Origin of the sequence: Pseudomonas sp. GD04058 (assembly GCF_029836855.1) — a bacterium.
In the GTDB taxonomy this organism is placed as follows: Bacteria; Pseudomonadota; Gammaproteobacteria; order Pseudomonadales; family Pseudomonadaceae; genus Aquipseudomonas; species Aquipseudomonas bharatica.
The window spans coordinates 57434-115104 of record NZ_JAOECN010000010.1 but is presented as its reverse complement, the minus strand read 5'-3'; the positions used below and the strand labels follow the sequence as shown (position 1 = coordinate 115104).

At 65.1% G+C, this 57671-nt stretch carries 45 protein-coding genes (2 of these 45 running past the window's edge); 30 read left to right on the top strand and 15 right to left on the bottom strand.

Going from position 1 to position 57671, the window contains the following annotated elements:
• Window positions 1-1450: the 3' portion of an APC family permease gene (locus N7650_RS11565; RefSeq protein WP_279898276.1), read on the top strand. The gene continues 35 nt to the left of window position 1, outside the view; only the last 1450 of its 1485 coding nucleotides appear in the window; the start codon falls outside the window, past its left edge; it ends in the stop codon at window positions 1448-1450.
• Between the two features lie 74 nt (window positions 1451-1524).
• The gene (locus N7650_RS11560) at window positions 1525-2700 is read left to right on the top strand and encodes an iron-containing alcohol dehydrogenase (RefSeq protein ID WP_279898274.1); all 1176 of its coding nucleotides are present in this window, start codon (window positions 1525-1527) and stop codon (window positions 2698-2700) included.
• Between the two features lie 156 nt (window positions 2701-2856).
• On the opposite strand, the gene N7650_RS11555 is transcribed toward N7650_RS11560, so the two are convergent.
• The gene (locus tag N7650_RS11555) at window positions 2857-3783 is read right to left on the bottom strand and encodes a LysR family transcriptional regulator (protein ID WP_279898272.1); all 927 of its coding nucleotides are present in this window, start codon (window positions 3781-3783) and stop codon (window positions 2857-2859) included.
• A gap of 193 nt (window positions 3784-3976) precedes the next feature.
• Here N7650_RS11555 and N7650_RS11550 point away from each other — a divergent pair, with 193 nt between their 5' ends.
• From N7650_RS11550 to N7650_RS11535, 4 genes are all read left to right on the top strand, one after another.
• Window positions 3977-5575: a histidine kinase famiy protein gene (locus N7650_RS11550; protein ID WP_009395400.1), complete on the top strand. Its 1599-nt coding sequence runs from the start codon at window positions 3977-3979 to the stop codon at window positions 5573-5575.
• Between the two features lie 129 nt (window positions 5576-5704).
• Window positions 5705-6214 carry a sigma-70 family RNA polymerase sigma factor gene (locus N7650_RS11545; RefSeq protein ID WP_064304279.1) on the top strand — a complete coding sequence of 170 codons (510 nt, stop codon included), beginning with the start codon at window positions 5705-5707 and terminating at the stop codon, window positions 6212-6214.
• On the top strand, window positions 6211-7179 hold the full coding sequence (locus N7650_RS11540; RefSeq protein ID WP_279898271.1) for a DUF4880 domain-containing protein: 969 nt from the start codon (window positions 6211-6213) through the stop codon (window positions 7177-7179). The genes N7650_RS11545 and N7650_RS11540 overlap by 4 nt, the downstream gene beginning before the upstream one ends.
• A gap of 115 nt (window positions 7180-7294) precedes the next feature.
• Window positions 7295-9814: a TonB-dependent siderophore receptor gene (locus N7650_RS11535; protein WP_279898270.1), complete on the top strand. Its 2520-nt coding sequence runs from the start codon at window positions 7295-7297 to the stop codon at window positions 9812-9814.
• Between the two features lie 9 nt (window positions 9815-9823).
• Here N7650_RS11535 and N7650_RS11530 read toward each other — a convergent pair whose 3' ends face one another.
• Window positions 9824-10363 (bottom strand): histidine phosphatase family protein, encoded by a 540-nt coding sequence (locus N7650_RS11530; protein WP_009395396.1) that lies wholly within the window; start codon window positions 10361-10363, stop codon window positions 9824-9826.
• Window positions 10364-10488: 125 nt separating this feature from the next.
• Between N7650_RS11530 and N7650_RS11525 the strand changes: the two genes are divergently transcribed.
• The 6 genes from N7650_RS11525 (at window position 10489) to N7650_RS11500 (ending at window position 18829) form a co-directional block, all read left to right on the top strand.
• The gene (locus N7650_RS11525) at window positions 10489-12060 is read left to right on the top strand and encodes a hypothetical protein (protein ID WP_279898268.1); all 1572 of its coding nucleotides are present in this window, start codon (window positions 10489-10491) and stop codon (window positions 12058-12060) included.
• Complete coding sequence (locus tag N7650_RS11520) at window positions 12061-13203, top strand: hypothetical protein (protein WP_279898267.1); 1143 nt, start codon at window positions 12061-12063, stop codon at window positions 13201-13203.
• A 24-nt stretch (window positions 13204-13227) separates the two neighbouring features.
• Window positions 13228-13926: a phytanoyl-CoA dioxygenase family protein gene (locus N7650_RS11515; protein WP_279898266.1), complete on the top strand. Its 699-nt coding sequence runs from the start codon at window positions 13228-13230 to the stop codon at window positions 13924-13926.
• A 528-nt stretch (window positions 13927-14454) separates the two neighbouring features.
• Complete coding sequence (locus N7650_RS11510) at window positions 14455-15159, top strand: MgtC/SapB family protein (protein WP_279898265.1); 705 nt, start codon at window positions 14455-14457, stop codon at window positions 15157-15159.
• 205 nt (window positions 15160-15364) lie between these two features.
• A complete protein-coding gene (mgtA, locus tag N7650_RS11505) occupies window positions 15365-18082 on the top strand; it encodes a magnesium-translocating P-type ATPase (RefSeq protein ID WP_279898263.1) in 2718 nt (905 codons plus the stop codon).
• A 117-nt stretch (window positions 18083-18199) separates the two neighbouring features.
• On the top strand, window positions 18200-18829 hold the full coding sequence (locus N7650_RS11500) for a LysE family transporter (protein ID WP_279898262.1): 630 nt from the start codon (window positions 18200-18202) through the stop codon (window positions 18827-18829).
• On the opposite strand, the gene N7650_RS11495 is transcribed toward N7650_RS11500, so the two are convergent.
• From N7650_RS11495 to N7650_RS11470, 6 genes are all read right to left on the bottom strand, one after another.
• Complete coding sequence (locus tag N7650_RS11495; protein WP_009395389.1) at window positions 18819-19022, bottom strand: DUF1737 domain-containing protein; 204 nt, start codon at window positions 19020-19022, stop codon at window positions 18819-18821. The two genes, N7650_RS11500 and N7650_RS11495, sit on opposite strands and share 11 nt — an antisense overlap.
• A 177-nt stretch (window positions 19023-19199) precedes the next feature.
• Complete coding sequence (tssA, locus tag N7650_RS11490) at window positions 19200-20291, bottom strand: type VI secretion system protein TssA (RefSeq protein WP_064304267.1); 1092 nt, start codon at window positions 20289-20291, stop codon at window positions 19200-19202.
• Complete coding sequence (locus tag N7650_RS11485; RefSeq protein WP_279898261.1) at window positions 20288-24097, bottom strand: type VI secretion protein IcmF/TssM N-terminal domain-containing protein; 3810 nt, start codon at window positions 24095-24097, stop codon at window positions 20288-20290. Before N7650_RS11485 ends, tssA begins: the two co-directional genes overlap by 4 nt.
• Window positions 24094-24864 (bottom strand): DotU/TssL family secretion system protein, encoded by a 771-nt coding sequence (locus tag N7650_RS11480; protein ID WP_279898260.1) that lies wholly within the window; start codon window positions 24862-24864, stop codon window positions 24094-24096. Before N7650_RS11480 ends, N7650_RS11485 begins: the two co-directional genes overlap by 4 nt.
• Window positions 24865-24880: 16 nt before the next feature.
• Complete coding sequence (gene tssK, locus N7650_RS11475) at window positions 24881-26215, bottom strand: type VI secretion system baseplate subunit TssK (RefSeq protein WP_009395385.1); 1335 nt, start codon at window positions 26213-26215, stop codon at window positions 24881-24883.
• Between the two features lie 49 nt (window positions 26216-26264).
• The gene (locus tag N7650_RS11470; RefSeq protein ID WP_037058835.1) at window positions 26265-26735 is read right to left on the bottom strand and encodes a hypothetical protein; all 471 of its coding nucleotides are present in this window, start codon (window positions 26733-26735) and stop codon (window positions 26265-26267) included.
• Window positions 26736-26936: 201 nt separating this feature from the next.
• Between N7650_RS11470 and tssB the strand changes: the two genes are divergently transcribed.
• The 9 genes from tssB to N7650_RS11425 all read left to right on the top strand — a co-directional run bounded on the left by tssB (window position 26937) and on the right by N7650_RS11425 (window position 38025).
• Window positions 26937-27506, top strand: a complete 570-nt coding sequence (gene tssB / locus N7650_RS11465; protein WP_279898258.1) for a type VI secretion system contractile sheath small subunit — start codon at window positions 26937-26939, stop codon at window positions 27504-27506.
• A gap of 58 nt (window positions 27507-27564) precedes the next feature.
• Window positions 27565-29058: a type VI secretion system contractile sheath large subunit gene (tssC, locus tag N7650_RS11460; RefSeq protein WP_064304262.1), complete on the top strand. Its 1494-nt coding sequence runs from the start codon at window positions 27565-27567 to the stop codon at window positions 29056-29058.
• A 78-nt stretch (window positions 29059-29136) separates the two neighbouring features.
• Complete coding sequence (locus tag N7650_RS11455; protein WP_009395379.1) at window positions 29137-29634, top strand: Hcp family type VI secretion system effector; 498 nt, start codon at window positions 29137-29139, stop codon at window positions 29632-29634.
• A 4-nt stretch (window positions 29635-29638) separates the two neighbouring features.
• Window positions 29639-30076: a type VI secretion system baseplate subunit TssE gene (gene tssE / locus N7650_RS11450; protein ID WP_279898257.1), complete on the top strand. Its 438-nt coding sequence runs from the start codon at window positions 29639-29641 to the stop codon at window positions 30074-30076.
• Window positions 30060-31862, top strand: coding sequence for a type VI secretion system baseplate subunit TssF (gene tssF, locus N7650_RS11445; RefSeq protein WP_279898255.1), 1803 nt, complete (start codon window positions 30060-30062; stop codon window positions 31860-31862). Before tssE ends, tssF begins: the two co-directional genes overlap by 17 nt.
• On the top strand, window positions 31826-32851 hold the full coding sequence (gene tssG, locus N7650_RS11440; protein WP_279898253.1) for a type VI secretion system baseplate subunit TssG: 1026 nt from the start codon (window positions 31826-31828) through the stop codon (window positions 32849-32851). The genes tssF and tssG overlap by 37 nt, the downstream gene beginning before the upstream one ends.
• A gap of 2 nt (window positions 32852-32853) precedes the next feature.
• The gene (gene tssH, locus N7650_RS11435) at window positions 32854-35412 is read left to right on the top strand and encodes a type VI secretion system ATPase TssH (protein WP_279898252.1); all 2559 of its coding nucleotides are present in this window, start codon (window positions 32854-32856) and stop codon (window positions 35410-35412) included.
• 67 nt (window positions 35413-35479) lie between these two features.
• Window positions 35480-37486 carry a type VI secretion system tip protein TssI/VgrG gene (tssI, locus tag N7650_RS11430; protein ID WP_279898251.1) on the top strand — a complete coding sequence of 669 codons (2007 nt, stop codon included), beginning with the start codon at window positions 35480-35482 and terminating at the stop codon, window positions 37484-37486.
• The gene (locus N7650_RS11425; protein WP_279898249.1) at window positions 37483-38025 is read left to right on the top strand and encodes a toxin-antitoxin system YwqK family antitoxin; all 543 of its coding nucleotides are present in this window, start codon (window positions 37483-37485) and stop codon (window positions 38023-38025) included. Before tssI ends, N7650_RS11425 begins: the two co-directional genes overlap by 4 nt.
• 109 nt (window positions 38026-38134) lie before the next feature.
• Here the strand turns inward: N7650_RS11425 and N7650_RS11420 are convergent, their stop codons facing one another.
• Window positions 38135-38527 carry a DUF4280 domain-containing protein gene (locus tag N7650_RS11420; protein ID WP_009395363.1) on the bottom strand — a complete coding sequence of 131 codons (393 nt, stop codon included), beginning with the start codon at window positions 38525-38527 and terminating at the stop codon, window positions 38135-38137.
• Window positions 38528-38869: 342 nt separating this feature from the next.
• On the opposite strand from N7650_RS11420, the gene msuE reads away from it, so the two are divergent.
• The 5 genes from msuE (at window position 38870) to N7650_RS11395 (ending at window position 43784) form a co-directional block, all read left to right on the top strand.
• The gene (gene msuE, locus N7650_RS11415; RefSeq protein WP_279898247.1) at window positions 38870-39436 is read left to right on the top strand and encodes an FMN reductase; all 567 of its coding nucleotides are present in this window, start codon (window positions 38870-38872) and stop codon (window positions 39434-39436) included.
• A 9-nt stretch (window positions 39437-39445) separates the two neighbouring features.
• Window positions 39446-40630, top strand: a complete 1185-nt coding sequence (locus N7650_RS11410) for an acyl-CoA dehydrogenase family protein (RefSeq protein ID WP_064304255.1) — start codon at window positions 39446-39448, stop codon at window positions 40628-40630.
• Window positions 40631-40639: 9 nt separating this feature from the next.
• Window positions 40640-41740 carry a sigma-54 dependent transcriptional regulator gene (locus tag N7650_RS11405; protein WP_009395359.1) on the top strand — a complete coding sequence of 367 codons (1101 nt, stop codon included), beginning with the start codon at window positions 40640-40642 and terminating at the stop codon, window positions 41738-41740.
• 62 nt (window positions 41741-41802) lie between these two features.
• Entirely contained in the window at window positions 41803-42939 is a 1137-nt protein-coding gene (gene ssuD, locus N7650_RS11400; protein WP_009395357.1) for an FMNH2-dependent alkanesulfonate monooxygenase, read from the top strand.
• Window positions 42936-43784, top strand: a complete 849-nt coding sequence (locus N7650_RS11395) for an amidohydrolase family protein (RefSeq protein WP_009395356.1) — start codon at window positions 42936-42938, stop codon at window positions 43782-43784. Before ssuD ends, N7650_RS11395 begins: the two co-directional genes overlap by 4 nt.
• Window positions 43785-43845: 61 nt before the next feature.
• Here the strand turns inward: N7650_RS11395 and N7650_RS11390 are convergent, their stop codons facing one another.
• From N7650_RS11390 to N7650_RS11365, 6 genes are all read right to left on the bottom strand, one after another.
• Window positions 43846-45105, bottom strand: coding sequence for a DUF2235 domain-containing protein (locus N7650_RS11390; RefSeq protein WP_279898245.1), 1260 nt, complete (start codon window positions 45103-45105; stop codon window positions 43846-43848).
• Window positions 45106-45205: 100 nt separating this feature from the next.
• A complete protein-coding gene (locus N7650_RS11385) occupies window positions 45206-45583 on the bottom strand; it encodes a response regulator (protein WP_009395352.1) in 378 nt (125 codons plus the stop codon).
• Window positions 45584-45636: 53 nt separating this feature from the next.
• Window positions 45637-46875 carry a hybrid sensor histidine kinase/response regulator gene (locus N7650_RS11380; RefSeq protein ID WP_009395350.1) on the bottom strand — a complete coding sequence of 413 codons (1239 nt, stop codon included), beginning with the start codon at window positions 46873-46875 and terminating at the stop codon, window positions 45637-45639.
• The gene (locus N7650_RS11375; RefSeq protein ID WP_279898244.1) at window positions 46869-47444 is read right to left on the bottom strand and encodes a chemotaxis protein CheB; all 576 of its coding nucleotides are present in this window, start codon (window positions 47442-47444) and stop codon (window positions 46869-46871) included. The genes N7650_RS11380 and N7650_RS11375 overlap by 7 nt, the downstream gene beginning before the upstream one ends.
• Window positions 47441-48262: a protein-glutamate O-methyltransferase CheR gene (locus N7650_RS11370; protein ID WP_009395346.1), complete on the bottom strand. Its 822-nt coding sequence runs from the start codon at window positions 48260-48262 to the stop codon at window positions 47441-47443. The genes N7650_RS11375 and N7650_RS11370 overlap by 4 nt, the downstream gene beginning before the upstream one ends.
• Window positions 48259-51774: a response regulator gene (locus N7650_RS11365; RefSeq protein ID WP_009395344.1), complete on the bottom strand. Its 3516-nt coding sequence runs from the start codon at window positions 51772-51774 to the stop codon at window positions 48259-48261. The genes N7650_RS11370 and N7650_RS11365 overlap by 4 nt, the downstream gene beginning before the upstream one ends.
• Before the next feature lie 261 nt (window positions 51775-52035).
• Between N7650_RS11365 and N7650_RS11360 the strand changes: the two genes are divergently transcribed.
• The 4 genes from N7650_RS11360 to malQ all read left to right on the top strand — a co-directional run.
• Window positions 52036-52389 (top strand): response regulator, encoded by a 354-nt coding sequence (locus tag N7650_RS11360; protein WP_279898241.1) that lies wholly within the window; start codon window positions 52036-52038, stop codon window positions 52387-52389.
• A 627-nt stretch (window positions 52390-53016) separates the two neighbouring features.
• Window positions 53017-54567, top strand: coding sequence for a glycogen synthase GlgA (gene glgA, locus N7650_RS11355; protein ID WP_009406540.1), 1551 nt, complete (start codon window positions 53017-53019; stop codon window positions 54565-54567).
• A 3-nt stretch (window positions 54568-54570) separates the two neighbouring features.
• Window positions 54571-56334, top strand: coding sequence for a malto-oligosyltrehalose trehalohydrolase (gene treZ / locus N7650_RS11350; RefSeq protein ID WP_279898240.1), 1764 nt, complete (start codon window positions 54571-54573; stop codon window positions 56332-56334).
• Window positions 56331-57671: the 5' portion of a 4-alpha-glucanotransferase gene (malQ, locus tag N7650_RS11345; protein ID WP_279898238.1), read on the top strand. Its footprint extends 726 nt past the window's final position; 1341 of the gene's 2067 nt are visible here — the first part of the coding sequence; the start codon lies at window positions 56331-56333; its stop codon lies beyond the right edge, outside the window. Before treZ ends, malQ begins: the two co-directional genes overlap by 4 nt.

Sequence of the window (57671 nt, the reverse complement as noted above, 5' to 3'; positions counted from 1 at the left end):
CGCCAGCCACGGCTACCGCCAGGAGCTGGATCGCGGCCTGAGCCTGTGGTCGTCGTTCTCCGTGGGCTTCGCCACCATCTCGCCGGTTGTCGGCATCTATTCGGTGATGTCGCTCGGCGCCATCAGCGTCGGGCCCTCCTGGGTGTGGATCGTGCCGTTGTGCCTGTTGCTGCAGCTAAGCGTGGCACTGGTGTATGCCGAGTTGTCCTCGCAGTTTCCCCTGGCCGGCGGCTGCTACCAGTGGGTGCGGCACCTGGTCGGTGACCGCCTTGCCTGGTTCACCGGTTTCCTGTACCTGGCGGCGGCGCTGGCCTCGCTGACCACCGTGGCCTATCTCGGCGGTTTCTGGCTGGGTTTGCTGCTGTTCGATGAACCGCCCTCGGCCAATGCCCAGGTGGCCTGCGCAGCCGCGCTGCTGGCGCTGGGGCTCGGGGTGAATCTGCTGGGAATCAATCCACTCAAGTACTTCGTCAACACCGGCATCCTTGCCGAAGCCATCGCTTCCATCGGCATCGGCGTGCTGTTGCTGCTGTTCTTCCGCAATCATTCATTCGAGCTGCTATTGAGCAGCATGGGCGCGGAAAACGCGTCCGGCGGGTCCTACTTGAGCGGATTGCTGACTGCCATGGCCGTGTGCGGCTGGGCCTTTCTCGGTTTCGACGCCTGCTCGCAGCTGTCCGAGGAAACGACCGATGCGCGCGTTTCCACACCGCGGGCAATCCTGCGCTCGATGCTGGTGGTAGGCCTGACGGTGATGCTCACCGCCTTCGCCGTGACCCTGTCGTTCAAGGACCCCGCCGCGCTGGTCAGCGGGCAGGTCATCGATCCGGTCACTCCGGCGGTGTCCGATGCGTTCGGCCGCTGGGCCGAACGCCCCTTCGTCGCTATCGTCCTGGTCGCGTTCGTCGCCTGCGTGGTCTCGGTGCAGACCTACATCGGCCGGGCCATCTTCGGCATGGCCAGGGACGGTATCCTGCCTGCGTCCGGGCTGCTGCGCCGGGTGGACAAGCGCAAGGTGCCGATGGCGGCGATGCTCTGCAGTACGCTGCTGGCCAGTCTTGGCCTGATCCTGGGCCTCAACGCAACCGCCGTGGGCACGCTTATCGCCTTCGGTAGCGGCGGCTTCTTCTTCGTTTTCCTGATCGTCACCGCCAGCGCCTTGTACGCGCGCCTCAGCGGGCGCTGGGACCCGGCCAAAGGCGCCTTGCAATTGGGTCGCAAGGGGCTGGCGGTCAACTGGCTGGCCGTGTTCTGGCTGCTCTTCGAGGCAGTCAACGTGGCCTGGCCGCGTGAACTGCTGGCGCCGCCTGGCGCCCCCTGGTTCCAGGTCTGGGCGGTGGTGCTGGTGTTCTCCGCGCTGGCGCTGTTCGGTCTCACCTACCTGGCGCTGGCCAAACCCCATCGGCGTATCGCCAGAAGCCTGAGCTTCGCCGGTCGCGCCGTCGAGTAATCCTCCCCCGTCCTTGTCCCGTCACCGGCGTCCTGCCCGGCGGGACAAGGCATGCCTGAACACAGGAACCGACCATGATTCACTACTGGAACTACCCCACCGAAATCTTCTGCGGCGTCGATGCCCTCACGGTGCTCGGCGAACGGTGTGCCCTGGCTGGCATGCATCGCCCGTTGCTGGTCACCGATCCTGGCTTGCTGGAGTTGCCGCCATTGCGTGCCGTGCGTGAGCATCTAAAAGCGGCAGGCATCGATCACGGGCTGTTCCATGGCCTGTCGGGTAACCCGAGCCTGGAGCACGCTCGTGCCGGGGCAGCCGCGTTCGCCGAGGGCGGTCATGACTCGCTGATCGCCCTCGGCGGCGGCAGCGCCATCGACGCCGCCAAGGGCATCGCCCTGCTCAGTCGCGATCCGCAGGGCGCGGCACGGTTCGAATGGACGCAGATGCTTGAGCATTACCCGACCCTGGCTGATTACCCGCCCCTTAACCTGCCGCCACTGATCGTCATTCCTACCACCGCCGGTACCGGCTCGGAACTGGGACGCGAAGCGGTACTGACCGATACCGCCCAAGGCGTGAAGAAAGTCATTGGTCATCGCGAGATGCTGGCGCGCGGCGTGATTCTCGACCCTCGCCTGACCCTGGGCCTGCCGCCCGGCCTCACCGCAGCCACCGGCATGGACGCCCTGACCCACCATCTCGAAGCGCTGTTTTCGCCACTATGCCATCCGATGTCGGCGGGGATCGCGGTGGAAGGTGTACGTCTGGTCCGGCTGCATCTGGAAAACGCCGTGCGCGACGGCAACGACCTGCTGGCCCGGGAAGGCATGCTGATCGCCTCGGCCAGCGCCGCCGTGGCCTTCCAGAAGGGCCTGGGCGGCGTGCATGCCCTCGCCCACCCGCTAGGCGCGCGCTATCACCTGCATCATGGCCTGCTCAATGCGGTACTGCTGCCGTACGTGCTGGTGGCCAATCGCAGCGCGATAGAGGGCGATGCTGCACGGCTGGCACGCTATCTCGAGCTGGAAGATGGCAGCTTCGACGGCTTGTTGGCATGGGTACTGGAATTGCGGGCACGGGTGGGGATTCCGGCAACGTTGGCCGAGCTTGGGTTGAATGGCGACGATGCGGCTCTGGTGGGAGAACTGGCGCTGGCGGATATCTCGTCATCGCAGACCAATGCGCTGCCGCTGGGGGCCGGCGATTATGCGCGGATCTATCGGAATGCGGTGGGTGGCGTACTGGAATAGATGCGCGGTGCCGCTACTGGCCCCATCGTCGGCAACGCCGGCTCCCACAAGATTCCTGGTAGACCACGAAATCCAGGCCAGACGCTAAGCCTGTGGGAGCTGGCGTTGCCAGCGAGAGGCCCGTGAGACCCGCATCTCACCTTGGCATTGATGCCATCAGGAACACCTTGAGCCGGCGCCGGGTGCCACTAGTCCGTGCACCGCCAGCAGATCCTCGACAAATGCCAGCGCCGCCTCGCTCCTGGGCCGGCCGCTGTAGGTGATCATGCTGTGCACCACCTCGTACTTCAGGCGCTGCGGCTGCAACGCACGCATGCGCCCGCGCTCGATCCAGATCTGCGCATAGTGGGTCGGCAGATACCCAAGGTGCGTTCCCGCCAGCACCGCATGGGCCACGGCCTCCATATGGTAGGCGGTGGCCCGACTGCACAAGGGACGCAGCGGCAGGTCCTGGTTTTCCGGAAGGAAACCGTGACTGATCCAGTTGCATCCGGCAATCCGCTGCAAATCCGGGTCAGCCTCTTTGAACAGCGGATGCCGATCACCGCAAAACACGCCAATCTCCTCGTTATACAACGGCAGGTACTCCAGGCTCGGCCGCGAACGGCTGAAATAGGACACTGCCAAGTCGAGTTGCCCATCGATCACCGCCAGCTCCAGCTCGGTCGGCGAGTTGACGTAGAGATTCAGCTGCACATCCTGTTCGCGTTGGTGAAACCTTGCCAATGCCTCTCCGAAGCGCGCCTGGGGCAACGTGGCGACATTGTCCGCCATGCCCACATAAAGATCGCCCACCAGGTTGCCCGACAACCCCTGCGCCTCGTCACGGAACAGGCCTATGGCTTCGAACATTGCCTGCGACGCTTCGAGAATCCGCTTGCCCTTGGCCGTCAGGCGAAACCCGCCCTTGCCCCGCTCGCACAGGCGATAACCCAGGCGCTGCTCCAGGCTGCCGATCTGCATGCTGATATTCGACTGGCTCATGTTCAGCTCGGCCTGCGCAGCGGTGAACCCGCCGCAGCGCACCACGGTGGTGAAGATGCGCAGCAGGCGCAGGTCGAGGTCGGTGACGGTACGGAGCATGGTGACAAAGGTCCGGGCAAAGGACGTCCAGTGTACCTATGGCGACGTCCGCCGCCACCGCCCCGTGCCGTAATAGCCGGCTTGGTAAGCTGGAGATTCCAGGCGGTATCCTTTCCGGTCATCAGACCTGGGCAGGCAACGAAGCGGCAGTCGCGCTGTCTGTATAGGCAGCCCCGTCACAAAGGACTTCATCGTGCCCAACACCCCCACCCGCGTCGACGATGCTTCGACCGCTGACATCTCCGGCCACCCGAAGGACATCTTCTTCGCCGCGGTGGAAACCACGCGCATGCCGATGATCGTCACCAACCCCAACGCCGCGGACAATCCGATCATCTTCGCCAACCAGGCGTTCCTCGATATGACCGGCTATAGCCCGGAGGAGATCGTCGGACGCAATTGCCGCTTTCTCCAGGGGCCGGACACCGATCCGGAGGTGGTCGGGGCGATTCGCGGCGCGATCGAGGGGCGCTACGACTTTTCCACCGAGATCCTCAACTACCGCAAGGACGGCAGCAGCTTCTGGAATGCCCTGTTCATTTCGCCGATCTTCAATGAGAAAGGCGAGCTGGTCTATTTCTTCGCCTCGCAGCTGGACGTCAGTCGCCGCCGCGACGCCGAGGACGCCCTGCACCAGTCGCAGAAGATGGAAGCCCTGGGCCAGTTGACCGGTGGCATCGCCCATGATTTCAACAACCTGCTGCAGGTCATGGGCGGCTATATCGACCTGATCCGTACCGCGGCGGAGAAGCCGGCCCCGGACATGGAGCGCATCCGCCGCAGTACCTTCCACGCCCGCTCGGCGGTGGACAAGGCCAGTACCCTGACCAAGCAGCTGCTGGCCTTTTCCCGCAAGCAGAAGCTGCAGGGCCGGGTGCTCAACCTCAACCAGTTGGTGGACACCGTGCGCCCGCTGGTCAACCGCACCTTCGGCGACGGCGTGCAGGTGGAATATGACCTGGAGCAGACACTGAAGAACTGCCGCATCGACCCCACCCAGGCGGAAGTGGCCCTGCTGAACATCTTCATCAACTCGCGGGATGCGCTGATCGGTCGGCCCAGGCCGCAGATCTTCATCGAGACCCGCAACGTCACCGTGCGCGACCTCGCCACCACCTCCTACGACGGCCTGTTGCCTGGCCACTACGTCAGCCTGGCGATCACCGACAACGGCATCGGCATGCCAGCAAGCATCCGCGACCGGGTCATGGACCCCTTCTTCACCACCAAGGAAGAAGGCAAGGGCTCCGGGCTCGGGCTGTCCATGGTCTACGGCTTTGCCAAGCAGTCCGGCGGTACCGCGCGGATCTATACCGAAGAAGGCATCGGCACCACCCTGCGCCTGTATTTCCCGGTGGACGGCGGCCCGGTGCTGCCACTGGAGCGAAACAAGACGGCGGAGGCCAGGAACGGCCACGAAAGCGTGCTGATCGTCGAGGACCGCCCGGATGTGGCGGAGCTGGCGAAAATGGTTCTGGAGGACTACGGCTACCAGGCCGATCTGGTGCTCAACGCCCGCGAGGCACTGAAGCGCTTCGAGGCCGGCGAGCGCTACGACCTGCTGTTCACCGACCTGATCATGCCCGGCGGCATGAACGGCGTGATGCTGGCCCGGGAAGTGCGGCGCAATCACCCGTCGATCAAGGTGCTGCTGACCACCGGCTACGCGGAGAACTCCATCGAGCGCACGGATATCGGTGGTTCCGAATTCGAAGTGATTTCCAAGCCCTACCTGCCCCATGACCTGGCGCGCAAAGTCAGGCAGGTGCTGGACTCACCGGGCGGAGTCTGAAGACCGCAAGCGCGCCGCGGACCCACAGGGTTCTGCGGCGCGCTTGCGATAAAAGAATTAGTTGCAACAGAGTTAATGAGAAGTATTACCATGCGCACCATTCTGTAACCTTTTCATGGAAGCGCGCGCATGCCCTCCTTTGCGTCCCCGCATCACGCCATCGGCGAACTCTATGTGGCCCACCACGGTTGGATCGTCCAGTTGCTCCGGCGCAAGCTGGGCAACCATCAGCAGGCGCAGGACCTGGCGCAGGACACCTTCGTCCGCCTGATGCGCCAGGGCGCACTACCCGGCTTGCGCGAACCCCGCGCCTACCTGGCCACCGTGGCCAGCCGCCTGTGCGCCGAACTCTTCCGCCGGCGCGCACTGGAAAACGCCTACCTGGCGTCCCTGGCGGCCCTGGATCCACAGGAAATGCCCTCGGCAGAGACCCGCCTGCTGGTCCTCGAGGCGCTCGACGCGGTCGGTCGGGTGCTCGACGGGCTAGGCGCGCGAGTACGGGAAATCTTTCTGCTGTCGCAACTGGATGGCCTGACCTACCCGCAGATCGCCGAAGCGCTGGGGATCAGCGTCAATGTGGTGCAGAAGGCCATGCTCAAGGCCTATCGCACCTGCTACGCCGCGGTCTACGAGCTGTGAGGCCGTTCCAGCCATTGCAGCGCCAGAGCATCGACGAGCAGGTGCTGGACCAGGCACTGCACTGGATGGTACTGCTGCAATCCGGGGTCAGCAGCGCGGCCGATCAGCAGGCATGCGACGCCTGGCGGGCACAGAACGCAGACCATGAACTGGCCTGGCAGCGTCTGGCCAGCTTGAACCAGGACCTGCGTCAGACCACCCGCAACCTGCCGCCGGCCAAAGCCCGCAGCCTTCTGCAGGCGCGCAGCAGCAGCTCGCGACGTACGCTGCTCAAGGGCATTGCCGGCCTGGCGGTGCTCGGCGCCGCAGGCATCGGGGTGCGAGAAACCGGCCTGGTGCCGGAACTGTTCAGCGACTACCGCACCGGTACCGGCCAGCGCGAGCGCCTGCAACTGGCCGGCGGGGTCGAGTTGCAAATCGATACGCGCAGCGCAGTGGACTGGCACGCCACCGACCTGAACCTGGATCTCGGCCGCCTGCTGATCAATACCGGCTCCCAGCCCCAGTGGCGCGTTCGCACCCGGGATGGCTGGGTCACGCCCGGGGCGTCCAGCAAGCTGGTGATCGCCCTGGACCTGCCGCGAACGCCCGGCAGCCAGCTGCAGGTCTTCACTGGCAGTGCAGCGCTGGAACTTGCCCAGGGCGATCGACTGACACTTGGTGCCGGACAGCAGCTGAACTTCAAGGCCGGGCGCGCTTCTCCCCCGCGCTCCGTGCAAACTGCCGAACTGGCCTGGAGCGACGGATTGCTGGTCGCCGAGCGCATGCCCCTTGGCCTGCTCCTGGCCCACCTCGACCGCTACCGCCGAGGAGTACTGCGGTGTGCGCCGGAGATTGCCGAACTGCCAGTATCGGGCTCGTATTCGCTGGATAACCCGCAGGCCAGCCTCGAGCTGCTGGCGCGCATGCTGCCGATCAAGGTGGAGCGGGTACTGGGTATCTGGACCACGGTGTTGCCCGCCTGAATCTCGCTTACGAATAAAAATAATTCGCGATACCTGGCAGTTTTTTCCTGTTCGCGCATCAAGACAGGCAGAACGCTGAAAAACAGTGCCCCTGCCCACTCAACGGATCGTCTTCATGCTCTCACGCCCTACCCCACTGGCCTTCGCCCTGCGCCTGGCCCTGCTCGGCGCTACCCTGGGCGCCAGCCAGCCGTCATTCGCCGCCGAGGCCGCGACCCAGCAACAAAGCCGCAACTACCGGATTCCCGCGGGCAGCCTGGACAGCGTCCTCGGCGCCTTCGGCCAGCAGGCCGGGATAATGATCGGCGTGGATTCGGCGCTGACCGCCGGCCTGCACAGCGACGGCCTGAGCGGTGACTACAAGGTTGCCGACGGCCTGGCCCTGATTCTCCTCGCCAGCCCTCTGCAGGCCATTGCCGACGGCCCCGGCTATCGCCTGGTCAAGCGCCCCGAAAGCGACGCCCTGCAACTGGCCGCGACTACCATCAGCGGCCAGGGCATGGGCGAAATGACGGAAAACTCCGGGTCCTATACCACCGGCCTGGTCAGCATCGGCTCCAAGACCCCGGTCAGTCTCAAGGACACCCCGCAAAGCGTCTCGGTCATTACCAGCAAGCTCATCGAGGACCAGCGCATGACCACCCTGCCCGAGGCCATGAAGCTGGCGCCGGGCATCACCACCCGCAGCGCCACCTATCACTCGAAACAGTTCTACTCGCGCGGGTTCGGCATCGATAACCTGCAGATCGACGGCGCCGCACCGATGGATATCGGCAATGGCGTCGGTACCTTCTACAGCGACCGCCTCTACGACCTGGCCGCCTATGACCATGTCGAGGTCTTGCGTGGCGCCAGCGGCCTGCTTGGCGGCACCGGCGACCCGGGTGGCATCGTCAACCTGGTGCGCAAGCGCCCGCTGGATCACTACCAGCTCAAGCTCGATACCTCCGCCGGCTCCTGGGACAACTACCGCAGCGAGGTCGACCTGACCGGCCCCCTGGCGTTCGACGGCGCGCTGCGCGGGCGCCTGGTGGCCGCCTGGACCGACCGCCAGTACTTCATGGACAACCGCAGTACCGAGAAGCCTTTGCTGTACGGCGTCCTCGAAGCGGATCTTGGCGCGGACACGTTGCTGACCGTCGGCGGCAGTTACGACAAGGTCAAGGAAAACGGCACCGGTGACGGCCTGCCCCGCTACAGCACCGGCGGCGACGTACACCTGCCGCGGCACAGTTGGTACACCACTCGCCAGGCCTGGAGCGACAGTTCGACCAAGGAGTGGTTCGCCAAGGTCGATCACTACCTGAGCGAGGACTGGAAGCTCAATAGCTCATACACCTGGAACTACAACAGCTCCACTACCGAAGGCGTGATTCCGTATGGCTCGGTGGACGAAACCAGCAACACCGGCCCGTACTGGTGGGGCAGCTACGTGTCGAGCTGGAGTGAGCAGTCGGTGTTCGATATCAACCTGTCCGGCGGCTTCGATGCCTTCGGCCGCCGCCACGAGGTGCTGCTCGGTGCCGACTACCAGAAGGTCACCAGTCGTTGGCGCGCCGCCGGCGGGATGGTCGGCAAGGGCGGCCTGATCGACCTGTGGGACCCGTCAGCCACGCCGCTACCCAGTGACGACTCCAGCCATGCCTTCTGGCGTGATTACTCACCGAACACCCGTGAGCAATACGGCGTCTACTCGACCCTGCGCCTGCAATTGAGCGACCCGCTCAAGCTGGTGGCAGGCGCCCGTGCCCAGCGCTACAAGTTCGAGCAGGCCTACAGCAAGCGCAACAGCGACGGCAGCGGACCCTGGGCGTTGCAGGACCGCGTGTTCGATCGCGAGCCGACTACCCTGGTGCCCTTCGGCGGCCTGATCTACGCCCTGGACGATCAGTGGTCGGCCTACATCAGCTACAGCGAGGTATTCAAACCCCAGGCACAAAAACTGATGGGGCCGGAAGACGCCGCGACGTCCATCGAGCCGATGACCGGCAAGACCTACGAAACCGGGATCAAGGGCGAGCTGCTCGGCGGCGCCCTGAACGTCAGCGCGGCGCTGTTCCGTACCACCCGCGAGCATCAGGCCGCGATCGACCCGGCCTACCCCGACCCAGCCTTCAGCTACAGCGGCGCCTGCTGCTACCTGGCCCAGGACAGGATCGTCAGCAAGGGCCTCGACCTGGAGGCCAGCGGCGAAATCACGCCGGGCTGGGAGGTGCTTGCCGGCTACACCTACAACCGCGTGCAGAACGATACCGAGGAAACCCTCTACAGCACCATCACGCCCAGGCACCTGTTCAAGCTCTGGAGCATCCATACCCTGCCCGGCGCGCTATCGGCAGTACGTGTCGGCGGCGGTATCACTGCCCAGAGCCCGACCTACGTGACCGGCCAGGCCTATCGCCTCGATGCGGCAGGCAATGCCATCGACAGCCGCGCCTACGACTTCAGCCAAGCGGGCTATGCGGTATATGACGCGCTGGTGGAGTACAAGGTGGACCAGAACTGGACCGTCGCGCTCAAGGGCAACAACCTGTTCGACCGTCGCTATTACGAAAGCGTCGGGACATCCGAGTACGGCAACTACTACGGGGAGCCACGCAACTTCACCCTGACGCTGCGTGGCGTGTTCGACTGATCCGCCGCGTCACTCGATGCGCAGGCGCCAGCGGTCGTAGCGGCTGAGGCTGAGCCGCGACAGCGCAAGCACGTCGATGTGCTGGAACGCCGTCGGCGGGCATTGCAACACATGCATCAATGCCGCGCGAATCACCATCGGGTGGGTAATGGCCTGCCAATGCCCGGTGGCCGTCCAGCCCTCCAGCCAGTCCGCCACCCGCTGGCACAGCCGCGCCACGGACTCCCCGCCATGGGGTGCGGCCTGGGGATCATGCAACCATTGCTGCAGAGCATCGGGCTCGTCTTGGGCCAGGCGCTTGAGCGACAGGCCCTGCCAGCGCCCAAGATCGCAGTCGCGCAGCGCTGGCTCGGGCTGCGCGGCGAGCCCCAGCAGCTCGGCAGTCTGTCGCGTACGCCACTCCGGCGCGACCAACGTGCGCGCCTGACCGTCGAGCGCGACGGGTGAGGCGAGCGGTACCAGCACCCCCTCCTCCTCCAGGTGGAAGCGGCCGACGCGCTGGGCATCGCTGCGGGCGTGACAGATAAGGGTCAACTGGCTGTTGTTCATGGACGGGCCTGGACGAGGACGGGGCGGCTGCGCGCATTGTGTCACAGCTGAAGTGGAGCGCCGTTCAAGCTTCTCGCCCAAGCGCCGATAACCCTTGGACAACTATGGACATCACGGGCCCACTCATGAACCCGATCAGCGCAGGATTGCGAATCTCGCCTGTTTACACCGCGCCGCAGCGCGCAGCCGACTCCAGCATCGGCGTACAAGCGCCCGCCGCTACCACCAGCGGCAATGTCACTCTGGGCCAGACACGCAACGATAACGATGGCTACACCTACCCATCACGCAGTACTGCCACGACCGCGAGCTATGCCCTGGAGCAGGACGCCGTCGACAAGCTCAGCCTCAGCCTGCTGACCGGGGTACAAGGGGCATCACTGGGCGAACGCGTGCGTGGTGTGGGGGCGGCCTTGGTCGAGCAACTGGTCCTCAAGGGTGGAACGTCCGTTTCGCAATCGGCGTTGCGCTACGCTGCCGGCGCCGAACCCGGCGCCGAAGCCGTGAAGCTGCGCGGCGACAGCTTGCGCCATGCGCCAGACAATGCAATCAGCCTGAGCCTGACCACCGCTTCAGGCGCCACCATTACCCTGTCCCTGGCCAGCGACGACAACGGCCTCGCAGTCAGCGCCGAGGTCCAGGGCGGTGAACTCAATGCCTACGAACTCAAGGGCCTGGCAACGCTGGCGGAGGGTTTCCAGGCCGCCATCGACGGCCTGGCCCAGGAACCGCCAAGCCTCAAGCTGGACGGCTTGGTCAGCTTCGACGCGAACCTGTTCAAGTCCTTGCAGATGAATGCCAGCCTGCGAACCGCCAGCGGCGAGCCGCAGGTGTTCGACCTGAGTCTCGATGACAAGGCACGCAACCTGAGCCTGCAAGGGCCGTCGGGGAACATCAGGCTCGATCTGGATACCCGCGACAGCAGCCTGCTGGGCAACGCCGGGCAGCGCCAGGCCGCGATCGACAACTACCTGCAGCAGTTCGACGCAGCGCAAAAGCGCGGCAACGGCGACAAGGACCTGATGAACCTGTTCAAGGACGCTTTCGTCCAGCTCAACCGCGTGGACGATGGCAGGCTTGCCAAAGAGGCCGGTTCGACCCAGGGACGAAACGATCGGCTGCTGCTCAGCGGCCTTGCCGACTTCAGTGCCTCGATCGGCCAGCCGGCGAAGTCGGTCAACCCGCTGCTGCCCGGGGAAACCGACCGTTTCGACTATCGGGTTTCGCAAAGCACCACGGCCCAGGGCAAGGCCCTGTCCAGCCGCTCGATCCAGCAGGACCAGCAGTCGCGCCTCGACGCCGCCTGGCATGTCGGGGCCAACCCGCAAGTGCCGCTGGCCCTGAGCAAGGACTACAAGTCGCAGAACTACAGCTATCACGAGATCACCGACGAAGCGAAAAGCAGCACGCGCCTGGGCTTCAACAAGGACAACCGGCTGGTGGAGGCCAGCGCGACCCAGCAGGCCAGCCAGAACGAGCGGGTGCGCAGCTATGTCGATGGCGTGCTGAGCAGCGAAACCAACACGCCCAAATCGGTCTCGCAGACGCGCAACCTGCTCGGCTTGCTGGATGACGTACTGCAGCGCGAGCGGATCTCGCTCCGGGAAATGGGCGTCTCGGTGCTGGAGTCGCTCCTGGCGGGCAAGCGCGATGAATGGTGGTTGCAAGGTGATCCCGCGAAAGTCGCAAGCCGCTAAATGGCGACCATGCCAGGAGGAACCACGCGGTATCCAATCCTGCTTTCCAGTTATGACCTAGAGAACAACGCCGTGAGTTTTTTTTGCAAAGACCTTTCCCTGGGCGAAATCACGGCGCTGTCCGCCACAGGCACTTTGTGTCTGATTTTCTGGATCGCCATGCTCAGGGAAATCCACCCGCCCGGCGCAAAAGCCAGAGCAAAACGCCCCCTGTTTTTCAGAAACAAGGTCTACCGTCAGCTGTTCCGTCTTCACCGTTACACCTTGGTAAAAGGGATCTCCATCGCATTGATGTTGTTCTCACTGGCCGAAGCGCTCGTGCTGGGCTTTGATCTTGTCTTTGGAACCAGCCCATCATGGAGCTACGCGAGCGTGCTGGCTCTCTTCGGCCTTGCTTACCTGTTGGGCTCACTAGCAGGATCGCAAGGCTTGACCGTCGGCCTGGACAAAAGGCTCGGATTGAGCTGGGACAGAGATGACCGCCTGGCCATCCATATCACCCAAAGGACAATCCCCGCTCTGAACGTCCGGTTCATCCGCTCACTGAGCAACGCGGTGATCCGGCATCGCCATGCGTTGCTGGCACAGGCCATCAACCAGCGGCTGGTATTGGAAACCTGGCTGCTTGCGCCTTTGCCTTATCGAAACACGCCAGAAGTGAAGCAACTGCAGTTCTGGACCAGTTGGAAACTCCTCGAGTTCTTCGAACCTTCGTTTAAAGGTGGGGCGATCGGAATGAGGAGATGGGCGAAGAAGCGGTACAAAAAAAGGGCCGTCGAGCGCAAGAACGGCCAACCCCTGAAGGCATTCGGGACACTCCGGGCAATGGCCGCGACGCAAAAATTCATACTTACGATTGTGTCCATGCTATGGCTGACAGTGCTTAGCCCGGTCATTGGCTACCGACTATGGACTTTGCCGAAACCTGCGTTCAGCAGCCAGTTTCCAATGGCCAACGGAACACCGGCTACCCGAATGCTCAACTTCATGGAAAGAACCCTGCGCGGACAGGCACCTCATTGGCAATTGAAGCTTCTGCCCTTGAGAAGGATGAGCCTGTTCAGCGTGATCGCCTTGATCGCCAGCTATCCGAGCGCAGGCCAACAGGTAAGCGGCTGGGTCACCGGACTGGAAATCAGCTAACGAGAACAAGGACCACTGATCACCATGACACCCCGTGAGCAACTGCGCCGAGATGGCTATCTGCTGCTGCGCCAGGCGATCCCCGAGGCCTGGCTGGATGACCTGCGCGCTGCCTTCGACGCCGGTGCCCGCGCCTCGCATGAATGGCCGATACCCCGTGGCCGCGACTGGCGCCACTCGCTGCTCGACAGCCATCCGCGGATCCAGGACCTGTGCCGCCTGCCCTTACTGTTGGCGGCCACGGGAACGATCATCGACGAACCCTTCTTCCTCTCCCATGTCGAGGGGCGCGAACCCCTCGCCGGCGGTGGCCATCAGCGCCTGCACCGGGATATGTGGGGACACCGGCCAGGGGACACGGTAACGGCCATGGCCTACTTCGACCACTTCGGCCCGGACAACGGCGCGACCCGCCTGGTCCCCGGCACCCATCGCTTCGAGCCGGGGGAAACGCCGTTCGACTTCGACGATGAAACCGGCGTGGTGCAGGTATCCGGAAGGGCCGGCGATATCCTGGTGTTCGATGTCGACCTGGTCCATGGCGCCAGCCTCAACACGTCGGGCGCACGGCGCCGCTCGGTCCTCATCAACTATTGCGCCGAACCGCTCTACGCCACCCACCTGCAGACCGCACCGATGCGCAATGTGAGCATGGATAGCAGCGAGCGCTTCGAGCCCATGGACTACGCGTTCGAGCAGCACATGCCGGGCAGCAAGGACTGAGTTGTCAGTACCGGCCTCATCGCTGGCAAGCCAGCTCCCACAGGTTCGGCGGCGCACGCAATACCTGTGGGAGCTGGCTTGCCAGCGATGAGGCCGGTACTGAAAAGAAAGATGTCGAATCTTTCATCCAGCCCGCAGCCCACGGCGATCCTGGCGCTCCTGCACTGACCTTGTAGAAACCCCAAGCGAAGCGCTTGACCCGCCTCTCCTGCGCGAGTAAGGTGCGCCGCAATTTCAACCCCCATAGGAGTCCTGCCTTGGACAGTTGTCCCAGTCGATTGCGACAGGTCTGAACAGCGAGCACGTCCGGCAGCACTTTCCCTGCCACTGTCTCGCTGATCACAGCGGACAGTGGCGATCCGCATCCCGTCCGGGATGACGCATCCTCATTCTCCCTTCCGACATTGCCCGGCAGCGTTCGCGCGGCTCGGTGACGCCACGACCTTTCGCCATCCATAACGCGCATTCGCGCCGGCTTGCAGCCGGCGTCAACACCGGACTCTATCCGTAGAGAAACGGAGGTGAATCATGGATTGGAAAATCTTTCTGCTGCGCGCCGCCGCAGCGCTCGTCCTCGGTGCCCTGATCGGCGCCGAACGGCAACTGCGCCAGCGCCTCACCGGCCTGCGCACCAACGCCCTGGTCAGCACCGGCGCCTGCCTGTTCGTGCTGATGACCCAGAGCGTCCCGGGCCTGGCCAGCGACGCCTCGCGCATCGCCGCCTACGTGGTCTCCGGCATCGGCTTCCTTGGCGGTGGCGTGATCATGCGCAACGGCCTCAACGTCCGCGGCCTGAACACCGCCGCCACCCTCTGGTGCACCGCCGCCATCGGCGTGCTGTGCAGCATGGGCCTGCTGCTGGAAGCCGCACTGGGCGCCATGGTGGTGCTCTGCGCCAATATCCTGCTGCGCGATATCGCCCAGCGCCTGAACCATCAGGACGTGGTGCCGCCCACCGAATCGGCCCAGCACTATGTCGTGGAAATCGTCTGCCGCGCCGAGGATGAAATCCAGGTGCGCAGCCTGATGCTGCACAGCTTCGACGGAGCCAGCCTGCGCCTGCAATCGCTGCACAGCGAGGACCAGGCCAACCCGGCAAAACTGGAGGTGCGCGCCGAACTGCTCGGCAATCACGACGCTACCAGCCAGCTGGAGCGCCTGGTCAGCCGTATCAGCCTGGAAAAAGGCGTCAGCTCGGTCCGCTGGCAAGTCTTCGAACTGGCGGCCGATTGAAGCCGCTGAACATCAACCCGACAGGAGCATCCGGAGCCCGGCCATGAATCCCGACCCCAGTCCCGTGACACCCAGAACCGGGCTGGGCGGCAGCTAGCGATCGCCTTTCGCGCTGCCGTCCGGCCTGACCCGACGACAGCGCACTCCCTGCGCTGCGCAAGCCCTATTGGTGGCGGCCCGCGCGGCAACCACCCGGGAGTAGATCATGCTGTTCAAACGCTTCGGCCAGCGCCTGCTGGCCTTCTTCGACCACGGCCTGAGCCGGCACCTGCGCCGCCAGGCGATCCTTGAATCACTGCGTGGCGGCAGCGCCCGCAGTCACCTGCCTGCAGACTTCGTGCGCCAGCTCACCCTGGTCGCCAAACTGGATAACGACGCCCTCTTCCAGCGCTTCGGCAGCCGTGCCGAAGGGCTCGACGAGGCTCGCGTCGAAGCCATTCGCGCGCGGGCCGGGGCCAACATGGTGGGCCAGGAAAAACCGGTCTCGCCCCTGCGCCACCTGTGGTGGTGCTACCGCAACCCGTTCAACCTGCTGCTGACCCTGCTGGCCTTGGTTTCCTGGCTGACCGAGGACCTCAAGGCCGCTACCGTAATCGGCAGTATGGTGCTGATCTCCACCCTGCTGCGCTTCGTCCAGGAGTCGCGCTCGAACCACGCCGCCGAGCGTCTGAAAAGCCTGGTGGCGAATACCGCCAGCGTGTTGCGGCCCGGGGTGCCCGGGGCCGACCGGCGCGGAGCGGTGGAAATTGCCTTCCGCGACCTGGTGCCCGGTGACCTGGTGCTGCTCAGCGCCGGCGACATGATCCCCGCCGACCTGCGGGTGCTGGAAGCCAAGGACCTGTTCGTCAGCCAGGCGGCGCTCACTGGCGAGTCCCTGCCGGTGGAGAAATTCGCCCTGCCCCGTCATGGCGCCGCCGGCAGCCCGCTGGAGCTCGACAACCTGTGCTTCATGGGCACCAACGTGGTCAGCGGCAGCGCCCGCGCGCTGGTGGTCGGCACCGGCGAGCACACCTGGTTCGGCAACCTCGCCGAACGGGTCCTGGCCAGCGACCGCGAGCCCACCGCCTTCCAGCAAGGGGTGAACAAGGTCAGCTGGCTGCTGATCCGCTTCATGCTGGTGATGGCGCCGCTGGTACTGCTGATCAACGGCTTCACCAAGGGTGACTGGCTGGAAGCTTCGCTGTTCGCTCTGTCCATCGCCGTCGGCCTGACCCCGGAAATGCTGCCGATGATCGTTACCTCGACCCTGGCCAAGGGCGCGGTGGTGCTGTCGCGCAAGAAAGTCATCGTCAAGCGCCTGGACGCCATCCAGAACTTCGGCGCCATGGATGTACTGTGCACCGACAAGACCGGCACCCTGACCCAGGACCGCATCGTCCTCGAACGCCATACCGATGTGTTCGGCACCCCCTGTGACGCGGTGCTCGACGATGCCTGGCTCAACAGCCACTACCAGACCGGCCTGAAGAACCTGCTGGATGTCGCCGTGCTGGAACACGCCGATGCCGGACGCATGGCGCGCCTCGGTGAGCGTTTCGCCAAGGTCGACGAAATCCCTTTCGACTTCCAGCGCCGGCGCATGTCGGTGGTGGTCGGCGAGCAGGACAACGGCCACCGCCTGGTGTGCAAGGGTGCGCTGGAAGAAGTGCTCGAGGTGTGCACCAGGGTGCGCATCGGCAGCGACGAGGTGCCCCTGGACGAGGCCCTGCTGGCGCGCATCCGCCAGCACACCGCCAGCCTCAACGACGATGGCCTGCGAGTGGTCGCGGTAGCGGTACGGCAGTTGCAGGGCGCTCGCGAGCAGTATCGGGTGGCCGATGAAAGCGACCTGCTGCTGACCGGCTACATTGCCTTCCTCGACCCGCCACGGGACAGCACGGCGGCGGCGCTGAAGGTGCTGGCCGAACAGGGGGTCGAGGTCAAGGTGCTGACCGGCGACAACGAGCGCGTCACTCGCCGGGTCTGCCATGACTTGGGGCTGCCGCTGAAGGGCCTGCTGCTGGGTGGCGAGATCGATGCCCTGAGCGATCGGCAACTGGGCGAGCGCGCCGCCGCGTGCAACCTGTTCGCCCGCCTCACCCCGGCGCACAAGGAGCGCATCGTGCGCCTGCTGCGCCAGCGCGGGCATGTGGTCGGTTTCATGGGCGACGGCATCAACGACGCCCCGGCCCTGCGTGCGGCGGATGTAGGCATCTCGGTGGACTCGGCGGTGGATATCGCCAAGGAAGCGGCGGACATCATCCTTCTGGAAAAGAGCCTGATGGTGCTCGAAGAAGGCGTGGTCGAAGGGCGCAAGACCTTTGCCAACATGCTCAAGTACATCAAGATGACCGCCAGTTCCAACTTCGGCAACGTCTTCAGCGTACTGGTGGCCAGTGCCTTCCTGCCCTTCCTGCCGATGCTGCCGCTGCACCTGCTGGTGCAGAACCTGCTGTACGACGTGTCGCAGACCGCGATCCCGTTCGACCATGTCGATGCCGAGCAACTGCGTAGCCCGCAGCGCTGGCAGGCCGAGGACATCGGGCGCTTCATGCTGTTCTTCGGCCCGCTGAGCTCGATCTTCGACATCCTCACCTATGCGCTGATGTGGTTCGTCTTCGCCGCCGACACGCCGGATCACCAGACCCTGTTCCAGTCCGGCTGGTTCGTCGAAGGGCTACTGTCGCAGACCCTGGTGGTGCACCTGATCCGCACCCGCCAGCTGCCCTTCGTGCAGAGCCGGGCGGCCTGGCCGCTGCTGGCGATGACCGTGGCGATCGTCGCCATCGGCCTGTTGCTGCCGATGTCGCCACTGGCCGGGTACTTCAAGTTGCAGGCGCTGCCGTGGACCTACTTCCCGTTCCTGCTGGCCATCCTGGTGGGCTATGTGGGCGTGGTGCAGGCGATGAAGGGATGGTTTGCGCGGCGGTATGGATGGAATTGATACAAGCCTCATGAGCAGCGCATGACACTGTGGGAGCTTGCCAGCGATAGGCCGGAACTGACAAAGCAAGGGGAGTTGGTGCACCATCGAGGTCACTCCCCTTGCCCGGCCGCGACCATGACCTACCTCTATTCCCTGCTGCTGATCACCGGCATCTACCTGGCCGTCCTGGCCAGCCCCGGACCGAATTTCTTCATCCTCAGCCAGATGGCCCTGAACCAGCGCCATCGCGACGCCCGCTATGTGGCCTTCGGCATCGGCACCGGCTCGGTGTTCTGGGTCATCCTCTCGATCGCCGGGCTGGCGACCCTCCTGTCGCAACATCCCTGGCTGTCATCGGCGGTACGCCTGCTCGGCGCGACCTACCTGGTCTGGTATGGCGGCCGCCTGCTCTGGTCGGCCTTGCACCCGGTGCCACGCAGCACCGTCATCGACCAGTTGCAACTGGACGGTTCGCGCCTGGCGGCCTTTCGCACCGGCCTGCTGACCTGCGTGACCAACCCCAAGGGCGCAGCGTTCTGGACCAGTGCCTTCGCCGCGATCTTCCCGGCCCATCCGCCGCTGTGGTTCTACGTGGTTACCGTGGTGCTGATCGGCGTGCTGTCGTTCGCCTGGCATGTGGGGCTGGGCATGGTGTTCGGCACCTCCCGGCTGCGCGGGCTGTACCTGCGGGTCGAGCGCTGGATCAACGGGTTCGCGGGCGCAGCGCTGATCACGCTGGGGGTGCAGCGGATCTTCAGTCGCTGAGCTTGCGACCGGCCCAGATCACCGCCTGGCCGGCGATCACGCTTTGCTGCTGCGGGTCGTAGGTCAGGGTTGGCGAACCATGCAGTTGGTAGCCTTGGGCGAGCAGTTCGGAAATGCGTTTGCAGAAGGCGGAATCGTCCTTGCCGGTGACAAGGCGGTAGACCGGCAGGCCGTCGGGGGTGGTGGCGCTCATGAGAGGTCCTTGCTGGAAAAAGGGCACAGCATATCAGCCCTCACGCGGCCCCTGTGGGAGCTGGCTTGCCAGCGATGAGGCCAGACCTGACAACATCTTGGTCAATGCCGGCCAAATCGCTGGCAAGCCAGCTCCCACAGGGGCCACATTGCAACCAGGGACCGCGTCGTCGCTGTGTTAAAGAACCCCCAGCAAGGTCCACAACCGCCGCGCTTCGGCATCCGAATTGATCAGTTCGCCCAGCAGTTCGCGCAGCGGCTTGTTGCCCCATTCCACGCCGCGACGGATCAGGTACGGCACCGGGCTGTGCGGCTCGGTACGGGCCAGGTAGTCGGCGATCACCAGCAGTTGCCGGTAGGCTTCCTCACGGGTGCGCGGCTCGGCGAACGGCGCGCGGGGTTCGATTGCGGCAGACAGGTCCATCGCGCGGGGTTTCTCCGGTTCGGGTTGCGTGGCTTCGGGCTCGGGCGGCAGCAATTGCGGCGGGTGCAGCGCGAGGAATTCACGCAGCAGGTTTTCCAGGTTGTCCAGTTGCTTGCGCAACCGCACGAACGAAGGCCCCTCGCCGCCCAGGTTGCGATCGCACCAGCCATCGAGCAGCAACAGTTGCGCCTTGGTGGTTTCCACCGCCTTGACCCCTTCGAGCCACCAGGCGACCGGCGTTCGCCGGACCTCGTCGTTGACCTTGTTCTGCAATGCCTGGGCCGCTTCGGCAGCGACCTTGGCCGGCTTGCTGTCGTTGATCTGCACCTGGCGTTGCTTCATCTGCTGCCAGCTGTACAGGTTGAAGACGCCGATCTCAGCGGATACCTGGGGAAACAATGGCATCCGGGTATGGATCACCTCGTCATAGCGCCGCGCCATCCAGAGCAGCGGCGCGGCGCGACGACCGGGGTCATCGTCGTCCAGTTGCGGATGCAGATCGCCAGGGTAGCGCTCGCACAGGCCACCGATCAGCGCCAGGGCATCGACCATACCCTTGAGCCCCTCACGGTGCAGCCAGGCCTCGCCGAGCCAGGCGGCGATCATCAGGTCCTTGCTGCGCGTCTTCATGACATCGCTGGCGATCACTTCGACCTTTTCCCAGTCGGCACGCTTGACCTCGGTGGTCGACCACACGCCCGTGGGCAGGCTGGTGTCATCTTCGCGGCGTAGTTCCTTGATGCGGTCGAACACCGCCTCGTAGTGCAGGTCGGTACCACAGGGCAGGTTCGCGGAAACGGGCTCGAGCAGCTGGCTGACCCGCGCGGAGAAGCCGGGGGTAGTCATGGTAGGTCTCCTGAATCGACCACGGCACGCGAGGCGTAGCCGAGGGGGGATGACGGCGCCTGGACCGGCAGCGGATGAATGGACAGGGGCGCCTTGCCCCCCTGGCTCATCAGCGACAGGCGCAGGAACATCCGCGTCTGGTTGTCTTCCTCGGGCTGGGCGTGCACCGGCACTTCCAGGCTCAGGGGGAATTCGGTGTAGTCGACATTCGGCTGGCGCAACGTGGAACCGTGGGCCGCCATCATGCGCAGCAGCGCCCAAGGCCCCTGGTACTGCCATTCGGCTTCCAGGCCGTTGACGTGGAGTTGCTGCTGCACCGGGTCGTTGACCGGCCGCTGGGTGCCGTCGCGGGCCCAGCGCAAGCGCAGATCGAGGGTCTGGCCAAGGCTCCAGTGCAACACCTGCTCATCTCCCGGCCAGACGATTTCACGATTGCCGGCAGCCAGGGTCCAGGCGATGACCTGGTCGGCGCCGCGTTCGCTGTCGCGGTCGGTACGCCAGGTCACTTCCATGTCGATCCCGGACAGACCGGCCTTGTCGCGCATGAGGATCGCCCCGAGCCAGGGGCGGGCCAGTGCGATCCGGTCGAGGAATTCGCCGGCCGCCGCGCGATCGCGAACCGTCAGCAGGCCGAGACCGTCCCGCGCCTGTGGCAGGCGGTTGTCGATCAGGGTGAGGAAATACTGCACCCGTGCAGGGTCCGCGTCTGGCGCATGGCGGTCGCTGGCAAAGGGGAAGCGCCCGGCCAGGTATTGATTGAAATAGCCGGCCAGTTCGTTCCAGGCGCCGGCCACGCTCTGCCGCTGGAGGTACTGGCAACGCTGCAGGGCGGTACGCTGCAGGGCATTCCAGTGCTGGGTGAGTTGCCCGGAAGCATGGGGCGCGAGGGCCGAGCCGAGGATCTTGGCGCAACTGCCCTGGTCCATGTCGTTGAAGTCGCGCACGATCAGTTGGGTGATCAGGGCTGGCGAGCTGGACGGGTTCTGGGCCTTGTACTTGACCATCTCCTCGCTAAGGGAATTGAAGTGGTTGACCAGCTCCGCCTCGCCGAGGTTGAGGCTCGGCAACTGGGTCATCAGCCAGTCCTTGGCCGGCGCCGCCTGTTCGGTGATCGCGGTGATCACGGCGAACTGTTGCTCTAGGCTTCCCTTCAGGTCCTGGGAATCCACTGCACGGAACAGGCGCAGGCCAAGGTCCTTGGTGCCGTCCCACTGGTTGATGGCGCTGTAGTCGCGGAACAGCGGCTGCCGGTACACCTCCTCGATGGCCAGGGACACATCGGCCAGGGCACTGCGGTTCAAGGCGCTTTGCAGGCCGCTGGCCAGGTCCGGACGCTGCAACTGGATAAACGCACCGTGCACGGCCAGGGCCTGGTCGGTGCGCACCTGGAAGGTCGCGGCGCCGGGCAGCTCGCTGTCCACGGTCTGTCGGCCGAGGCTGGCCCACATGGCGTCGCCCGCCACCGTTTCGGCCGTCTTGAGCAGGGCATTGCGGTACACCGGGGGAATGCCCGCCAGCGACTCGTGGGCATACTGCCGGTAGCTGTCGGCATAGCTCTGCGCCAGGCGCAGGCCCTCGCCATCCACATGGCTCAGCGGCGTCGCCTCGCCCAGCGCATCCTCGCGCAGGGCCCGGGCGACGAAGTCACGCTTGAGCAAGAGGTTGATCGCGCTTTGCAGATGGACGATGCGGTCCTGCAAGGCCAGTTGCCCGGCAGCGTTCTGCACCAGCAGGTTGCGGCTCGACGAGCCCTGGGCGATCCACTGTTCCTTGAAGGCGTATTGCATCTGCTCGGCCTGGCGCTCGGTCTCGTCGGCGATGGCCGGGCCCAGCAGCTTGCTTTGGCGGATCTTTTCCAGCAGTTCCCCGTAGCCTGCCACCAGGTCCTGGCCCTTGCCGCGGCTCCAGGTGGAGTTGGTCAGGTCGATGGCCGACTGCAGGTCTTCGATCAGCGCATCCACATGTTCCAGCTCGCGCAGGGTCTGCCCGGCGCCGTTTTCCAGGCGGTCAAGGTAGAGCTTGAGGTAGCCGGCGGAAACGACATAGCCATCGGTGCGGAAATAGTGCCCCAGCCAGTTGCCCATCAACTGGTTGAAGTTGCCCTGGATGGTGCTGCGGTACAGCGACAGGTCCAACGGCTTGAGCGGGCTGATGCCCTGGTTGACCAGCAGGCGGTTGTAGTAGCGCTCGCTGGGCAGGGTCCCGGCGTTCAGGTTCATGTCCAGGACCTGGTTGCTCAGCGGGATCAACTGGTCGAGCGGGGTCTTCTGGTTGGCCTGGGCCTGGACATAGAGACCGGCCGCCTGCTCCAGGCGCAGCACCTTGTGCACCAGTTCGCGCGCCTTGAGGTAGCTCGGCCATTGCGCCGGGTCACCGCCCTGGGGCGCAGCCGTACGCCGGGTGGCCTCGGCGATAGCCAGTACATCGCGCAACTCGGCCTGCAGCAGGTCGTGGATCGGCTGCTGCATATGGGTCATGGCGGTGCGTTGCAGCACCCGGTCCATGTCGTCGTCCAGCGACGAGAACCAGGAGGTCGGATAGGCCAGCGAGGTGAAGTGCCAGCGTGGCGCGCGCTCCAGCACGTTCCAGAAACTCTGCACGTTGTGCCGGGTCAGTTCCTGGCGATGACTGTCGTCAGGGACCGCGACGTAGTCGTTCTGTGCGTTCTGCAACAGCCGCGACAATTCGCCGGCATCGCGCAGCGAATCGCGCCACACCCAGATCATGCCGATGGCCCAGAGCACACCGACCACCGCCGCGCTCACCGCGACGATCCGCTGCCAGCGCTGGCGCAGTTGCAACAGCCGCGGAATCGGCCGGGCCAGGCCGCGCTCGGCGTTGATGCGCTGCTGCCAAAGGCCGTGAGCGAAGACGTTCTGCACCCGCGGCTGGTCCAGCGCAGTCAATGGCCCGGCCTCGCCCGGCATCGCCTGGGTGCCGGTGAAGTACAGGCCGCGCAGCGCCGGCGCCTCGCCGTGGGTGTTGCCCTGGAACACCGGCCACAGGAGCATCTGCAGGTTGCGTCGCATGCCCTCGAAACGCTGCGGCAGGGTGTCCAGTTCGTTGCTCAGTTGCCCGGACAGGGTCCCCATCTGCACGATCGCCTCGGACAGCGCATGGCTGATGCCATCCACCGCGTCGTCGGTCCACTGCGATTGCCAGGCCGCCTCCGCCGGATAGGGCGACGACCAGCCGAGCGCCTGCTTGCGTGCCTGCTCCGGCAAGGCCCGGGCCAGTTCCTGGAAGCCCGGCACCTCGTCCATCCCGGTGACCAGCACATAGACCGGCAGGCTGGTACCAAGGCGCTGCAGCAGGTCGATGAAGCGCCGGCGTGCGTCCAGGCCCAGGGTCGCGGCACGGTCGGCGTCGAGCAGGTCGGCGGCGGCGATGGTCCAGATCACGCCGTCCAGCGGTCGGCGCGTGCGCAGGCGCAATAGCAGGCCGATCAGGTTCCACCAGCCGCTGGCCTGCTTCATGCCTTCGCCGGGCATGAACAGCGCCTGCGGCACCACCAGTACAGCGCCGCTGGGATCCGCCCACCAGCGACCGAACCAGGCCGGTTTGTCCACCGGGTTGAGGTTCCAGTCGGCGCACAGACGCTTGCCTTCGACCTCGTCACCGAGCATCAGCAGCCAGGGTGCCTGGTAGCGGTCGCTGACCCCCTGTTCGTGTTCCATCTGACGCACGGCCAGGTAAAAGCTGCGCACCGTCGCGCCATTGCGGCTGCGTAGCCATAGCACCAGCAGCACCACCAGCAGCAGGACGACCAGGATGCCGATCACCCAGGCCACGACGGACAGGCTCATGAAATCGGCTCCTGGACTTGGTGGGGCACGGCCAGGTGCAGCACCGGCGACAGCTCCTGGCCGATATCGCGCCAGAACAGGTGGCCGACTGCGACCAGCAGCAAGGTCACGCCAAGGATCAGCAGGCCCAGGCGCACCCCGTCGCCCATGGTTTCACGCGGCGCAAGCTGCTGTGGGCGGACACTGGCCGGCTCTGCCAGCAAAGCACTGACGTTGGTGTAGTCCGGATCACGCTGGCGGGTGAAGTTGTACAGCGCATGCCGCCATTTGGCGTGCAGCGCTTCGCCGCCCGGTCCGCGCAGGCGGCCATGGAAACCGAGGATCAGGCACAACAGGTACACATTGCCCAGGTCCTGGCTGGTCGGTGCCTGCTCATCGAGCAGGCGCTTGATCTCCACCGGCAGGCGATCGCCGGCCTGGCGGCTGCTGTACAGGCGCAACTCCAGGGGGCGCTCCTGCCACACCGGCTGGCCGGGCCAGTCGGCGAACAGCAGGGTCTCGTCGACCAGGGCGACGAAGGCGTAGACCATCGACTTGACCTGCAAGGGCGCCGAATCGCCGACGCTGGCAAAGGCCGTACGCCAGAGGCGGCGGGTGGCGCCGGTGGAGAGCTCGACCACCTGGTCGACGAGCTTGTCGAGGTCCTGGCCGCGCTTGTCCAGTTCGTCCCAGGCTTGCGCCCAGTCCTGCCAGGCCTGGTGAAAGGCACTGGTCAGGGGCGCATCCTGCACGCCGCGATAACGCGAAACGGCAATCCCTTCTGGCATAGGCTTCCCTACCGTGTCAGGCGTCTTGTTCTTCGTGGTCGTCGTCGATCAGCAGTACGATCTGCCAAGGCCGGAAGGCTTCACCCGAGCCGGTGGACACGATCTGCAACGGCTGGTGCGGGTCGAAACCCGGGCCACCGGCCTCGATCACGAACAGGCGGGTATCGTCGCCGACCCCGTAGGCCACCTGATCCTTGCGGCTCATCGGGTTGTGCGCCAGGCCCGGGCGGCGCTGGCGCGCCAGTTCGGGCACCTGTGCGGCAGAGGCGATGATGGTCCGCCCCAGCCACAGGCGGGCACCCTCCTCGGGCGTTCCGGCCGGCATGCGCAGGCCGATGACCAGGGTCTGGCTGGCCGCCGACGATGGCAGGCTGATCTCGTAGACATTGCCCATCTGTTTAAACAGATGGCTGCGATAGCCCAGGCGCAGCTTGCCCAGTACCTGCTCCATCCAGCGCAGCACCTCGTCGTAGCCGCGGTACAGGTCAAGAAAATCCAGCGGCGCAAAGGCCGGAACGCCCCTGGCCGGATCGAGCACCGACCAACTGCCGGCCATGCCCAGCAACAGCCCGTGCAGGCCCTGGGGCGTGGCGATGCGGCTGTTGAGCAGGCCTTCGACTTCCGGCAGGCGCGCCCACAGGGCTGCCGATTGCCGGCGCAGTTCCTCGGCACTAGCGGCATCCCCTTGCAGCGCCTGCAGGCGCTTGCCGAGGAAGACGCATTTCTCGCGGATCATCGCGCAGAGCTGGAAGACCCGCTGGCCCAGGGGCGATTCGGGCAGGATGCGCGGCGTCGGTGCAATGAAATCATCCATTACCTTGTAGCCGCCATCGGCCTTGCTGATCCGCAGCAACGGCAGGCACACGGTGTCGGCCTTGCTGGCATCGGTCACCAGGCGCGGGTGCGGTATCCAGACCTGGACGGGCTCGTCATCGAGGTTGTTGTCGAGGTTGGGTACCGGCTCGCTGAGCGCCGACCGCCAGCGACCGTCCAGCGGACGCAGGCGCTGGCCCTGCCAGATCGGGCTGACGGCGAGGTAAAGGGTGACACTGGCATCGGGCGCGGCGGCGATCACCTCGACCAGGTCGAACTCGGGCAGGCCGCCCTCCCCCGGTTCGATACTGATCGGCATGCCGTCGGGCAACGTAGCCTCCAGGCCAAGGATGCGCAGCTTGCCGGCGACCAGCGCCGGCTGCTCCCAGGACAGTTGGGTCACGCCCCAGTACCAGGGGTTGGCGGCCCTGGCCAGGTGCGCGGCGATGGCCTCGGCCCGCAGTCCTTGCAACTGAAAATGCTGGGGCAGCAGTTGCATGCCTTCGTACCAGCAGACCACATCAGGTCGCACGCTCATAGGTTCCCTTGACATCCTGTATTTGGCATCTGTGCAAACGCGCCCGCGCTCAGCGCAGGTTCTGGTCGAGCAGGGTCATCTCGCGCGCATCGAATTTCAAGCGGATGCTGCGCTGGTCTTCCAGGCGCAGGCGATGGGCGCCCGGGCTCTGGTAATTGGCAAAGGCCACGAGCCCTACCGAGGGTTTTCCGTCCAGCGGGAAGGTCGAGGATTCAATCAACTGTCCCGGCACCAGTTCCAGGCCCCAGACATAAAGATATTGACGAAAGTCGCGCTGATATTGATCGCGCGTTGCAAACCATTGTTTTGCTGTAAGTCCCGATAACTTTGCAAGCAAATCATTATCGTTGACTGCAATAAAGTCGACCGCGATGGGCGAGTCATCATTTGCACGCAAAGCAACATCGAGGGTAACTCCGTCGACACTTACCCTGGATCCAAAATAGGCGCAGCCGGCCATATGGGCCAAGCCTAAAAGTATCACCGTCATCCTGAAAAACTTGAACTTCTTAAGACGCATAATGATCCAAGAAAAGTTTTATTTGCATTTCCGGATGCCTGTTATAGCATCCATGCCAATTCGCCACCACGACGAATTGAGGTGATTGCGGAAAACAGGATCCTCCAACGCGAGTGTGTCCGCTCCGCGGTCTAAGCAAGGGAATGCGATCAGTGGGAAACCGTTGCATTGCGCCCGCCTTCTGCATCGGAGTCAGCCACTATGGAAGAGAGTATTCAGCACAAGCTGGGCCGGGTTCGTCCGCCTCGTGTGCAGATCACCTACGACGTCGAAATCGGCAACGCCATCGAGAAAAAGGAACTGCCGCTGGTCATGGGCATTCTGGCCGACCTTTCCGGCGCCACGCCCAACCCGGAAAAACTCAATGAGCGTCGCTTCGTCGAGATCGACAGCGACAACTTCAACCAGGTCCTCAATTCGATCAAGCCCAGCGTTACCGTCAACGTCAAGAACACCCTCAGCGGTGGTAACTCCCCTCTTAGCGCCAAGCTGGTCTTCGAGTCGATCGAAGACTTCGATCCGATCAACGTGGTGAAAAAAGTCGATGCACTCAAGGTGCTGTTTGGTGCCCGCGAGCGCCTGCGCGATCTGCTGACCAAGCTCGATGGCAACGACAGGCTCGATGAAATGCTGAAGCAGGTGCTGTCCAGTGCCGACGAGGATCTTGAGCTGATCAAGGCGGCTCGCTCCGATGCCACGGCGAAAATCGACGCCAAGCCCGAAGACAAGACAGACGACACGGATACCGGCGAAACCCCGGAAACCAAGTAACCGGCCCGACGCCTGATTCGCCCGCCCGATCACTCCCCTTGCATCCGGAGACTTCACCATGCCCGCGTCCAGCACCGAGAATCCAAGCGAAGGCAGCACCCAGACCCTGACCCTGCTGGAAAAGATCATCCAGGAAGGCCAGATCATTCATGACGAGAGCCAGAAGGTCTACGCCCAGGACCTGATCGCCGAGTTCGCCAGCCAGGTGCTCGACAAGGCCCTCACTGTCAGCCAGGGCGAAGACCCTGACACCCGCGCCCTGATCAACAACCGCATCGAGCAGATCGACAAGCTGATCGGCGACCAGCTCAACGAAATCCTCCACGACGAAGGCTTCCAGAAGCTCGAAGCGTCCTGGCGCGGCCTGCATATGCTGGTCAGCAACACCGAGACCAGCACCCGCCTGAAACTGCGCCTGCTCAACGTGTCCCAGGACGAACTGAAGAAAGACCTGACCCGCGCTGTCGACTTCGACCAGACCGTGCTCTTCAAGAAGATCTACGAAGAGGAATACGGCACCTTCGGTGGCAACCCGTTCAGCGTCCTCGTCGGCGATTACTTCTTCGGCCGCCACCCGCAGGACATCGCCTTGCTGCGCAAGCTGTCCGAAGTCGCCGCCAATGCCCACGCGCCCTTCATCGCCGCGGCCAGCCCACTGCTGTTCGACATGAAGCAGTTCACCGACCTGGGCGTGCCGAAGGACCTGGCCAAGCTGTTCGAAAGCCTGGAGCTGGGCCCCTGGCAGGACTTCCGCAACACCGAGGACTCGCGCTACGTATCCCTGGTGCTGCCGCGCTTCCTCCTGCGCCTGCCCTACGGCCCGGACACACTACCGGTGGAGGGCATGAACTTCACCGAGAACGTCAGCGACCCGGACGGTAAACAGTACCTGTGGGGCAACGCCGCCTGGGCCCTGGCCCGGCGCATCACCGACGCCTACGCCAGGTTCGGCTGGGCGGCGGCGATCCGCGGCGCCGAGAGCGGTGGCGCGTTGACCAACCTGCCGCAGCACACCTTCAAGACCGCGTCCGGTGACCTGACCCTCAAATGCCCGACCGAAGTGGCGATCACCGACCGCCGCGAGAAGGAGCTCAACGACCTCGGCTTCATCGCCCTGTGCCACAAGAAAAACACCGGTACCGCGGTATTCTTCGGCGGCCAGACCACCAACAAGCCACGCACCTACAACACCAACGAGGCCAATGCCAACGCGCGGATCTCCTCGATGCTGCCGTATGTACTGGCGTCGTCGCGCTTCGCCCATTACCTGAAGGTCATCATGCGTGACAAGGTGGGCAGCTTCATGACCCGCGACAACGTACAGACCTACCTGAACAACTGGATCGCCGACTACGTGCTGGTCAACGACAACGCGCCCCAGGACATCAAGGCCCAGTACCCGCTGCGTGAAGCCCGCATCGACGTGACCGAGGTCGCCGGCAAGCCGGGCGCCTACCGTGCCACGGTGTTCCTGCGTCCGCACTTCCAGCTCGAAGAGCTGACCGCCTCGATCCGCCTGGTAGCCACGCTGCCACCACCGGTCGCTGCCTGACCCCGGCTCCTGCGGGCCGGGCCCGCAGGAGTGCTTTCCCTACCTATTCGAATTTTCTGACTGCAGGAGCTTCACGCGATGGATGCGATCATTCTGGACCTGGGCGACGACATCAAAGGTGACTCGCTGATCGAAGGCTACAAGGACAAGATCGAGATCATGTCCTACAGCCACAACGTCGCCATGCAGGTGACCAACGACGTCAGCAACACCGAGCGGACCTCGGGCAAGCCCTTCGTCGGCGAATTCACCCTGACCAAGTTCATCGATACCTCCACCCCCAACCTTAATCTCTATTGCGTCTCCGGCAAGCCGGTGGCCGAGGCCAAGATCACCGTCGGCCGCAACGCCGCCGAGAGCAGCGGGCAGATCATGCCCTTCATCGTCTACACCCTGACCAACGTGATCTTCTCCAACGTCAGTGTCAGCGGCGGCACCGGTGGCAAGCCGGTGGAAACCATTTCCCTGAACTTCACCAAGATCAAATGGGAACTGACCACGCAGAAAGACGACGGCACCAAGGAAGGCGTGGCGGGCACCAGTTGGGACATGACCCTGAACAAGGCCGGTGCCTGAGTAGATGTCCAGCGGTCACCGCCCCCTGCTGTTCGAACGCCTCGGCGACCCTGCGGGCGAGGCGCCGACCCTCTACCGCCAGGCCCTGGCCGACTCGGTCCGCGAGGAACTGACGCGGCTGCTCAACAGCCGCCGTGCGGGCCCGACGCTGAGCACGCCGCCCACGGTGCTGGACTACGGCATTGGCGACTGGAGCGGCCTGCAGGCCAGCAACAGCGACGATCGCCGGCGCATCGCCCGGGAAGTCCGCGCCGCCATCAACCACTTCGAACCACGCCTGAAGGCCGGCGAGGTCGAAGTACGCCAGGTGGCCGGACAACCACGGCGGCTGAATATCCTGGTCAGCGGCATGCTGCGCCAGGGTGGCCAGCAGTGGCCGGTGGCCTTTGTCCTGGACAAGCATGACTCGGCGGTGGAGGTCAGCCATGAGCGACTCGATTGACCCGCTGCTGCTCAACTATTACCAGCGCGAGCTGGCCTGGCTGCGCAACGCCGGCAGCGCCTTCGCCGAGCGCTATCCCAAGGTGGCCCGGCGCCTTGAGCTGTCGCCCGGAGAGAGCCAGGACCCTCATGTGGAACGGCTGCTGGAAGGTTTCTCCCTGCTCTCGGCACGCCTGCAACGGCGCCTGGACGACGACTACGCCGAATTCAGCGACGCCCTGCTGGAACAGCTTTACCCGCTGGCCCTGCGCCCCTTGCCCTCCTGCGCCATCGTGCGCTTCGAACCGGACCTGACCAAGGGTGCGCTCGACAGCGGCTATACCCTGCCCCGCGATACCCCGCTGTTCGTCACCACGACCCGTGGCGACAGCCTGCATTTTCGTACCGGCGCCGAGGTCACCCTGTGGCCGTTGCAGATCAGCGAAGCGGTACTGCTCGGCGCCGACGAGGCCCGCGAGCTGACCGGGCTGCACCAGGCCGCGTCGGCCCTGCGCCTGCGTATCGATTGCCTGGGCAAGGCGTCCTGGAACGAACTAGACCTGCGCCATCTGCGCGTGCACCTCGATGCATCGCCCATGGTCAATGCCGCGCTTTACGACCTGCTGGGCGCCCATACCATCGCGGTGTGCAATGGCGCCAGCCGCGAGCGCCTGCTGCGCCTGGACCGCCTGCCGCAGGTGGTGGGCTTTGCCGAGCACGAGGCACTGCTGCCCGAGGAGGACGGCGTACATCCCGGTCTGCGCCTGCTGGCCGAGTACTTCGCCTTCCCGGAGAAATTCCACTTCTTCGACCTGCCCCTCGACCCGCGCCAGATCGAGGGCAGCAGCCTGCAGCTGTACCTGGTGTTCGACCGCCCGGCACCCACGCACCTGTTTCTGCAGCCCGGCGACTTCGCCCTGGGCTGCGCCCCGGCGATCAATCTGTTCCGCCGCACCTCCGAGCCCTTGCGCCCGGACGGACGCAGCAGCGAATACCGCCTGGTCGCCGACAGCCATCGTGAAAACAGCGTCGAGATCCACAGCATCCGCAGCCTGCGCGCCCTGGGCGCCGATGGTGTGGTGCGCCCGCTGGCGCCCTACTACGGCAGCCAGCACGGCAGCGCTGCCACCCGGTACTGGCACGCACGGCGCATCCATGGGCTGACCCCGAACCGCATCGGCAGCGACATGATGATCAGCCTGGTGGACCCCGGCTTCGATCCACTGCGCCAGGCCTGGGACTTCAGCCTCAGCGCCGACCTGCTGTGCACCAACCGCCATCTGGCGCAGAGCCTGGCGGCCGGTACCCGGCTATCCTTCGAGCGCCCCGGCGCACCGGCCAGCGCATACCTGGTCAACCCGCCCAGCGCCCAGGGGGTACCGAGCCTGGACGGCCAGTCGCGCTGGCGCCTGGTGTCGCAGCTCACGCTCAATCACCTGTCGCTGGTGGAAGGCCCGCAAGCCCTGGGGGCCCTGCGGGAAATCCTGGTGTTGCACAACCTGCGCAACGAAGCCAGCGCCAGCCGCCAGATCGACGGCCTGAAGAGCCTGAGCAGCGAACGTCGCGTGGCCCAGGTCGGCAACGATGCCTGGCGCGGCTGGCGCAAGGGCCTGGAAGTTCGCATCCAGCTTGACCCGACCCACTTCGCCGGGCATAGCACCGTGCTGTTTTCTGCGGTGCTGGCGCAATTCTTCTCGCTCTATGCCACCGCCAACCGCTATATCAGTACGGTACTGGTCGATGCCGATGACCCCACCAAGGAAATCAAGACATGGAGCCCGCAAGCCGGCATGCCCCTGAGCCTCTGAGCCAGACACTGCGCGAGCGCCCGCAAGGTTTCGAGCTGCTCCAGGCCCTGCTGATCCTCGAACACGAGAACCGCAAGGCCACCTCCCTCGGCTGCGGCAGCGTCCCGCAGAACGAAGCGGTGCGCCTGCGTGGCCCGCTGACCCCGGTGTTTGCCGTGGCACAGGTGGAAAAGCTCAGCCATGACACGACGGATCCGCGGCCGATCCTGAGCACCCCGGTGTTCGGCCTCGGCGGTGCAGACGGCCCGCTGCCCTACGCCTTCCAGGAATGGCTGCAACAGCGTGCCGTGGCCCGCGACCATGCCCCGGCGGAATTTCTCGACCTGTTCCAGCATCGCCTGCTCAGCCTGCTCTACCGCGCCCTGCGCAAGCATCGCATCGCCTTCGGTTTCGCCAGGCCCGAGGCCAGCCCGGTGCATCGGCAACTGCGTGCCTTGAGCGGCCTGCTGCCCCAAGGCCTGCACGAGCGCCAGGGCCTGCCGGACGCCGTGCTGCTGGCGCGCACCGCCCTGCTTGCCGGCGGACGGCGCTCGCTGGCCGGCTTCGTGTCCATCGTCCGCCATCATTTCGGCCTACCGCTGAGCATCGCCCCCTACACCGGCGCCTGGTGCGAAATACCGCCCGGCAGCCGCAGCGTGCTTGGCCGTGGCCGGCGCAACCTGAGCCTTGGGCGCACGGCGATCGCCGGCAAGCACATCTGGGACGAGCACGCCGGCATTACCCTGACGTTCAGCCCGCTCAGCCAGGCCCAGGCCGACTCATTGCTGCCCGGCGCCGACGTACACGGGCAGTTGGCCGACCTCGCCGCGCTGTATTTCGGTCCCGACCTGGACTGCAGGCTGGTCCTCGAAATCAAGGGTGCGCCCGTGCTCCACCTGGGCCGCCAGCACGATACCCGGTTGAACTGGAACAACGGTGTGCGCCGGCACGCGGCTCCGGATCAGCTCCAGCGCATCGAAACCCGCTTGCGCCAACCCGACAGGGAGTGAACATGGAACTCGGCAGCCTGATCGCCTGTTTGAACCCGGATACCCGCGACGCCCTGGAGCGCGCCGCCCAGCGCTGCCTGCAGCGCGGCCATCATTTCGTCGAGGTGGAGCACTTTCTCCTCGAACTGCTGGAAATCCAGGGCGGCGACCTGGCCTGCCTGCTGCCGCCCTTCAAGGTCGAGCGCGACGCGCTGGCCGAACAGATCAACCGGGCCCTGGAACTGTTCAAGTCGGGCAATACCCGCACGCCATCGCTGTCGGCGCAGACCATCGACCTGCTCAAGGAAACCGTGCTCCAGGCCAGTATTCGCGGCGGCGGACAGCGTATCCGCTCCGGGCAGTTGTTGCTGACCCTGCTGGAACGCGAGGCGTTGCGCAGCCAGTTGCTCAACAGCGCCTCCGGCCTGCTGGCCATCCCGCTGGACAGCCTGCGCGCACGCTTCCAGGAACTGACCCGCAGCTCCCGCGAGCAACCGGCCGAGCCAGCGCCACCCAAGCGTGGCAAGGGTTCGGCAAACAGCAGCGAAGACCCGGTCCTCGAGCAATACACCCAGGACCTCACGGCCGACGCCAGGGCCGGCCGCATCGACCCGATCATCGGTCGCGAAGGCGAGATCCGCCAATGCATCGACATCCTCCTTCGCCGCCGGCAGAACAACCCGATCCTGGTCGGTGCGCCGGGCGTGGGCAAGACCGCGCTGGTCGAAGGCCTGGCGCTGCGCATCGCCGCCGGCGACGTACCACCGGCCCTGCAGGACGTTTGCCTGCGGGTACTCGACCTCGGCCTGCTCCAGGCCGGAGCCGGGGTCAAGGGCGAATTCGAGCAGCGCCTCAAGGGCGTGATAGACGCCGTGCGCAGCTCGCCCAGCCCGACCATCATGTTCATCGACGAGGCCCATACCCTGATCGGCGCCGGCGGCGCCGAAGGTGGCAGCGATGCGGCCAACCTGCTCAAGCCGGCCCTGGCCCGGGGCGAGCTGCGTACCCTGGCCGCGACCACCTGGCAGGAATACAAGAAGTACTTCGAGAAGGACCCGGCCCTGGCCCGACGCTTCCAGCTGGTCCAGGTGGAAGAACCGAGCGAAGCCACCTGCGTGCAGATGCTGCGTGGCATCGCCGCCAGGCTGGAGCAGCACCACGGCGTGCTGGTGTTGGACAGCGCCATCCAGGACGCGGTGAAGCTGTCGCACCGCTACATTTCCGGGCGCCAGCTGCCGGACAAGGCCATCAGCATCCTCGACACCGCTTGCGCCCGGGTTGCCCTCGGCCAGCACGACGTGCCGCCGCCCCTGGAAAACCTGCGCCACCGCCAGCACAGCCTCGATGAAGAACTGCAGCGCCTGCGTCGCGAGCAGGCCACCGGCCAGGATCACCGCGACCGCATCACCACCCTGGAAACCGAACTGACCCTCAACCAGGACGCCATGCGCGAGCTGGAAAGTCGCTGGAGCGAAGAGCGCGAAGCCGTGCGCGAATTGCTCGAAACCCGCCGCGAGCTGCTGGCGCTGAGCGAGAAGGCCGACGCCGACGGTGAACGCCGCGATCCCGACACCGACAGCCGCATCGATTACCTGGCCGCCGAACTGCTGCGGCTCGAGGCGGGCCTGGATGCCATTCGCCAGGATGATCCGCTGGTACCCGAGCAGGTCGACTCGAAGATCGTCGCTGCGGTGATCGCCGGCTGGACCGGTATCCCGGTGGGCAAGATGCTCGCCGACGAAGCCCATGCCGTGCGTACCCTCGGCCAGCGCATGGGCCAGCGGGTGATGGGCCAGAAAGCCGCGCTGGATACCATCGCCCAGCGCCTGCAGGCCTACCGTGCCGGCCTGACCGACCCACAGAAACCGGTCGGTGTGTTCCTCCTGCCCGGCCCCACCGGCGTGGGCAAGACCGAGACCGCCTACGCCCTGGCCGACGCCCTGTACGGTGGCGAGCGCAACCTGATCAGCATCAACCTGTCGGAGTACCAGGAAGCCCACACCGTCAGCCAGCTCAAGGGCGCCCCGCCCGGCTATGTCGGCTACGGCAGCGGCGGCGTGCTCACCGAAGCGGTGCGGCGCAAACCCTATTCGGTGGTGCTGCTGGACGAGATCGAAAAGGCCCACCCGGATGTGCTGGAAGCCTTCTACAACGTCTTCGACAAGGGCGTGATGGAAGACGGCAGCGGCCTGATCGTCGATTTCAAGAACACCGTGATGCTTGCCACCAGCAACGTCGGTGCCGAGCTGATCCTCGACACGGCGAAGGCCGACCTGGACGGGGACGCGTTCAACGAGCGCCTGCACAAGGTGCTGTTGCAGGCCTTCCGCCCGGCGTTCCTGGCGCGGATGACCGTGGTGCCCTACCACCCGCTGGACGAGGCCACGCTGGAAGGTATCGTCCTGGCCAAGCTGGAGAAACTGCGCGAACGCTACAAGGCCGCCACCGGCAAGCAGTTCGACTTCGACCGCGGCATCGTCAAGGCGGTACTCGGTAAATGCAGCGGCGCCGGCGCACGGGATATCGAAAATGTGCTGATGAAGCAGGTCACCGGAAAACTGGCGGAGTGGGCACTTGAGTAAAAGCGCCGTGAGCCTGCCATGACCGTGTACAGTCACAGTTTTGCCCGATCCATCCCGAGAGCCCTAGATGCCCCGCGCCACCGACAGCACCACCAGCCTCTCCCTCAGCGCCAGTGCCCTGCCCGATCTCTATCCCGAGGCGCTGAGCGGCACCGAGCTGCTCAATGGCCTGGGCATGCTGATGCTGCGCGGGCACTCGGATGCGGCGCTGGCCCTGGCTGACGCGGTCGCCAGCCATGTCACCGTCACCCTGCACAACGATGAGCACATGCGCCCGCTGGACGGCCTGGTGGCCGAGATCCGCCAGATGCCCGCCGATGCCAGCGCCGACCGCTACCAGTTGCTGCTGCGGCCCTGGCTGTGGTGGCTCAACCTCGCGAGCAACAACCGGGTATTCCAGAACCTGACCACGGCGGACATCGCCAGCCAGATCTTCTATGCCCACGGCTTCAGCGACTACAAGCTGTCCCTGAACGGCAGCTACACGGCCAGGGAGTACTGCGTGCAATACGGCGAAAGCGACTTCGCCTTCGTCTCGCGGTTGCTGGAGGAAGACGGCATCTTCTGGTTCTTCACCCACGAGGCTGGCGTGCATACGCTGGTGCTGGCCGACAACAACGACGCCTTCCCGGCCATCCCCAACGGCCCGGCCATCCAGTACCTGGGCCAGGGCATGGGGGTGCGCGAGCTGCACGGCATCCGTTCCGGGCAACTGGTGATGCAGGCGGTCGCCGGGGTCTATTCGGCGAGCGACTACACCTTCGCCACACCCACCACCGAGCTGTACAGCCAGGCCGAAGCCAAGGCCGGGCCGCTGAACCTCTACGAGCACCCCGGCGGCTACATCGAAAAGGCACGCGGCGATGCCCTGACCAAGCAACGGGTCGACGGCCTGCGCAGCCAGGAGCAGCGCTTCATCGGCGAAAGCGACTGCCGCTGGCTGGTGCCCGGCCATTACTTCTCCCTTGCCGGCCATGACGACGACGCCCTGAACAGCGACTGGGTAGTGACCTCGGTCACCCACGACGTCGATCACCAGCATTACCGCAACCGCTTCGAGGCTATCCCCAAGGCCACCGCCTACCGCCCGCCCCGGGTCACGCCCAAGCCGCGCATGCATACCCAGACCGCCAGGGTGGTCGGCAAGGCCAGCGAGGAAATCTGGACCGACCAACATGGCCGGATCAAGATCCAGTTTCCCTGGGACCGCGACGGCAAGGGCGACGAAAGCAGTTCGTGTTGGGTCCGCGTGGTCCTGCCCTGGACCGGCCAGGCCTTCGGCATGCAGTTCGTGCCCAGGGTCGGCCAGGAAGTGATCGTTACCTTCATCGATGGCGACCCGGACCGCCCCCTGGTCAGCGGCTGCGTGTACAACGGCGACAACACTCCGCCCTGGCCCCTGCCGGAAAACCAGACCCAGTCGGGCATCATGACCAACTCGTCGAAGGGCGGCGGCGGCTTCAACGCCCTGCGCTTCGACGACAAGAAGGACAGCGAGGAAGTGTTTCTCCAGGCGCAGAAGGACTTCAATACCAAGGTGCTCAACGATGTCACCGTGGACATCGGCCACGACGAAACCCAGACGGTGAAGAACGCCCGGACCCGCACGGTCAAGGAAGGCGATGAAACCATCACCCTGGAAAAGGGCAAGCGTACGGTGGCGATCCAGACCGGCAGCGACAGCCTCGACGTCAAGGACAGCCGCACCGTCACCGTCGGCGGCGACCAGACCCACCAGACCGGCGGCAACTACACCGACAAGGTCAGCGGCAACTACAGCCTGACCATTGATGGCGACCTGAGCATCAAGGTCAGCGGATCCATCACCCTGCAAAGCGGTGCCAGCTTCAGCATCAAGAGCGGCGCCGACCTGGCGGTGCAGGCCAGTACGTCCATCGCGCAGAAGGCCGGTACCTCCTTCGCCAACCAGGCCGGCACCTCGCTGGAGAACAAGGCCGGCACGACCCTGACCAACGACGCCGGCGTCAGCCTGACCAACAAGGGTGGCGCTGAACAGACCGTGGATGGCGGGGGGATGCTGACGATCAAGGGCGGACTGGTGAAGATCAATTGAAGAATACCGCCAGGGGTGATGCTTTCCAGCTCGAACGCGGCGACTCGCGGCTTACCGGGCGGCTGCTCGAGGGTGACCTCGACGGCCCCCTGCGCATCGAGGAAAACGCCCGGCCCCAGGCCAGCCTCAACTATGCCGGCGGGGTGCTGCACGGGGTCAGCCAGACCTTCCATGCCAATGGCCGGGTCTCGGCACGGTTGCCGTTCAGCAACGACAAACTGGAAGGCGTGGCTAGTTTCTACGGCGAGGACGGCCAGTTGCTGCGTTCAGCCAGCTACCGCCGCGGACTGCTGCATGGCGAGGCGGTCAGCTACTTTCCCGACGGCAGCGTGGCCGAGCGCGAGCTGTACAGCAATGGTGTACGCGAGGGGTTGCAGCAGCGTTATCACGCCAACGGCAAGCTGGCGATGAGGGCCCAGTACCTCAATGGCCAGGCGCTGGATCCGGGGCAGAAATATGCCGAGGATGGCCGGCCGCTGAATGCGGCGGGGAAACCGGTTTCGCGGTTGAAGTGGTGGTGGACCAATGGCGCGGAATAAGGTCCGGGATCTGCTTTGATCCTTGAGGGCCTAATCGCTGGCAAGCCAGCTCCCACAGGGATTTGAGCTGTGGGAGCTGGCTTGCCAGCGATTAGGCCCTCAAGGCAACTCAAGGAATCAGGGTCTGCACCTGCCCCGCGAAGTTGATCTTGATCACCCCCGCCCAGTTGCACATCAGCATGCTGTTGGCATCCAGCGCCGGCATGTTGCCCAACAGCACCGTGGGCGCGCCGGGAATCCATGGCGAGGCGGTGGCCGGGATGCACGGCATCGGCGTCAGCACCCCGAGGGCGGCGGCGGTAGCGGCGGCGACCATCGGGTTGGCCATGCTCGTGCACATGCCGAAGGTAGGGATATTGACCAGCGGGATATGGTCCATGATGTTCGCCGCCGGCACCCCACCGACCATCACCCGGTTGACCGGCAGGACATTCAGCGCGCAAGGCGCAGCACCGAAGCTGCATTGCAGCAAGGCGCCGGTACAGACCTGGGGGCAGGACATCAGCAAGCTCCAATCCGTGGAATCGAAGTGTCCGACTCTACCCCATTCCCATGACATTTCCTTCTCCCGAGCAGTCCCCATCAGCGGCATATTTCTTCCAGTTATTGATCTAGCTTTATTGATAATTGGACTGCATATGAAAACTTCTCTAAAACCTGCTCACCCGGCCACTGTTCGCCGGGCAACTGTTCACCTAGCAACACCTGGGCAACAGTTGCCTTCCGTGCCAACACCTCGGGCAGCCGCGATACCAATGCAACCCATTGATTCATAAGGCTTATGGAAACTGGAACGGCTCTTGCTCCATTCCAGGAAAACCACAGCGCCAAGGAATCCGAATCAATGAGCACCGCATTCAACATCGTCGCCGTTTCCGGTGGGGCCTGGCGCCCATCGCGCACCCTGGTCCTGACCGAGGCCCTGATCGGCGCGCTCGGCCAGCATCTGGACTTCAACGTGCAGGTCATCGAACTGGGCGACATCGCCCGCCCCGTCGGCGGCGCCCTGTCGCGCAGTGAATTGCCCGCCGACGTCGAGGCACAACTGTTGGCCATCGAACAGGCCGACCTGCTGATCGTCGCCGCCCCAGTGTATCGCGGCTCGTACCCAGGCCAGTTCAAGCACCTGTTCGACCTGATCGGCCAGGATGCCCTGATCGACACTCCGGTGCTGCTCGCCGCTACCGGCGGCAGCGAGCGCCACGCGCTGGTCATCGATCATCAACTGCGCCCGCTCTTCAGTTTCTTCCAGGCCCTGACCCTGCCGATCGGTGTCTACGCCTCGCAAGCCGATTTCGACGATTACCGCATCACCAGCCCGGCCTTGCAGGCACGCATCGCCCTGGCTGCGGAACGCGCCGCCGCCGTGCTTGGCGGGGTGATCGACAGTGCACCCCGCAAGATCGCTTGAGGCATGCCCATGACCCTGCCCTCGCCTACCTTGCAAACCCCACTGCAAATCGCCCGTGAGCTGGCTGCCGGATTTGCCGCCACCGCCGTCGAACGCGACGCCCGCGGCGGCACGCCGAAAGCCGAACGCGATGCCCTGCGCGCCAGCGGCCTGCTCGGCCTGGTCATTCCGACCCAGTACGGCGGCCTTGGCGCCAGCTGGAGCGAAACCCTGGAAGTGACCCGCGAATTCGCCCGGGTCGATAGTTCCATCGCCCACGTCTTCGGTTTTCAGCACCTGATGCTGGCCACCGTGCGCCTGTTTTCCCGTCCCGAACAGTGGGAGCCCTGGTTCGAACAGACCGCGCGCAAGCACTGGTTCTGGGGCAATGCCCTGAACCCGCTGGACACACGCACCGTGGTCAAGCGCTTCGATGGCTGGGTGGAATTTTCCGGCAGGAAGAGCTTCTGCTCCGGCGCCAGCGATTCGGAAATGCTCATTGCCTCGGCAGTGGATGAAAGCGCCGGCGGCAAGCTGTTGATCGCCGCCGTACCGAGTGCGCGCAGCGGAATCACCCTGCACGGCGACTGGGACAATATCGGCCAGCGCCAGACCGACAGCGGCAGCGCTACCTTCGAGCGGGTGCGCATCGAACACGGCGAGCTGCTCCTCGATCCCGGTCCGCTGAGCACGCCGTTCGCCTGCCTGCGTCCGCTCATCGCCCAGTTGCACTTCGCCAACCTGTTCCTCGGCATCACCGAAGGCGCCTTCGCCGAAGCGCGCCAGTACACCCTCAACGAAAGCCGTCCGTGGTTCCGCTCCAGCGCCCGCCACAGCGGCGAAGACCCTCATGTGCTGCGCCACTACGGTGAGTTCTGGGTCGGCCTGGAAAGCGTGCGCCTGCTGATCGGCCGTGCCGCCGACCTGCTCGACCAGGCCTGGGCCAAGGGTACCGCCCTCGGCGCCGAAGAGCGCGGACAACTGGCCCTGGCCATCGGTACCGCCAAGGTCGCCGCGACCCGCCACGGCCTGGACATCTGCAATCGCCTGTTCGAGGTCACCGGCGCCCGTGCCACCCACGCCTCGCTGCGGTTCGACCGGCACTGGCGCAACCTGCGCACCCAGACCCTGCACGACCCGCTGGACTACCGCGTCCACGAGCTCGGCGAATGGGCGCTCAACGGTACGCGCCCGACTCCGACCTTCTACTCATAAGGCCCGCCCATGCAACTGCTGACCCTGCCCCCGTCCCCGACCCTGGCCACCTCGATCCGCGCCACCGCGCAGGTCTTCGAAGACCCGCGCTCGCAAGCGCTGCTGGCCCACCTGCAACAGGTCGCGCCCAGCGAGGCGAGCGTGCTGATCATCGGCGCAACCGGGACCGGCAAGGAACTGGTGGCGCGGCATATCCATAACCTCAGTGGCCGGCGCAACGGGCCGTTCGTGGCGGTCAACTGCGGCGCCTTTGCCGAGTCGCTGGTGGAAGCCGAGCTGTTCGGCCATGAGAAAGGTGCCTTCACCGGCGCCCTGGCCGCCAAGGCCGGCTGGTTCGAGGAAGCCGACGGCGGGACCCTGTTCCTCGACGAAATCGGTGACCTGCCGATACCCATCCAGGTCAAGCTGCTGCGCGTACTGCAGGAGCGCGAAGTGGTGCGCCTGGGCTCGCGCAAGAGCATCCCGATCAATGTGCGGGTGCTGGCGGCGACCAACGTGCAACTGGAGAAGGCCATCAACGCCGGGCACTTCCGCGAAGACCTGTACTACCGCCTGAACGTGGTCAGCCTGCAACTGCACCCGCTGCGCGAACGGCCGGGGGACATCCTGCCGCTGGCCCGGCACTTCATCGCCGAATACAGCCGGCGCCTCGGCTACGCCGAAGTCAGCCTCAGCGAAGAAGCCCGCCAGCGCCTGGCAAGCTACGACTGGCCCGGCAACATCCGCGAGCTGGAAAACGTCATCCACCACACCCTGCTGCTGTGCCGCGACCAGGTGATCCGCGCCGAAGACCTGCACCTGTCGAACCTGCGCATCGAGCGCGAGGGCGACAACAAGCCACGCCAGGAAAGCGCTGACGAACTGCTCCAGCGCGCCCTGCTGCAACTCTTCGAGGAACAGGGCGAGGGCCTGCATGAAAAGGTCGAGGACGCCCTGCTGCGCGCCGCCTACCACTTCTGCCACTACAACCAGGTGCACACCGCGCAGTTGCTCGGCCTGTCGCGCAACATCACCCGCACCCACCTGATCCGCATCGGCGAACTGGTGGTCAACAAGCGCCGGCCTGCCCCCGGCGGCTTCGATGGCCGGGTGATCAACCTGTCGATCTGAATTCCTAGAAAGCCCCTTGCTACGCGTGCCTACCTACCAACGATGGCAACAAGGACACTGCAATGAGTCTCGATATTTTCTGGTTCCTGCCGACTTCCGGCGACACCCGCTACCTTGGCCACTCCGCCAGCGGCCGTCCGGCCACCAACGCCTATATGCGCCAGATCGCCGTGGCCGCCGACCAGCTCGGCTACGACGGCCTGCTGATCCCCACCGGTGCCAGTTGCCTGGACCCCTGGGTCACCGCCGCCAGCCTGGTGCCGGTGACCCAGCGCATCAAGCTGCTGGTGGCGCTGCGCACCTCGCTGGGCAACCCCACCGCCTCGGCGCGCCAGGCCGCGACCCTCGACCAGGCCAGCAACGGGCGCCTGCTGCTCAACGTGGTGCCTGGCGGCGACGCCACCGAACTGGCCGCCGACGGCGTGTTCCTCGAACACGACCAGCGCTATGAAGCCTCGGACGAGTTCCTGACCATCTGGCGTCGCCTGCTGCAGGGCGAGAACGTCGATTTCGCGGGCAAGCACCTGAAGGTCGAAGGCGCGCAGAACTTCTTCCCGCCGGTGCAGCAGCCCTACCCGCCGCTGTACTTCGGTGGCTCCTCGCCCGCTGCCCATGAGCTGGCAGCCAAGCATGTCGATGCCTATCTGACCTGGGGCGAGCCGCCTGCCGCGGTGGCCGAAAAGATTGCCGACGTGCGTGCCCGCGCGGCCAAGCATGGCCGGACCGTGCGGTTCGGCGTGCGCCTGCACGTGATTGTCCGCGAAACCAGCGAAGCCGCCTGGGCCGCGGCCGACGAACTGATCAGCCATCTGGACGACGCCACCATCGCCGCGGCCCAGGCCAACTACGCGAAGATGGACTCCGAAGGCCAGCGACGCATGGCGGCGCTGCACGGCGGGGATCGCAACCGGCTGGAAGTGGCCCCCAACCTCTGGGCCGGGGTCGGCCTGGTGCGCGGTGGCGCCGGGACCGCGCTGGTCGGCGATGCAGAAACCGTCGCCGCCCGTCTGCTGGAATATGCCGAGCTGGGAGTGGACAGCTTCGTGCTGTCCGGTTACCCGCACCTGGAGGAAGCCTATCGCTTCGCCGAGCTGGTCTTCCCGCTGCTGCCGGGCAAGGGCAAGGTCACCGTGGACGGCGCCTTCACCGGCGGTGCCTTCGATGTCCGTGCCGGCAAGGGCAAGGAGCAGGCGGCATGAAGATCATCGACTTGCGCTGCCGCCCGGCCTACCTGCACCCTTTCTTCGGCGGCGTACCCGGCTCGCCCGAGCACGACACTGCACGCTGGCTCAATCGCCGGGTCGGTACCCAGGGTGCCGACAACCATTTCGAGCGCTCCCTGACCCAGGAAGGTTTCCTTGGTGAAATCCGCGCAGCCGGGCTGGACAAGGCCGTGGTGGTGGGCCGGCACACCCCGGGGCAGCATCTGTCCAACGACCTGGTCCACAGCGTGGTCCACGGCCATCACGAGCTGCTCGGCATCGGCGCGGTGGAGCCGGTGCTGCAAGGGATAGAAGGTGCCCTCGCGGAAATCGACCGGGCCATCGATGTGCTGGGCCTTGCCGGTATCGACCTGGAGCCGGGCTTTGCCGAGCCTGCGCGGCATCCGGACGACCGCCTGTACTGGCCGATCTACGAGCACCTGCAAAAACGCGGTGTGCCGCTGTTCATCATGAGCGGGCCGACCACCCCGGACCCGGCCTACAACGATCCGGGGCGCCTGGCTGCGGTGGCGCGGGCCTTCCCGCAGTTGAAGATCGTCGTCAGCCATGGCTACTGGCCGAATGTGCAGCAGGCTATCGGGGTGGCCTTCCGCTACGAGAACATCCACCTGGTACCGGATATGTACCTGTTCCAGCCCGGCAGTGAAGGGTACGTGCAGGCAGCCAACGGCTTCCTGGGCGACCAGTTGCTGTTCGGCTCCTCGTATACCTTCCGCCCGATCGGGCAGAGCATCGAGGATGCGCAGCGCCTGGGCTTCAGGGATGAGGTGGTGGAGAAGTTCTTCTACCGCAATGCGCTCAGGGTGCTGACGCCTGGCTGATGCAGCCGGCTCCGTCGCTGGCGACGCCTGGGAACCGGCGGTGCCAGCGTCCAGGCCTTGCTCATTCGATGACCGAATGAACTACCCTGACCCCGTCCGCCGTAGGCCGGTTGATGAACAGGCTGTCCAGCAACGGACTGTCCGAATGCAACACCGCGTTCCAGTTGGCCGAGCAGTGGATGTAGCGACGCCGTAGCAGGCCGATCTCCTGCGCATCCGGCGCCTGCCCGCAGAGCACCTTGGCGGCGATGGCCTGCAACTCTTCGGGCAAGGTCCAGTCGTCCGGCTCCAGCGGCACGCCGGCCTGCACCGCCTGTTCATGCATCAAGCGCAGGTACACGCGCGACAACGCGCCACTCACCTGGCGCTCCCCCTGAATCCACACCCTCACCCGCTTTTCCCGCTGGATATCGCGCTTGGGCAGGAAAGGCTGGTCGATGCTGCGACTTTGCAGCTGCACGCTCAGCCCCAGTGCCTCCCATTCCTGGCGACGACGCTCCAGGCACTGGTTCGCCAGTTGCCAGGCCCGGGTCTTCTCCAGCGGCACATGCGCCCACTCAAGGCTGCTGAATGGCCGCTCCAGCACCAGACGCTCGAGCCCGTCCCGATAGCCCCCGCCGATATCGCAGTGATCCCCAGGCAACAGCCGGTCGTCCGGCCCGGCAACCAGGGGGAAATTCAAACGCCGCTCATCCGCCGCCACCAGATGCACCACCCGCCGCGCCTGATTGGCGCGCAGGGCCAGGCGCAAGCCGTCAAAGTCGGCATTGGCCGCGCTCAGGTTGCCCTTGAGCGGCGCGATGATGCTGGCCACCGTGTCGAACAGACCGATGAAATTCAGGCTCAACGGCAGATCACCACAGACGCTGCGCAGCCCCTGCAGGTCGTTGGCCAGGTGACGTACGGCCGCAGCGCCGCGACTGAATCCGAACAGATCGAGCTTGATGTCCGAAACCGCCACCGACGGATTGTCCATCAGGAAACGCTGGAGCAACGCCTCGACCTGCCTCGGCACCTGCGCCACCCGCGCCGCCACGCCCGAAGCGCCCCGTCCGGTAGCCTGGGCGAGCAGGGCGTCGGGCTCACCGCACTCGGTGCCAATACCTTCGATGTACACGGCCAGCGCAGCCTGCCGCACATCAGCGGGCACATGCAGGCTGTGCCGATAGCGCTGGAACAGCCATGCCACGTTGCTTTCGCCCAGGGCATCGCTGCCGGCCCCTTCTCGCCCGCAGTTATGCAGGTTCATGCCGGTGCCGTCGAAGAACAGCCCAAGGTGCAGGGTGATGTCCTGATGTCGCGGAGGGAGTGTCGGATTCATGACGGTTCCTGTGTCGTGAGAACAAGGAACCGATCGGATCACCCCGCGCAATCGCGGGGTATAAGGGAAATCGACTCAGGGCGTAAGAACAGGCTGATGCTCAGGCCAACAGCGCCTGGATCTGTTCGCGCAGGCTATCGAGGTCGAACGGCTTGGCCAGGATTGGCGCGCGGAAGGCGATGGGGCTGCCGGATTCGCGGATTTCCGCCGGATAGCCGCTGATGAAGATGACCTTCAGATCAGGCCGCAGCTTGACCGCCGGCTCGGCGATGTCGACCCCGGAGATTCCGCCGGGCAGGCGAAAATCGGTGACCATCAGGTCCAGGTGCGGCTTGCTGGCGAGGATCTCGAACGCCTGGGCGCCATCCTCGGCCAGGAGGACGCGGTAGCCCTCCCCCGACAGGTAGTCATTGAGGACCATACGGATAACCGGCTCGTCCTCGACGACCAGTACTACATCTTGCGCATCTACGCTCATGCCAACGCCTTGATTCTTTTCATTCGGGTGATGATGACCATCTGACCCCGGGGCTACGCAGAGGTTGCTTCGGAGCGACCACTTTCATCATTTTGTTCATGCACATCGCATACCAGCGGCAGATGGACGCGGAAAGTCGCACCCTCGCCTTCGGCGCTGCTGACCGAAATGCGCCCGCCGTGGGCCAGGACGATCTGTTCGGAGATATACAGCCCCAGGCCGAGCCCGGCGACGCTGTGGGTGGAGTCGACCCGTTCGAACTGCTGGAAGATTCGCCGCTGGTTCTCCGGGCTGATGCCGATGCCTTGGTCGCGCACTTCGACGCAGGCCATGCCCTGGTCATCCAGCACGCGCACCTGCACCGGCCGTTTGGCACCGTAACGCAAGGCGTTACTGAGCAGGTTGGCGATCACCTGCTCGATACGGAACTCGTCCCAGATGCCTTCCAGCGGCCCGGCAACTTCCAGCTCGATGACCGAACCGACCGCCGCGGCCTGGGCCGCGAAGTTCTCCACCAGGCCACCGACCAGCTGGGTCAGGTTGAAGCGCGACGGGCTGATGGACAATTTGCCGGTGCGGATCCGCGATACATCGAGCATGTCCTCGATCAGCCGGATAAGGCTGTTGATCTGGCGCTCGTCGCGCTCGACCATGGCCCGCATCTTGTCGAGGGTGAAGGCGTCGGCGTTGTCCCGGGACAGGTGCAGCTTGCGCAGCTGGGTCTCCAGGATCAGGCCGTTGAGCGGCGTACGCACCTCGTGGGAAACGATCGACATGAAGTCGTCGCGCATGCGCACGGCCCGCTCCAGCTCGCCCCGTGCCACCTGCAGCTGTTCGAGCAGTTGCTGCTGCTCCTGCTGGCTGCGCGCCAGAGCCTGGACCTGACGGTCCAGGGCCTTGCGTTGGCGATACAGCTCGACGAAGACCTTGACCTTGCTCTTCACCGCCAGGGTATCCAGCGGCTTGTGCAGGAAGTCCACCGCGCCGCTTTCATAGCCCTTGAACGCATAGTTCATCTCGCGCCCGGCGGCGCTGACGAAGACGATGGGGATGTGCTTGGTTTTCTCCATCCCGCGCATCAGCTCGGCCAGCTCGAAACCGTTCATGCCGGGCATCTGCACATCGAGGATGGCCAGGGCGAATTCGTGCTCGAGCAGCAGCGACAGGGCCTGGTCGGCGGAGCCTGCCTGGTAGACCTCGCGATCCTCGGCCTTGATCAGCGCTTCGAGCGCCAGCAGGTTTTCCGGAAGATCATCGACGATCAGCAGTTTGGCTTGGATGTGGCTCAGCATTCTTGTGATTCCAGCTTGGCGAGCAAATGCCCGATGCCATTCAAAGGGAGTATATGGTCGGGCCGATGCAGCGCCAGCGCTGCCTCCGGCATGGCCGGGACCTGGGCTTCGGCCGGGTCCTGGACGATGCTCAGACCACCGTACTGGCTGATTCGTGCCAGACCGGCGGCACCATCTTCATTGGCCCCGGTCAGCAATACTCCGGCGAGGTTTGCCCCATAGGCGTCGGCGGCGGATTCGAAGAGGATATCGATCGACGGGCGGGAGAAGTGCACGCGCTCCTCCTGGCTCAGGGACAGGCTGCGGTCACGCTCCACCGACAGGTGATAGCCGGGCCCGGCAACATAGATCATTCCCGCCTCGATGCTTTCCTTGTCCCGCGCCACCACCACCGGCCGTCCCAGCCTGCGGGCGAAGACCTCGGCCAGGCGGCTGTCGTGGTCATCGGGCAGGTGCAGCACGCAGATCAGCGGCAGGCGATAGAACCTGGGCAGGCAGGCCATTACCGTCAGCAACGCGCTGACCCCGCCGGCCGAGGCGCCCATGACGATCGCTTCGATGCGTCTCATAGCTTGCGGTAGATCCGTTCGGGCTTGACCAGCGCCTCGAAACGTTTGGCATAGGCGGAAAAATCCAGGGTCTCCTTGCTGCCCAGAACGAGGAACCCGCGGTGGCACAAGGACTCATGGAACAGCCCGAAGGAGCGATCCTGCAGGTCTTTGTTGAAATAGATCAGCACGTTGCGGCACGACACCAACTGGGTTTCGGAGAACACGCTATCGGTGGCCAGGCTGTGGTCGGCGAAGGTCACGTTTTCCCGCAGGCTGCCGTCCATGATGGCGTTGCCGTAGGCACAGGTGTAGTAGTCGCTGAATGCCCGGGTACCGCCGGCAGCCACGTAGTTGCGCTCGTAGGTGCGCATGGCGTCCATGCTGTAGATGCCCTGCTTGGCCTTCTCCAGGGAGTTGGGATTGATGTCCGTGGCGTAGATGATGGTGCGTTCCAGCAAGCCTTCCTCGCGCAGCAGAATGGCCATGGAATATACCTCTTCGCCGGTGCTGCAGCCGGCGATCCAGATCTTGATCGATGGCCAGGTCTTCAGGTGCGGGACCACCTCCCGGCGCAGCGCGAGGAAGTGGCTGGGGTCGCGGAACATCTCGCTGACCGGGATGGTCAGGTACTGCAGCAATTGCAGAAAGATGCCCGGGTCATGCAGCACCTTCTCCTGCAGCGCGGTCACCGTGGCGCAGTCGAACTGGCGCACGGCATGCAGGATCCGGCGCTTGATCGAAGCGCCGGAGTAGTCGCGGAAATCGTAGCTGTACTTGAGGTAGATGGCCTCGATCAGCAGGCGGATTTCGATGTCGGTATTACGCTCGCTAGTCAAATTCGCTCCAGTTGCGGCAGCCACACGCGGATCAGGGAGAACAGCCGGTCAAGGTCGATCGGCTTGGCCAGGTAGTCGTTCGCGCCTGCCTGCAGGCAGCGTTCCTGATCGTCTTTCATTGCCTTGGCGGTGACGGCGATGATCGGCAGCTTGCGCCAGCGCGGGTCCTTGCGGATCAGGCGGGTCGCCTCGAAACCATCCATCTCCGGCATCATCACATCCATCAGTACCAGGTCGATATCACCGCCCTGCTCCTCCAGGCGTTCGATGGACTCGCGACCGTTGCGCGCGATCTCCACCAGGGCGCCCTTGTGCTCCAAAGCACTGGTCAGGGCGAAGATATTACGCACATCGTCGTCCACCAGGAGGATCCTGCGTCCTTCGAAGACCTTGTCGCGGCTGCGCGCGGTGCGCAGCATGCGTTGCCTTTCGTGGGACAGCGTCGATTCGACTTTGTGCAGGAAAAGTGTCACTTCGTCCAGCAGCCGCTCCGGCGAGCGCGCGCCCTTGATGATGATCGAACGCGAATACTTGAGCAGTTCGGTCTCTTCATCGCGGCTCAGGTTGCGCCCGGTGTAGACGATCACCGGCGGGAAAGACTGGATCTCGTCGACGGTCATGCGCTTGAGCAGTTCGTTGCCCGGCATGTCCGGCAGCTTGAAGTCGATCACCATGCAGTCGTAGATGTGCGCCTTGAGCAGTTCCAGGGCCTCCTGGGCGGTAGCCACGGCGGTGATCTGCACATCGTCGTCGCCGATCAGGCGGGCAATGCTCTCGCGCTGCAGGTCGTCGTCCTCGACCAGGAGGATGTGCTTGAGCTTCTGGGTGAGTTTTTCTTCGAGGCGGGCGAAGACGGTTTTCAGCTCCTCGCGGCTGGTGGGCTTGACCACATAGCCCACCGCGCCCATGTGCAGCGCGGTCTCGATACGGTCCTCGACGGAAATCACGTGCACCGGGATGTGTCGGGTCGCGGCCTGTTCCTTGAGACGTTGCAGCACGGTCAGGCCGGAGTGGTCGGGCAGGCGCATGTCCAGCAGGATGGCGTCGGGGACGAAGCGTTCGGCCAGGTCGAAGCCGTCGTCGGCGGCATGGGCGACCAGGCAGTTGTAGCCCAGCTCGTGGGCCAGGTCGAAGAGGATGCGGGCGAAGTTCGGCTCGTCCTCGATCACCAGGATGCAACGCTTGCTGAACGGCGCCTTGTGCCGGTCGTCCTCGAAGGCCAGGCGACGCACCGCGCCCTCGGCCGGCGGCACGCCCTGCGCCGCCACCCGCGGTGCCGGGGTCGGCACGGCCGGTACCAGCGGCTGCGCACGAACAGGCGCCAGCGATGGCGTCTGGTCGACGATGGGCTCGTAGCTTTCCGGCAGGCTCAGGCTGAATACGCTGCCCTGCCCCGGAGTGCTCTGCACTTCGATCTCGCCACCGAGCAGGCGCGCCAGATCACGGGAGATCGACAGGCCCAGGCCGGTTCCGCCGTAGCGGCGGTTGGTGGTGCCGTCGGCCTGGTGGAACGCTTCGAAGATCGCCTGCTGCTGATCGGCGGCAATGCCGATGCCGCTGTCCTGCACGCGGAACACCACACCGCCGCCGGGCTGCGCGGCCACGGTCAGGCTGACCTGGCCCTGCTCGGTGAACTTGAGTGCATTGGACAGCAGGTTCTTGAGGATCTGCTCCAGGCGCTGGCGATCGGAGTACAGGGTCGCCGGCACCTGCGGCTCGACGTTGACGGCGAAGGCCAGGCCCTTGTCCGCCGCCAGCGGCTCGAACAGCCCGCGCAGGCCGTCGGCCAGGCGCGCCACCTGGAAGGTCTCGGCACGCACGTCGAGCTTGCCGGCCTCGACCTTGGCGATGTCGAGGATATCGTTGATCAGGTTGAGCAGGTCGTTGCCGGCAGAGTAGATCGACTCGGCGTACTTGACCTGCTCGTCGCTGAGGTTGTCCTGCGGGTTCTCGGCCAGCAGCTTGGCCAGGATCAGCGTGCTGTTGAGCGGCGTACGCAGCTCGTGGGACATGTTGGCGAGGAACTCCGACTTGTATTTGCTCGACCGCTGCAGCTCCTCGGCACGTTCCTGCAACTGGATCTGCGCTTCGTTGAGTTCGTTGTTCTTGATGTCCAGGGCGTCGCGCTGCGAGGCCAGGGCTTCGGTACGCTCGGCCAGCTGCTCGTTGGTCTGCTCCAGCTCGGCACGCTGGGTTTCCAGATGGGCCTGGGACTCCTTGAGCACCCGCGACTGCTCCTCGAGCTCTTCGTTGGCGGTCTTGAGTTCTTCCTGCTGGACCTGCAGCTCCTCGTTGAGCTGTTGGGTCTGGGCCAGCACTTCCTGCAGGCGCTGACGATAGCGGGCACTTTCGATGGAGGTACCGAGGTTGCCGGCAACCCGCTCCAGCAGCTCATGGTCGCGCGGGTTCAGCGGGCGCAGGAAGCCCAGTTCGATCACCCCGTTGATCTGCCCGTCATGGGTCATCGGCATCAGCATCACGCTGCGCGGCAGGCCGTCGCCCAGGCCCGAACTGACCTTGAAGTAGTCCTGCGGCACTTCCTCCAGGGCCAGCAAGCGATTTTGCACCAGCACCTGGCCGACCAGGCCCTCACGAGGGCCGACCACCTGGTCGAGGGCTTCCTGGTCGCGGGAAAAGCCGTAGCTGGCGACGCGATGCAGGTTGTCGAACTCGTCGCGCACGTAGAGCGCAGCGACCACGCTGCCGAGGTAGTTGGAGAAGAACTGCAGGATGTTGTGCCCGAGGGTCGGCAGCGTCTGCTGCCCCAGCACCCGCTCGGCCAGTTGGGTCTGCCCGCTCCGGATCCAGGCCTGTTGCTCCAGGCGCTGGGTGGAGCGCTCCTGGGCGTCGATATTGGCCTGGTAGCTGCGCGACAGGTTGACCAGGTCGCGCCGCCCGACCCAGGCCAGCAGGCCGCTGACCACCACGACGAACAGCAGGTACAGGGAAATCGATACCCAGGTGGTGGTGCTCACCTGCTCGTTGCGCTCGGCCCGCAGGCGCTGCTCCAGGGCGACGAAATCCTCGTATTCCTTGCGGATCTGGTCGGTCAGGCGCTTGCCACGACCGGCCTCGATGTCGGAGCGGTAATCGTCGCCATTGCGACGCCGGTCGATCATTTCCTTGCCGAAGGCATTCCATTCGGCCTGCAGGGCTTCGAGGCGGCTAAGGCGATCGAGCTGGATCGGGTTATCCGCCACCAGCTCGCGCAGGGTATTCATCTGCGCCGCGATACGCGGCTTGGCCAGCTCGTAAGGGTCGAGGAAGTGTTCTTCCCCGGTCAGCAGGAAACCACGCATGCCGGTTTCCTTGTCGATGGACAGCTTGAGCGACTCGTTGGCGTTATTGATCACCCGGTCGGTATGCCCGACCCATTGGATCACCGAAAGCAGGTACGCAATCACCGCAACGAACACCACGGCACTCAGCAGCCCCACTCCCAGGGGCAGGCTGATGTTGCGCACCAACAGCTTCTGGAAGCGCTGCTGGTCGATAGGGCTTGACTGATTCATCTGTTGGTCCATGCGGCAGAGTGTGACAATTGTTTTCTGGGCTTTGGGTCGGGCGCGAGCGCGACCTGAACGGCGCTGATGTCCCAGTCTATCCGTCTTCGCGGCTATTGGCAGGGCATAAAGCCAGCATTTGAGGCATGACGTCCGGATTCGTTCCGTGCATTATCACGGCCCCGCTATGCTCAACCAGGTCGCCCCGGGGAACTTCCAGCCGCGTGCCGCTTACAGAGTGAGTAACCATCATTGCCTCAGGAGTCACCCATGCCCGACACCCTCCCGCTTCTGGTCGTTGAAGACGACGACATCGTGCGCATGCTGATGCTCGACGTACTTGAGGAACTGGGATACGAGGTCAGGGAAGCAGAAGACGGGGAAACAGCCCTCGCGCTGCTGCGCAGTGAACAGCAGTTCGCGCTGATGCTCACCGACGTCGGCCTGCCCGGTATCGACGGCAAGGAACTGGCCCGCCAGACCCGCGAATTGCGGCCGCAGCTACCGATCATGTTCGCCAGCGGCTATGGACAGAGCATCGACCTGCCCGAAGGCATGCACATGATCAGCAAGCCATTCGGCATCGATCAGTTGCGCGACAAGATGAAGGCGATCCTCGGCTAGGCCGCGATAGGCATGGGCATCTACACATCCCTCGCTCAGGGCTCGGATGCTGGGTCAACGCAGGATCTGTAGGAGCGTGGCTTGCCCGCGAAGGGCCGCAAAGCGGCCCCAAAACCTGCCACGCTGAGCATCAGGGGCACTGAGACCAAGCAGGCGCTGAATCCAGAAAACCATTTACTAGCCAGTTCGTGCTGGATGGTTTTGGGGCCGCTTTGCGGCCCTTCGCGGGCAAGCCACGCTCCTACCTGACCGCGCTAGCCTTTATGCCGCGATGAGGCCCCTCCCTGCCCCGAACGCAAAATTGTGACCAACGGGTCACACCCGTCCCCCGCGTCTCCTACACTCATCAATCCTGCCTGCCAGCCGCACGGAAGCACCATCCAAAAAAGTTTGAACCTTCCGTGAAACCGGCCAGTCAGGAATTCAAGTAGGTCATCGTTTCCGGCATTCCGGACGCGGCCCGCCCATCTCTACCCTTCGTCACCTCGTCAACGGCAGGAGCGCCGATTGGCGCAGCGCTTGCACGGACGACAGGGACGCAACACCGCCAGCAGAAAAAGAGAGAAGGGATACAGGCATCGAATTCGGGCGAATCGCCCATCAGTACAAGGGACGGAGAGAAGTTAAATGATCAGTGCCGCTGTCGAACCGCAGTTCAATCCAGACACCAGCGCCCCCGTGGGCAGTGATATCGTCACCACCGGCCGTGGCTTCATTGGCGATAACAGGCAGAACCGGCACAAACGCAAAGTCTTGTTCGTCACTTCGGAAATCGCCGACCTGGTCAAGACCGGCGGCCTTGGCGACGTCTCCGCCGCCCTGCCCCGCGCCCTGCGCCATTTGCACGATGTGCGGGTGCTGATTCCGGGCTACCCCCAGGTCATGGACAGCGACTACCCCATCCATGTGGTCGGCCACCTCGGTGGCCATGCCGCCCTGCCGCCTTGCCAGATCGGGCGCATGGACCTGCCCGACGGCCTGGTCATCTACGTGCTGATCTGCCCCGAGCTGTACCAGCGCGAAGGCACGCCGTACGGTGCCAACAACGGTCGCGACTGGCCGGACAACCATATCCGCTTTGCCCGCCTGGGCCTGGCGGCGGCGGAAATCGCTGCCGGCGAAGGCATGGTCCACTGGACGCCCGAGCTGATCCATGCCCACGACTGGCCTGCGGGCCTGGCCCCCGCCTACATGCACTGGCGCGGCCTGAACACGCCGACCCTGTTCACCATCCATAACCTTGCCTACCAGGGCGTGCACAGCCTGGGCTGCTGCCCGGAGCTGGCGATTCCCGAGCATGCGCTGCAACAGGAAGGCATGGAGTTCTACGGCAAGCTGTCGTTCCTCAAGGCGGGCCTGGCCTACTCCAGCCACATCACCACGGTCAGCGCCACCTACGCCCGCGAGATCACCACGCCGGCGTTCGGCTGCGGACTCGACGGCTTCCTCGCCAGCAAGGCCCAGCAAGGGCTGCTGAGCGGTATCCCAAACGGCATCGACGAGAGCTGGAACTCGGCCACCGACAGCCACCTGCAACATAATTTCGGCCTGAACGATTGGGAAGGCAAAGCGGCCAACGCCACCCAGGTTCGCGAGCTGTTCGGCCTTGAGCCTTCCACCGGGCCGCTGTTCGCCGTGGTTTCGCGCCTGGTCTACCAGAAGGGCCTGGACCTGACCCTGGGCGTGGCCGAGTACATCGTCCAGCAGGGCGGCCAGCTCGCGGTGATCGGCCGCGGCGAGCCCGAAGAGGAACAGGCCATGCGCGAGCTGGCCCTGCGCTTCCCGGGCCGGATCGGCGTGCGCATCGGCTTCAACGAAACCGATGCCCGGCGCATGTTCGCCGGCAGCGACTTCCTGCTGATGCCGTCGCGCTACGAACCTTGTGGCCTGAGCCAGATGTACGCCCAGCGCTTTGGCTCGTTGCCGATCGCCCGCAACACCGGCGGCCTGGCCGACACCATCGAGAACGGCGTGACCGGCTTCCTCTTCGACGAATCCACCGTCGAGAGCTATCGCGAAGCCCTGGGCCGGGCCTTCTACGTGTTCGAGAAAAAGCCGCTGCTCAACGCCATGCGCTGCCTGGCCATGACCCAACCCTTCAACTGGTGCCAGGCAGTGGAACCCTACGCCCGGCTCTACGAGGACCTGGTCGTTCGCGCCACGTGCGTACGGGGGTGAGCCATGCCGGCACTGCCCCTGCGCTTCACCCATGGAGCGCTGGTCGAAGACGGCCAGCGCACCTGCTTCTCGCTCTGGGCGCCTGACGCCCGTACCGTCGAACTGGAACTGGACGGCGCCACGTTCGCCATGGCCCCCGAGGCCGACGGCTGGTTCCGCCTGCATCGTCGCTGCGCCCAGGGTGCCCTGTACCGCTACCGGATCGATGGCGAACTGTCGGTTCCCGATCCGGCCTCGCGCTTCCAGCCCCAGGGCGTGCATGGCCCGAGCCAGGTCATCGCGCCCGGGCGTCATCACTGGCGCCATGAGCAGTGGCGCGGACGGCCATGGACCGAGGCGGTCATCCAGGAACTGCATGTCGGGCTGCTCGGTGGCTATGCCGGGGTGATGCGCGAGCTGCCGCGCCTCGCCGAACTGGGCATCACCGCCATCGAGCTGATGCCGATCAACCAGTTTCCCGGCGAGCGCAACTGGGGCTACGACGGCGTCCTGCCCTTCGCGCCGCAGCACAGCTACGGCAGCCCGGACGAGTTGATGGCGTTGATCGACCAGGCCCATGGCCTGGGCCTGATGGTCATGCTCGATGTGGTCTACAACCACTTCGGCCCGGATGGCAATTACCTGCACCGCTACGCCGAGCGCTTCTTCCGCGAGGACAAGCACACCCCCTGGGGCGCCGCCATCGACTTCCGCCGCCCGCAAGTGCGGGACTTCTTCATCGAAAACGCGCTGATGTGGCTTAGCGACTACCGCTTCGACGGACTGCGCCTGGACGCGGTCCACGCCATCGAGGACCCCGATTTTCTTCGCGTGCTGTCCAGCGCCGTGCGCCAGCATTGCGGCGAGGACCGCCATTGCTGGCTGGTACTGGAGAACGAAGCGAACCAGGCGAGCCTTTTGGAAAGCGCCTTCGATGGCCAATGGAATGACGACGGCCACAACACCCTGCACGTCATGCTGACCGGCGAGAAGGAAGGCTACTACGCGGACTTCCAGGCGCCGACCGAGCGCCTGGCACGCTGCCTGGGCGAGGGTTTCGTCTACCAGGGCGAAACCAGCCACCACGGCACGCCCCGTGGCGAACCGAGCGCGCACCTGCCGCCGACGGCCTTCGTGCTGTTCCTGCAGAACCACGACCAGACCGGCAACCGCGCCCTGGGCGAGCGCCTGTCGAGCCTGTGTTCGCCCCAGGCGTTGCGCGCGGCGACCACGCTGCTGCTGTTGTCGCCGATGATCCCGCTGCTGTTCATGGGCGACGAGTGGGCCAGCGAGTCGCCGTTCCTGTTCTTCACCGACCATCACGACGAACTGGCCGACGCCGTGCGCGAAGGCCGCCGCGCCGAGTTCAAGGGCTTCGCCGCCTTTGCCGACCCGGCGCAGAGGGCGCGGATCCCCGACCCCAACGCGCTGCAGACCTTCCTCGACTCACGACCGCGGCGCAATGCCGACAGCGACGGCTGGGAGGCCTTCTACAAGCAGCTGCTGGACCTGCGTCGCCAACACCTCGTGCCCCATCTGCCGGGCACCCGCGCACTGGGTGCACTGGTGCTCGGCGAGAAGGCAGTCAGTGCCCGCTGGCGCCTGGGTAACGGCAACGAACTGCGCATCGACCTCAACCTCGGCCCGGATCCGGTGCAGACACACCTGCCGACCACCCATCAACCGCTGTTCAACTGCACTGAAGAAGTGCACCAGCCAGGCACGCTGCACCCGTACAGCGCCCTGGTCAGTCTCGATTCCACCACCGCAGCGGAGCCTGCCCCATGAGTGACCTGCAACTGCACCATCTGGCCCGACGCGCTGGCGTCGCCGTGGACTGGATAGACGCCAACGGCCGTGCACAACAGGTCAGCGAAGCCAATCTGCGCCGGATCCTCGGCGCCCTTGGCCACCCCGCCGATGATCCGGACAGCGTCGCCAGCAGCCTGGCGGCATTGGAAGACGCCGAAGACGGGCAACACCTGCCGCCCCTGCTGACCGCGGATGTCGATGCCCCGCTGGACCTGTCGCACTGGTTCGACGGCGCCAGCCTGGTCCACGCCACCCTCGAGGACGGCAGCGAGCAGGCCCTGCGCCTCGATGCCCATGGCAAGCTGCCGGCCGGTTTGCCGATCGGTTACCACCGCCTGAACATAAACGGCGAGGGCTTCACGCTGGCCGTAGCGCCGCAGCGCTGCTTCACCCTGGCCGACGCGCAGCACCAGGCCACGCCTCGCGCGTGGGGCATCAGCGCTCAGTTGTACAGCCTGCGACACCCCGGTGACGGCGGCTTCGGCGACTGCCAGGCCCTCGAAGCCCTGGCCCGCAGCGCTGCCGAACGCGGCGCCGACGCGCTGGCGATCAGCCCGACCCATGCGATGTTCGCCAACGACAGCCACACCTTCAGTCCTTATTCGCCGTCCAGCCGCCTGTTCTTCAATGCCCTGTATGCCAGCCCGGAGTTGCTGCTCGGCGAGCGGGTGGTACGGGTTGCGAAGGAGTCCCTTGAACAGCCTTTCGAAGAGCTTGAGCAGCTGCCGCTGATCGACTGGCCCCTGGCCGCGGCTGCCAAGCAGAAACTGCTGCGCGCGCTGTACCGTGACTTCAGCCGCGGCGAGCATCCGCTGCGCGAGGATTTCCAAAGCTTTCGCAAGGCCGGTGGCCAGCCGCTGGAGGACCATTGCCGTTACGAAGCCCTGCTCGACGCCGCCGCCAGCCGCGGCATCGGTACCGACTGGCGCAATTGGCATGACGGCTGGCGTGACCCGGGCAGCCTCGAAGTGGCACGGTTCGCCGAGCACTACCCGGCCGCCATCGAGTACTACGCGTTCTGCCAATGGCTGGTGACCCGCGGCCTGCAACGGGTGCAGCAGGCCGCACGTGGCCAGGGCATGGCCGTGGGCCTGATCGCCGACCTCGCCGTGGGCGCCGACGGTGCCGGTAGCCAGGCCTGGAGCCGGCAGGCCGAGTTGCTTGCCGACGTGCATGTCGGCGCGCCCCCGGACATCCTCAACCGCGCCGGACAGAACTGGGGGATCAGCGCTTTCTCGCCGCAGGGCCTCAGGCGCAATGGCTTTCGCGCCTTCATCGAAATGTTGCGGGCCAACCTGGCCCATGCCGGCGGC

Coding starts and splice junctions, on each gene's coding strand:
- N7650_RS11560 (WP_279898274.1), top strand. CDS start 1,525: ATGATTCACTACTGGAACTACCCCACCGAAATCTTCTGCGGCGTCGAT.
- N7650_RS11555 (WP_279898272.1), bottom strand. CDS start 3,783: ATGCTCCGTACCGTCACCGACCTCGACCTGCGCCTGCTGCGCATCTTC.
- N7650_RS11545 (WP_064304279.1), top strand. CDS start 5,705: ATGCCCTCCTTTGCGTCCCCGCATCACGCCATCGGCGAACTCTATGTG.
- N7650_RS11535 (WP_279898270.1), top strand. CDS start 7,295: ATGCTCTCACGCCCTACCCCACTGGCCTTCGCCCTGCGCCTGGCCCTG.
- N7650_RS11530 (WP_009395396.1), bottom strand. CDS start 10,363: ATGAACAACAGCCAGTTGACCCTTATCTGTCACGCCCGCAGCGATGCC.
- N7650_RS11525 (WP_279898268.1), top strand. CDS start 10,489: ATGAACCCGATCAGCGCAGGATTGCGAATCTCGCCTGTTTACACCGCG.
- N7650_RS11520 (WP_279898267.1), top strand. CDS start 12,061: ATGGCGACCATGCCAGGAGGAACCACGCGGTATCCAATCCTGCTTTCC.
- N7650_RS11515 (WP_279898266.1), top strand. CDS start 13,228: ATGACACCCCGTGAGCAACTGCGCCGAGATGGCTATCTGCTGCTGCGC.
- N7650_RS11510 (WP_279898265.1), top strand. CDS start 14,455: ATGGATTGGAAAATCTTTCTGCTGCGCGCCGCCGCAGCGCTCGTCCTC.
- mgtA (WP_279898263.1), top strand. CDS start 15,365: ATGCTGTTCAAACGCTTCGGCCAGCGCCTGCTGGCCTTCTTCGACCAC.
- N7650_RS11500 (WP_279898262.1), top strand. CDS start 18,200: ATGACCTACCTCTATTCCCTGCTGCTGATCACCGGCATCTACCTGGCC.
- N7650_RS11495 (WP_009395389.1), bottom strand. CDS start 19,022: ATGAGCGCCACCACCCCCGACGGCCTGCCGGTCTACCGCCTTGTCACC.
- tssA (WP_064304267.1), bottom strand. CDS start 20,291: ATGACTACCCCCGGCTTCTCCGCGCGGGTCAGCCAGCTGCTCGAGCCC.
- N7650_RS11485 (WP_279898261.1), bottom strand. CDS start 24,097: ATGAGCCTGTCCGTCGTGGCCTGGGTGATCGGCATCCTGGTCGTCCTG.
- N7650_RS11480 (WP_279898260.1), bottom strand. CDS start 24,864: ATGCCAGAAGGGATTGCCGTTTCGCGTTATCGCGGCGTGCAGGATGCG.
- tssK (WP_009395385.1), bottom strand. CDS start 26,215: ATGAGCGTGCGACCTGATGTGGTCTGCTGGTACGAAGGCATGCAACTG.
- N7650_RS11470 (WP_037058835.1), bottom strand. CDS start 26,735: ATGCGTCTTAAGAAGTTCAAGTTTTTCAGGATGACGGTGATACTTTTA.
- tssB (WP_279898258.1), top strand. CDS start 26,937: ATGGAAGAGAGTATTCAGCACAAGCTGGGCCGGGTTCGTCCGCCTCGT.
- tssC (WP_064304262.1), top strand. CDS start 27,565: ATGCCCGCGTCCAGCACCGAGAATCCAAGCGAAGGCAGCACCCAGACC.
- N7650_RS11455 (WP_009395379.1), top strand. CDS start 29,137: ATGGATGCGATCATTCTGGACCTGGGCGACGACATCAAAGGTGACTCG.
- tssE (WP_279898257.1), top strand. CDS start 29,639: ATGTCCAGCGGTCACCGCCCCCTGCTGTTCGAACGCCTCGGCGACCCT.
- tssF (WP_279898255.1), top strand. CDS start 30,060: ATGAGCGACTCGATTGACCCGCTGCTGCTCAACTATTACCAGCGCGAG.
- tssG (WP_279898253.1), top strand. CDS start 31,826: ATGGAGCCCGCAAGCCGGCATGCCCCTGAGCCTCTGAGCCAGACACTG.
- tssH (WP_279898252.1), top strand. CDS start 32,854: ATGGAACTCGGCAGCCTGATCGCCTGTTTGAACCCGGATACCCGCGAC.
- tssI (WP_279898251.1), top strand. CDS start 35,480: ATGCCCCGCGCCACCGACAGCACCACCAGCCTCTCCCTCAGCGCCAGT.
- N7650_RS11420 (WP_009395363.1), bottom strand. CDS start 38,527: ATGTCCTGCCCCCAGGTCTGTACCGGCGCCTTGCTGCAATGCAGCTTC.
- msuE (WP_279898247.1), top strand. CDS start 38,870: ATGAGCACCGCATTCAACATCGTCGCCGTTTCCGGTGGGGCCTGGCGC.
- N7650_RS11410 (WP_064304255.1), top strand. CDS start 39,446: ATGACCCTGCCCTCGCCTACCTTGCAAACCCCACTGCAAATCGCCCGT.
- N7650_RS11405 (WP_009395359.1), top strand. CDS start 40,640: ATGCAACTGCTGACCCTGCCCCCGTCCCCGACCCTGGCCACCTCGATC.
- ssuD (WP_009395357.1), top strand. CDS start 41,803: ATGAGTCTCGATATTTTCTGGTTCCTGCCGACTTCCGGCGACACCCGC.
- N7650_RS11395 (WP_009395356.1), top strand. CDS start 42,936: ATGAAGATCATCGACTTGCGCTGCCGCCCGGCCTACCTGCACCCTTTC.
- N7650_RS11390 (WP_279898245.1), bottom strand. CDS start 45,105: ATGAATCCGACACTCCCTCCGCGACATCAGGACATCACCCTGCACCTT.
- N7650_RS11385 (WP_009395352.1), bottom strand. CDS start 45,583: ATGAGCGTAGATGCGCAAGATGTAGTACTGGTCGTCGAGGACGAGCCG.
- N7650_RS11380 (WP_009395350.1), bottom strand. CDS start 46,875: ATGCTGAGCCACATCCAAGCCAAACTGCTGATCGTCGATGATCTTCCG.
- N7650_RS11375 (WP_279898244.1), bottom strand. CDS start 47,444: ATGAGACGCATCGAAGCGATCGTCATGGGCGCCTCGGCCGGCGGGGTC.
- N7650_RS11365 (WP_009395344.1), bottom strand. CDS start 51,774: ATGAATCAGTCAAGCCCTATCGACCAGCAGCGCTTCCAGAAGCTGTTG.
- N7650_RS11360 (WP_279898241.1), top strand. CDS start 52,036: ATGCCCGACACCCTCCCGCTTCTGGTCGTTGAAGACGACGACATCGTG.
- glgA (WP_009406540.1), top strand. CDS start 53,017: ATGATCAGTGCCGCTGTCGAACCGCAGTTCAATCCAGACACCAGCGCC.
- treZ (WP_279898240.1), top strand. CDS start 54,571: ATGCCGGCACTGCCCCTGCGCTTCACCCATGGAGCGCTGGTCGAAGAC.